General features: G+C 38.7%; 58 protein-coding genes, 1 rRNA gene, 1 other RNA gene and 2 pseudogenes (1 of these 62 running past the window's edge). 23 read left to right on the forward strand and 39 right to left on the reverse strand.

Features of this window, described 5'->3' with window-relative positions; all coding sequences use genetic code 11:
* The 4 genes from FRX52_RS02310 to rpsF form a co-directional block, all read right to left on the reverse strand.
* Positions 1-79, reverse strand: a 16S ribosomal RNA gene (locus FRX52_RS02310); the annotation flags it as partial.
* A gap of 295 nt (positions 80-374) precedes the next feature.
* On the reverse strand, positions 375-614 hold the full coding sequence (rpsR, locus tag FRX52_RS02315; protein WP_000068664.1) for a 30S ribosomal protein S18: 240 nt from the start codon (positions 612-614) through the stop codon (positions 375-377).
* A gap of 29 nt (positions 615-643) precedes the next feature.
* Entirely contained in the window at positions 644-1,138 is a 495-nt protein-coding gene (locus FRX52_RS02320) for a single-stranded DNA-binding protein (protein WP_146461157.1), read from the reverse strand.
* Positions 1,139-1,149: 11 nt separating this feature from the next.
* The gene (gene rpsF / locus FRX52_RS02325) at positions 1,150-1,440 is read right to left on the reverse strand and encodes a 30S ribosomal protein S6 (RefSeq protein ID WP_146461155.1); all 291 of its coding nucleotides are present in this window, start codon (positions 1,438-1,440) and stop codon (positions 1,150-1,152) included.
* Between the two features lie 179 nt (positions 1,441-1,619).
* Here rpsF and mutY point away from each other — a divergent pair, with 179 nt between their 5' ends.
* Positions 1,620-2,777, forward strand: a complete 1,158-nt coding sequence (mutY, locus tag FRX52_RS02330; RefSeq protein ID WP_146538375.1) for an A/G-specific adenine glycosylase — start codon at positions 1,620-1,622, stop codon at positions 2,775-2,777.
* A gap of 33 nt (positions 2,778-2,810) precedes the next feature.
* Here mutY and FRX52_RS02335 read toward each other — a convergent pair whose 3' ends face one another.
* Together FRX52_RS02335 and FRX52_RS02340 are read right to left on the reverse strand one after the other, a co-directional pair.
* Positions 2,811-3,332, reverse strand: coding sequence for a CvpA family protein (locus tag FRX52_RS02335; protein ID WP_146461151.1), 522 nt, complete (start codon positions 3,330-3,332; stop codon positions 2,811-2,813).
* A complete protein-coding gene (locus FRX52_RS02340; protein WP_146461149.1) occupies positions 3,329-3,622 on the reverse strand; it encodes a hypothetical protein in 294 nt (97 codons plus the stop codon). The genes FRX52_RS02335 and FRX52_RS02340 overlap by 4 nt, the downstream gene beginning before the upstream one ends.
* Positions 3,623-3,730: 108 nt before the next feature.
* Between FRX52_RS02340 and rnhC the strand changes: the two genes are divergently transcribed.
* From rnhC to FRX52_RS02355, 3 genes and pseudogenes are all read left to right on the forward strand, one after another.
* On the forward strand, positions 3,731-4,630 hold the full coding sequence (gene rnhC / locus FRX52_RS02345) for a ribonuclease HIII (protein WP_146538376.1): 900 nt from the start codon (positions 3,731-3,733) through the stop codon (positions 4,628-4,630).
* Between the two features lie 9 nt (positions 4,631-4,639).
* Entirely contained in the window at positions 4,640-5,230 is a 591-nt protein-coding gene (gene lepB / locus FRX52_RS02350) for a signal peptidase I (protein ID WP_146538377.1), read from the forward strand.
* Between the two features lie 64 nt (positions 5,231-5,294).
* Positions 5,295-7,494: pseudogene (locus tag FRX52_RS02355) on the forward strand (ATP-dependent RecD-like DNA helicase); the annotation flags it as partial.
* A 248-nt stretch (positions 7,495-7,742) separates the two neighbouring features.
* Here the strand turns inward: FRX52_RS02355 and dinB are convergent.
* Positions 7,743-8,843: a DNA polymerase IV gene (dinB, locus tag FRX52_RS02360; RefSeq protein WP_146538379.1), complete on the reverse strand. Its 1,101-nt coding sequence runs from the start codon at positions 8,841-8,843 to the stop codon at positions 7,743-7,745.
* A gap of 164 nt (positions 8,844-9,007) precedes the next feature.
* Between dinB and pflB the strand changes: the two genes are divergently transcribed.
* Positions 9,008-11,320 (forward strand): formate C-acetyltransferase, encoded by a 2,313-nt coding sequence (pflB, locus tag FRX52_RS02365; RefSeq protein ID WP_146538380.1) that lies wholly within the window; start codon positions 9,008-9,010, stop codon positions 11,318-11,320.
* Between the two features lie 36 nt (positions 11,321-11,356).
* Here the strand turns inward: pflB and FRX52_RS02370 are convergent, their stop codons facing one another.
* Genes FRX52_RS02370 through uvrA form a run of 3 tightly spaced genes read right to left on the reverse strand, consistent with a single transcriptional unit; the run spans position 11,357 to position 15,718 of the window.
* Positions 11,357-11,809, reverse strand: a complete 453-nt coding sequence (locus FRX52_RS02370) for a cytidine/deoxycytidylate deaminase family protein (RefSeq protein WP_146461136.1) — start codon at positions 11,807-11,809, stop codon at positions 11,357-11,359.
* Between the two features lie 10 nt (positions 11,810-11,819).
* On the reverse strand, positions 11,820-12,881 hold the full coding sequence (locus tag FRX52_RS02375; protein WP_146538381.1) for a Xaa-Pro peptidase family protein: 1,062 nt from the start codon (positions 12,879-12,881) through the stop codon (positions 11,820-11,822).
* A 14-nt stretch (positions 12,882-12,895) separates the two neighbouring features.
* Positions 12,896-15,718: an excinuclease ABC subunit UvrA gene (gene uvrA / locus FRX52_RS02380; RefSeq protein WP_146538382.1), complete on the reverse strand. Its 2,823-nt coding sequence runs from the start codon at positions 15,716-15,718 to the stop codon at positions 12,896-12,898.
* A 192-nt stretch (positions 15,719-15,910) separates the two neighbouring features.
* Between uvrA and FRX52_RS02385 the strand changes: the two genes are divergently transcribed.
* Together FRX52_RS02385 and FRX52_RS02390 are read left to right on the forward strand one after the other, a co-directional pair.
* Positions 15,911-16,855 (forward strand): magnesium transporter CorA family protein, encoded by a 945-nt coding sequence (locus FRX52_RS02385; protein WP_146461129.1) that lies wholly within the window; start codon positions 15,911-15,913, stop codon positions 16,853-16,855.
* Between the two features lie 15 nt (positions 16,856-16,870).
* Positions 16,871-17,542 (forward strand): DUF1129 domain-containing protein, encoded by a 672-nt coding sequence (locus tag FRX52_RS02390; RefSeq protein WP_146538383.1) that lies wholly within the window; start codon positions 16,871-16,873, stop codon positions 17,540-17,542.
* A 54-nt stretch (positions 17,543-17,596) separates the two neighbouring features.
* On the opposite strand, the gene der is transcribed toward FRX52_RS02390, so the two are convergent.
* The 7 genes from der to FRX52_RS02425 all read right to left on the reverse strand — a co-directional run bounded on the left by der (position 17,597) and on the right by FRX52_RS02425 (position 23,583).
* Positions 17,597-18,907, reverse strand: a complete 1,311-nt coding sequence (gene der / locus FRX52_RS02395; RefSeq protein WP_146495815.1) for a ribosome biogenesis GTPase Der — start codon at positions 18,905-18,907, stop codon at positions 17,597-17,599.
* 21 nt (positions 18,908-18,928) lie between these two features.
* On the reverse strand, positions 18,929-19,837 hold the full coding sequence (dnaI, locus tag FRX52_RS02400; protein WP_146538384.1) for a primosomal protein DnaI: 909 nt from the start codon (positions 19,835-19,837) through the stop codon (positions 18,929-18,931).
* Positions 19,838-20,998: a DnaD domain protein gene (locus FRX52_RS02405; protein ID WP_146538385.1), complete on the reverse strand. Its 1,161-nt coding sequence runs from the start codon at positions 20,996-20,998 to the stop codon at positions 19,838-19,840.
* Positions 20,985-21,482 (reverse strand): transcriptional regulator NrdR, encoded by a 498-nt coding sequence (gene nrdR, locus FRX52_RS02410; RefSeq protein WP_146461119.1) that lies wholly within the window; start codon positions 21,480-21,482, stop codon positions 20,985-20,987. The genes FRX52_RS02405 and nrdR overlap by 14 nt, the downstream gene beginning before the upstream one ends.
* Positions 21,483-21,572: 90 nt before the next feature.
* The gene (locus tag FRX52_RS02415; RefSeq protein WP_146495809.1) at positions 21,573-22,106 is read right to left on the reverse strand and encodes a DUF177 domain-containing protein; all 534 of its coding nucleotides are present in this window, start codon (positions 22,104-22,106) and stop codon (positions 21,573-21,575) included.
* Between the two features lie 18 nt (positions 22,107-22,124).
* Positions 22,125-23,018: a zinc metalloprotease HtpX gene (gene htpX / locus FRX52_RS02420; protein WP_146538386.1), complete on the reverse strand. Its 894-nt coding sequence runs from the start codon at positions 23,016-23,018 to the stop codon at positions 22,125-22,127.
* A 16-nt stretch (positions 23,019-23,034) separates the two neighbouring features.
* Complete coding sequence (locus FRX52_RS02425; protein ID WP_146495807.1) at positions 23,035-23,583, reverse strand: LemA family protein; 549 nt, start codon at positions 23,581-23,583, stop codon at positions 23,035-23,037.
* Between the two features lie 143 nt (positions 23,584-23,726).
* Here FRX52_RS02425 and rsmG point away from each other — a divergent pair, with 143 nt between their 5' ends.
* Together rsmG and FRX52_RS02435 are read left to right on the forward strand one after the other, a co-directional pair.
* Positions 23,727-24,440, forward strand: coding sequence for a 16S rRNA (guanine(527)-N(7))-methyltransferase RsmG (gene rsmG, locus FRX52_RS02430; protein ID WP_146538387.1), 714 nt, complete (start codon positions 23,727-23,729; stop codon positions 24,438-24,440).
* A 143-nt stretch (positions 24,441-24,583) separates the two neighbouring features.
* Complete coding sequence (locus tag FRX52_RS02435) at positions 24,584-24,895, forward strand: bacteriocin immunity protein (protein ID WP_146538388.1); 312 nt, start codon at positions 24,584-24,586, stop codon at positions 24,893-24,895.
* 66 nt (positions 24,896-24,961) lie between these two features.
* On the opposite strand, the gene FRX52_RS02440 is transcribed toward FRX52_RS02435, so the two are convergent.
* The 4 genes from FRX52_RS02440 to FRX52_RS02455 all read right to left on the reverse strand — a co-directional run bounded on the left by FRX52_RS02440 (position 24,962) and on the right by FRX52_RS02455 (position 29,413).
* On the reverse strand, positions 24,962-26,008 hold the full coding sequence (locus FRX52_RS02440; RefSeq protein WP_146538389.1) for a zinc-binding dehydrogenase: 1,047 nt from the start codon (positions 26,006-26,008) through the stop codon (positions 24,962-24,964).
* A 736-nt stretch (positions 26,009-26,744) separates the two neighbouring features.
* Positions 26,745-27,302, reverse strand: coding sequence for an N-6 DNA methylase (locus tag FRX52_RS02445; protein ID WP_222426099.1), 558 nt, complete (start codon positions 27,300-27,302; stop codon positions 26,745-26,747).
* Positions 27,286-28,536 carry an ATP/GTP-binding protein gene (locus FRX52_RS02450; RefSeq protein ID WP_186603321.1) on the reverse strand — a complete coding sequence of 417 codons (1,251 nt, stop codon included), beginning with the start codon at positions 28,534-28,536 and terminating at the stop codon, positions 27,286-27,288. Before FRX52_RS02450 ends, FRX52_RS02445 begins: the two co-directional genes overlap by 17 nt.
* 433 nt (positions 28,537-28,969) lie before the next feature.
* Positions 28,970-29,413 carry a hypothetical protein gene (locus tag FRX52_RS02455; protein ID WP_146495799.1) on the reverse strand — a complete coding sequence of 148 codons (444 nt, stop codon included), beginning with the start codon at positions 29,411-29,413 and terminating at the stop codon, positions 28,970-28,972.
* Between the two features lie 276 nt (positions 29,414-29,689).
* Here FRX52_RS02455 and FRX52_RS02460 point away from each other — a divergent pair, with 276 nt between their 5' ends.
* From FRX52_RS02460 to xerC, 5 genes and pseudogenes are all read left to right on the forward strand, one after another.
* Positions 29,690-30,064, forward strand: a complete 375-nt coding sequence (locus FRX52_RS02460) for a hypothetical protein (RefSeq protein WP_146495797.1) — start codon at positions 29,690-29,692, stop codon at positions 30,062-30,064.
* Between the two features lie 17 nt (positions 30,065-30,081).
* The gene (locus FRX52_RS02465) at positions 30,082-31,494 is read left to right on the forward strand and encodes a hypothetical protein (RefSeq protein ID WP_146495795.1); all 1,413 of its coding nucleotides are present in this window, start codon (positions 30,082-30,084) and stop codon (positions 31,492-31,494) included.
* 256 nt (positions 31,495-31,750) lie between these two features.
* Positions 31,751-32,607: pseudogene (locus FRX52_RS02470) on the forward strand (replicative protein).
* 44 nt (positions 32,608-32,651) lie between these two features.
* Positions 32,652-32,909, forward strand: coding sequence for a helix-turn-helix domain-containing protein (locus tag FRX52_RS02475; RefSeq protein ID WP_146495793.1), 258 nt, complete (start codon positions 32,652-32,654; stop codon positions 32,907-32,909).
* 68 nt (positions 32,910-32,977) lie between these two features.
* The gene (xerC, locus tag FRX52_RS02480) at positions 32,978-34,195 is read left to right on the forward strand and encodes a tyrosine recombinase XerC (RefSeq protein ID WP_146495791.1); all 1,218 of its coding nucleotides are present in this window, start codon (positions 32,978-32,980) and stop codon (positions 34,193-34,195) included.
* Positions 34,196-34,304: 109 nt separating this feature from the next.
* On the opposite strand, the gene rpsI is transcribed toward xerC, so the two are convergent.
* Together rpsI and rplM are read right to left on the reverse strand one after the other, a co-directional pair.
* Positions 34,305-34,697, reverse strand: coding sequence for a 30S ribosomal protein S9 (rpsI, locus tag FRX52_RS02485; protein WP_012516324.1), 393 nt, complete (start codon positions 34,695-34,697; stop codon positions 34,305-34,307).
* A 21-nt stretch (positions 34,698-34,718) separates the two neighbouring features.
* A complete protein-coding gene (gene rplM / locus FRX52_RS02490; protein ID WP_146461100.1) occupies positions 34,719-35,165 on the reverse strand; it encodes a 50S ribosomal protein L13 in 447 nt (148 codons plus the stop codon).
* A 380-nt stretch (positions 35,166-35,545) separates the two neighbouring features.
* Here rplM and hslO point away from each other — a divergent pair, with 380 nt between their 5' ends.
* Together hslO and dusB are read left to right on the forward strand one after the other, a co-directional pair.
* On the forward strand, positions 35,546-36,418 hold the full coding sequence (gene hslO, locus FRX52_RS02495) for an Hsp33 family molecular chaperone HslO (protein WP_146538392.1): 873 nt from the start codon (positions 35,546-35,548) through the stop codon (positions 36,416-36,418).
* A complete protein-coding gene (gene dusB / locus FRX52_RS02500) occupies positions 36,405-37,385 on the forward strand; it encodes a tRNA dihydrouridine synthase DusB (protein WP_146461096.1) in 981 nt (326 codons plus the stop codon). The genes hslO and dusB overlap by 14 nt, the downstream gene beginning before the upstream one ends.
* 165 nt (positions 37,386-37,550) lie before the next feature.
* Here the strand turns inward: dusB and FRX52_RS02505 are convergent, their stop codons facing one another.
* From FRX52_RS02505 to FRX52_RS02535, 8 genes are all read right to left on the reverse strand, one after another.
* Complete coding sequence (locus FRX52_RS02505; protein ID WP_146538393.1) at positions 37,551-39,998, reverse strand: ATP-dependent Clp protease ATP-binding subunit; 2,448 nt, start codon at positions 39,996-39,998, stop codon at positions 37,551-37,553.
* Positions 39,999-40,004: 6 nt separating this feature from the next.
* Positions 40,005-40,463 carry a CtsR family transcriptional regulator gene (locus FRX52_RS02510; protein ID WP_146461090.1) on the reverse strand — a complete coding sequence of 153 codons (459 nt, stop codon included), beginning with the start codon at positions 40,461-40,463 and terminating at the stop codon, positions 40,005-40,007.
* Positions 40,464-40,570: 107 nt separating this feature from the next.
* On the reverse strand, positions 40,571-41,608 hold the full coding sequence (tsf, locus tag FRX52_RS02515; protein ID WP_146461088.1) for a translation elongation factor Ts: 1,038 nt from the start codon (positions 41,606-41,608) through the stop codon (positions 40,571-40,573).
* A gap of 92 nt (positions 41,609-41,700) precedes the next feature.
* On the reverse strand, positions 41,701-42,468 hold the full coding sequence (rpsB, locus tag FRX52_RS02520) for a 30S ribosomal protein S2 (protein ID WP_146495781.1): 768 nt from the start codon (positions 42,466-42,468) through the stop codon (positions 41,701-41,703).
* Positions 42,469-42,798: 330 nt separating this feature from the next.
* Entirely contained in the window at positions 42,799-42,951 is a 153-nt protein-coding gene (locus FRX52_RS02525) for a Blp family class II bacteriocin (protein WP_146538394.1), read from the reverse strand.
* A 1,126-nt stretch (positions 42,952-44,077) separates the two neighbouring features.
* A complete protein-coding gene (locus tag FRX52_RS02530; protein ID WP_146538395.1) occupies positions 44,078-44,266 on the reverse strand; it encodes a hypothetical protein in 189 nt (62 codons plus the stop codon).
* Between the two features lie 15 nt (positions 44,267-44,281).
* The gene (locus FRX52_RS05475) at positions 44,282-44,431 is read right to left on the reverse strand and encodes a hypothetical protein (RefSeq protein WP_186603323.1); all 150 of its coding nucleotides are present in this window, start codon (positions 44,429-44,431) and stop codon (positions 44,282-44,284) included.
* 223 nt (positions 44,432-44,654) lie between these two features.
* On the reverse strand, positions 44,655-44,966 hold the full coding sequence (locus FRX52_RS02535) for a role in replication (RefSeq protein ID WP_146538396.1): 312 nt from the start codon (positions 44,964-44,966) through the stop codon (positions 44,655-44,657).
* A 346-nt stretch (positions 44,967-45,312) separates the two neighbouring features.
* Here FRX52_RS02535 and FRX52_RS02540 point away from each other — a divergent pair, with 346 nt between their 5' ends.
* Genes FRX52_RS02540 through FRX52_RS02550 form a run of 3 tightly spaced genes read left to right on the forward strand, consistent with a single transcriptional unit; the run spans position 45,313 to position 47,816 of the window.
* Entirely contained in the window at positions 45,313-46,002 is a 690-nt protein-coding gene (locus FRX52_RS02540; protein ID WP_146538397.1) for a polyphosphate polymerase domain-containing protein, read from the forward strand.
* Entirely contained in the window at positions 45,995-46,657 is a 663-nt protein-coding gene (locus tag FRX52_RS02545) for a DUF4956 domain-containing protein (protein ID WP_186603324.1), read from the forward strand. Before FRX52_RS02540 ends, FRX52_RS02545 begins: the two co-directional genes overlap by 8 nt.
* A 28-nt stretch (positions 46,658-46,685) precedes the next feature.
* Positions 46,686-47,816: a carbohydrate-binding domain-containing protein gene (locus FRX52_RS02550; protein ID WP_146538399.1), complete on the forward strand. Its 1,131-nt coding sequence runs from the start codon at positions 46,686-46,688 to the stop codon at positions 47,814-47,816.
* Between the two features lie 70 nt (positions 47,817-47,886).
* On the opposite strand, the gene FRX52_RS02555 is transcribed toward FRX52_RS02550, so the two are convergent.
* On the reverse strand, positions 47,887-48,258 hold the full coding sequence (locus FRX52_RS02555; protein ID WP_146538400.1) for a nuclear transport factor 2 family protein: 372 nt from the start codon (positions 48,256-48,258) through the stop codon (positions 47,887-47,889).
* A 484-nt stretch (positions 48,259-48,742) separates the two neighbouring features.
* Between FRX52_RS02555 and FRX52_RS02560 the strand changes: the two genes are divergently transcribed.
* Positions 48,743-49,042: a YbaB/EbfC family nucleoid-associated protein gene (locus FRX52_RS02560; protein WP_146461068.1), complete on the forward strand. Its 300-nt coding sequence runs from the start codon at positions 48,743-48,745 to the stop codon at positions 49,040-49,042.
* A gap of 37 nt (positions 49,043-49,079) precedes the next feature.
* Here FRX52_RS02560 and FRX52_RS02565 read toward each other — a convergent pair whose 3' ends face one another.
* Both FRX52_RS02565 and FRX52_RS02570 read right to left on the reverse strand, forming a co-directional pair.
* The gene (locus FRX52_RS02565) at positions 49,080-49,670 is read right to left on the reverse strand and encodes a 3'-5' exonuclease (RefSeq protein ID WP_146461066.1); all 591 of its coding nucleotides are present in this window, start codon (positions 49,668-49,670) and stop codon (positions 49,080-49,082) included.
* A gap of 45 nt (positions 49,671-49,715) precedes the next feature.
* Positions 49,716-50,252: a DUF536 domain-containing protein gene (locus FRX52_RS02570; RefSeq protein ID WP_146461064.1), complete on the reverse strand. Its 537-nt coding sequence runs from the start codon at positions 50,250-50,252 to the stop codon at positions 49,716-49,718.
* Positions 50,253-50,361: 109 nt separating this feature from the next.
* On the opposite strand from FRX52_RS02570, the gene FRX52_RS02575 reads away from it, so the two are divergent.
* From FRX52_RS02575 to FRX52_RS02585, 3 genes are all read left to right on the forward strand, one after another.
* Entirely contained in the window at positions 50,362-51,546 is a 1,185-nt protein-coding gene (locus FRX52_RS02575) for an NAD(P)/FAD-dependent oxidoreductase (protein ID WP_146538401.1), read from the forward strand.
* A gap of 259 nt (positions 51,547-51,805) precedes the next feature.
* Positions 51,806-52,561 carry a hypothetical protein gene (locus tag FRX52_RS02580; RefSeq protein ID WP_186603325.1) on the forward strand — a complete coding sequence of 252 codons (756 nt, stop codon included), beginning with the start codon at positions 51,806-51,808 and terminating at the stop codon, positions 52,559-52,561.
* Positions 52,545-55,295: an SEC10/PgrA surface exclusion domain-containing protein gene (locus tag FRX52_RS02585; RefSeq protein WP_146538403.1), complete on the forward strand. Its 2,751-nt coding sequence runs from the start codon at positions 52,545-52,547 to the stop codon at positions 55,293-55,295. The genes FRX52_RS02580 and FRX52_RS02585 overlap by 17 nt, the downstream gene beginning before the upstream one ends.
* A gap of 93 nt (positions 55,296-55,388) precedes the next feature.
* Here the strand turns inward: FRX52_RS02585 and rlmB are convergent, their stop codons facing one another.
* The 5 genes from rlmB to FRX52_RS02610 all read right to left on the reverse strand — a co-directional run.
* Positions 55,389-56,117, reverse strand: a complete 729-nt coding sequence (gene rlmB, locus FRX52_RS02590) for a 23S rRNA (guanosine(2251)-2'-O)-methyltransferase RlmB (RefSeq protein ID WP_146538404.1) — start codon at positions 56,115-56,117, stop codon at positions 55,389-55,391.
* A 43-nt stretch (positions 56,118-56,160) separates the two neighbouring features.
* Positions 56,161-56,778, reverse strand: a complete 618-nt coding sequence (locus tag FRX52_RS02595) for a hypothetical protein (protein ID WP_146495743.1) — start codon at positions 56,776-56,778, stop codon at positions 56,161-56,163.
* Between the two features lie 119 nt (positions 56,779-56,897).
* An RNA gene (gene ffs / locus FRX52_RS02600) (signal recognition particle sRNA small type) lies at positions 56,898-56,995 on the reverse strand.
* Between the two features lie 29 nt (positions 56,996-57,024).
* Positions 57,025-57,504, reverse strand: coding sequence for a tRNA adenosine(34) deaminase TadA (tadA, locus tag FRX52_RS02605; protein WP_146538405.1), 480 nt, complete (start codon positions 57,502-57,504; stop codon positions 57,025-57,027).
* On the reverse strand, positions 57,504-57,671 hold the end of the coding sequence (locus FRX52_RS02610; RefSeq protein WP_146538406.1) for an MBL fold metallo-hydrolase. 600 nt of this gene lie beyond the right edge of the window; the window shows 168 of its 768 coding nt (coding positions 601-768); its start codon lies off the right edge, out of view; its stop codon occupies positions 57,504-57,506. Before FRX52_RS02610 ends, tadA begins: the two co-directional genes overlap by 1 nt.

Raw genomic sequence — 57,671 nt, forward strand, 5'->3', positions numbered from 1 at the left:
CTAAACCTCAGCGTTCTACTTGCATGTATTAGGCACGCCGCCAGCGTTCGTCCTGAGCCAGGATCAAACTCTCATTTAAATTTGATGCTCAGTTTTCACTGACTTATTGTTTTATTAACAGGTTATTTCTCATAACCCGCACTTGGTTCGTCTTATTCAGTTCTCAAAGGTCTTAACGTCACCTCTCAGGCGACAACTATTACATTCTATCAAACTATAAACCAACTGTCAATAACTTTTACAAAAAAAATTAAAAAAAATTGAAATGCTTTATTTTACCGCTCTGTTTAATCACTCTTAGTGACGTTTTTTGAAAGTCTTTTTTGACTTAATCCAAAGTAAATTAAAATCCGTCCTAAGAGGACGGACAATTTTTAATCTTCGTTAACGAACGGCATAAGAGCCATAACACGAGCACGTTTAATTGCTGTTGTTACTTTACGTTGATTTTTCGCTGATGTTCCAGTCACACGACGTGGTAAAATTTTACCACGTTCTGATACGAAACGACTAAGCAATTCTGTATCTTTGTAATCAACATATTCAATTTTGTTAGCTGCGATATAGTCAACTTTTTTACGGCGTTTGAATCCGCCACGACGTTGTTGAGCCATTATATTTCTCCTTTATATAGTCTTTCCCATTAAAATGGTAAATCGTCATCTGAGATATCCATAGGATTACTTGCTCCAAAGGGACTCTCATCTCGACCAAAGTTTGGTGTTTGCGATTGAAACCCACCTGATTCATTCCCAAAATTAGTTGGGGCTGAACCATAAGGCGAATCATAGCTAGTAGCTGAACCAGCATCTCGTGTAGCACGACTTTCTAAAATTTGAAAGTTGTCTGCCACTACTTCAGTTACATAAACACGCTGACCTTGAGCATTATCATAGTTGCGTGTTTGAATGCGACCAGTAATCCCCAAAAGTGTGCCTTTTTTAGCCCAGTTAGCTAAGTTTTCAGCCTGTTGACGCCAGATGACAACATTGATAAAGTCAGCCTCTCGCTCACCTGCCTGATTCTTAAAGTTACGATTAACTGCTAAGCTAAACGTGGCCACTGCTTGGTTATTTGGTGTGTAACGAAGTTCAGCATCACGGGTCATACGCCCGACTAGTACTACATTATTTATCATAAACTACCTTCTTAAGCGTCAAGTTTTACAATCATGTGACGAAGAATGTCATTGTTGATTTTTGATAAACGGTCAAACTCGTTAAGAGCTGCATCGTTAGTCGCTTCAACAGTTACGATATGGTAAAGTCCTTCACGGAAATCTTTGATTTCGTAAGCAAGACGACGTTTTTCCCAAGCTTTTGATTCAAGGATAGTTGCACCGTTGTCAGTCAAAATTGTGTCAAAACGTGTTACCAAGGCGTTTTTCGCTTCTTCTTCAATGTTTGGACGAATGATATAAAGAATTTCGTATTTAGCCATTGATGTATTTCCTCCTTTTGGTCTAATGACTCATGACTTTTGCCACGAGTAAGTGAGGTATTCTCACAAGGTATTATTATATTACTTTTCGATTAAAATAGCAAGAAAAAACTATCATAATTTTATTTTTCTATCCTAGCTTATGCTATAATGAAGAAAATTATAGATTGGGGAAAAGGATGAATCTAGCAGATTATGGCATTGACATGTGGGATACTGATAAAATCGTATCGTTTAGAAAGACCTTACTGGCTTGGTATGACAAAGAAAAACGTGATTTACCTTGGCGACGTAGTAAGAACCCTTATCACATTTGGATTTCTGAGATTATGCTTCAGCAAACTCAAGTTATCACGGTTATTCCCTACTATCAACGCTTTTTAAAATGGTTTCCCACAATTAGTGATTTAGCCCATGCTGAGGAAGAACTCTTGTTAAAGGCTTGGGAAGGTCTGGGCTACTACTCTCGTGTGCGTAATATGCAAGCTGCCGCTCAACAGATTATGACCGAGTTCTCTGGTCAATTTCCTACAACTTATGACGATATTAGAGGATTAAAGGGAATCGGCCCCTATACAGCTGGTGCCATTGCTAGTATTGCTTTTGATTTGCCAGAGCCAGCTGTTGATGGCAATGTGATGCGAGTAATCGCTCGGCTTTTTGAAGTTGATTACGATATTGGAGACCCCAAAAATCGTAAAATCTTTCAACATATCATGAAAATTCTCATCGACCCTAAGCGCCCTGGGGATTTTAATCAGGCTTTAATGGATTTGGGTACCGACATAGAGTCTGCCAAAAATCCACGACCTGAAGAAAGCCCAATCCGTTTTTTCAGTGCGGCTTATCTACACGGGACGATGGATAAGTATCCTATTAAAAAACCTAAGAAAAAGCCTCGCCCACTCCAATTAGATGCTTTTATTATTAGTAATGACGTAGGACAATTACTGCTTGAAAAAAATACTGAACAAACCTTGCTCGCTGGCTTCTGGTCTTTTCCTTTATTGGAAAGTCAATTCAAACATCAATTAGACCTGTTTGACCAAAATAAAGAGGACGTGTTGGAAAATTACGACCCCAAAGCTACTTTCAGCCAAAACTATCAACTACATCCAGACTGGTCATCTGAAACATTTCCTGCTGTTTCTCATACCTTTAGTCATCAAAAATGGCATATTGAACTACATAGCGGACAGGTTGAAACCGAGTCAGTAAATCAATCAGCAACTTTGACTTGGGTGGCTCTTGAGCAGCTTGAACAATATCCTATGGCAACCGCTCAAAAAAAGATGCTAGCAAGCTATCTAAAAATTTGTAATCAAAAAAAGGCCTAGGAACATTCTAGCCTTTTTTAATAACCACAACTATTAACTCCACCAAGTGCTAAAAAGCGGAACAAGATTAACCAGAACTCTTACAAATCCACTACTATATAATCTTTCTTGTAAACTGGTCAAAGGTACAGTTGCTAAAATCGTCAGAACCATACTAATGCCTAATAAAGTCACTAAGACAGATAAACCACCTGCCAAGATATTTCTAAAAGCACTAGTTAAACTATCTACCTTAAATAAATGAACAAACAGCCCTAAAATACGTCCTGTTAAATAGACGGATAAATAAAGTAAAAAGAAAGCAACCCCTGCATAAAAAACATCATCTAGAGAAAAAATATCTCGATTAGTGAAAAATCTGACTTGAGCATCTTGACTAGGATTAGAATAGGGTACCCACAAAGTGAGGGCTTGAGCCACTTGGCGATAAAAAAGATTGGCGACAAACAAGCCTAATAAACTGGTTAAACTATAGTAGGCTTGTAAAAATATGCCACGCGCATAACCAATGTAAAAAGCCCAAACCAAGATTAGAGCAATGATTAAACTGATCACTTTTTGCTATCTCCTTTATCTTCAAGACGGCTTTGTGCCACACTTGTCCATTTTTCCCATTCTTTACGTTCTTTGTCAAACTCTTGTTCTCGACTTAACTGTAAAGCCAAACTATTAACTGCCAATAAAATAGCAATGGTTTCATCATCGGCTTGCGGTAAACGCTCCTTTAAAGCTTCATATTTCTCGCGAGCCAAACGTTCGACTTCTTCCATGAACAAATTGTCATGATCCATCGTTAAGGTCAAGGCTTTTTTGCCAAAAGTAAATTTATAGCGATTCTTACTCATCGTTTTCTCCTCATTTGTTTCCATTATACCTTAAAAGTAGCTATTCGTAAAATAGAAGAAAACTTTTATTTAATGAAAACTCCTCTTGATTATGATAGAATAAAAGACATGAATACAGTTGTTATGACCCTAGGAGATGGCGCAACAAATCAGTTGACGACCCGTTTATACGAATACCAAATTCCAAATAAACAAGCATACGTCCAATTCACTGCAAAATATCAAGGCGTGACTGTTCAACTTTATCATTCAGGAAAGATTGTCTTTCAAGGAAAAGAGGCACTCTCTGTGGCAAAAGCATTTGGTTACCAAGACCATACGCCCAAGCCAGCTAGTCAAACCCGTCAGGTTACTAGTATGATTGGCACTGATGAGGTTGGAAATGGCTCTTACTTTGGTGGCTTGGCTGTTGTGGCTAGTTTTGTCACTGCCCAAGATGAAGAATTTCTAAAAAAATTAGGAGTAGCTGATTCTAAGCAATTAAACGATGCTAAGATTAAAGCACTCGCCCCTATTTTAAAAGAAAAAATTCGTCACAAAGCCTTACTTTTAACACCAAAAAAATACAATGAATTGATTGGTCAAGGAAAATCTTATAATGCTGTTTCTGTTAAGGTTGCCCTACACAATCAAGCTATTTTTCTTCTTTTGCAACAAGGTATCCAACCTGATAAAATTGTTATTGATGCATTCACAACAATGGCAAATTATCAAAAATATCTGAAACAGGAAAAAAATCCCATTCAGCGCGAGTTTCATCTCGAAACCAAGGCAGAGGATAATTATTTGGCAGTTGCAGTCAGTTCAATTATTGCCCGTCAACTTTTTTTGGAAAATTTAGAGCAATTAGGACAAGAAGTCGGACATCAACTCCCAAGTGGCGCTGGAACTCAATCAGATCAGGTTGCTAGCCAGATCCTAGCTCAACAAGGACAAGCAACCCTTGCAAAAGTTGCTAAATTACATTTTGCGAATACGAATAAAGCATTAAATCTACTAAAAAAATAAGGTCTTATCATGAAAACAGTTAAATCTTTTATCAAAGAATGGGGAAGTTTTATCCTCATTCTCACTCTCTTCTTTTTATCTTGGATGTTTATCTGGTTCAATGTCCGCGTTGAAGGGCATTCGATGGATCCCACTCTTAAAGACGGACAACGTTTGTTTGTTCTAAAGGTCACTCCAATCGATCGCTTTGATATTGTGGTCGCTCAAGATGGCGATAAAAAAGTGGTTAAACGCGTTATCGGTATGCCAGGTGATACCATTACTTACAGTAATGATAAGCTATCTGTCAATGGTCAAGAAGTTCAAGAAGATTACCTGAATGAGTATGTCACAGCGTTTCAAAAGGACAAGTTACAAGCAACCTACTCTTACAATAGCATGTTCCAACAACTAGCCAACCAAGCCAGTGCTTTTACGGTTGATGCGAATGGATCAGCTGAGTTTTCAGTAACTGTCCCTCAAGGACAATATTATCTCTTAGGTGATGACCGACTGGTGTCCAAAGATAGTCGTGCTGTGGGTACCTTTAGTGAAGAACAACTCATTGGAGAAGTGGCCTTTCGTTTTTGGCCTGTAAGTAATCTTGGAACGGTTAAATAAATGATACTGCTGAGTGGTTGAAAATGAGATTCTACCACTCTTTTTGATAAATAAGGAAATAGATATGGATTATTATTTTTCAGGTAGGGTTGAGCGAATTATTTTTGAAAATGCCAATAATTTCTTTAAGATTCTTTTATTGACAATTGACGACAGTGATAGTGATTTTCCTGATAGCGACATCATCGTCACAGGTACTATGGCTGATATTATCGAGGAACAAAACTACACTTTTTGGGGGCAGTTAACAACCCATCCCAAGTATGGTGAACAATTACAAGTTAGTCGGTATGAAAAAACCAAGCCGTCTTCATCTGGTCTTATTAACTACTTTTCTAGCCAACAGTTCAAAGGAATCGGTAAAAAAACAGCTACTAAGATTGTTGAGCTGTACGGTGATAATCCCATTGATAAAATTTTAGAGAATCCAGATGCCCTTAAAACGATTTCTGGATTATCAGAAACTAATCGTAAGGCCTTTGTCGCCAAACTTAAATCAAATTATGGTACCGAGCAAATTCTTACGCAACTCGCCAATTATGGTTTAGGTAATCAACTAGCAGTTGCCATTTTTGAACAATATAAAGAAACAACCCTGCAAATCATTTCGGAAAATCCTTATCAGCTAGTCGAAGAGATCAAGGGAATTGGCTTTAAGCTAGCCGACCAACTAGCCAAAGAAATTGGTATTGCTGATGATGCACCAGAACGCTTTCGAGCAGCTCTTATTCACTGTCTTATCCAACTTTGCTTAGATAAAGGTGACACCTATGTTGAAGCAAAAGAACTACTCGAAACAAGCCTGACATTGCTCCAAGAAGCTAGGCAAACCGAGTTAGACCCTAGCTTGGTTGCAGAACAACTCAGTCAACTGATTGCTGAAGACAAGGTGCAACATGTTGACACTAAAATTTTTGACAATAGTCTTTTCTATGCTGAAGTTGGTATCCACAAGCATCTCAATCGCTTGTTAGAAGAGGACTTGCCTGAAAAACTGACAACAGAAAAATTTGAAGAAGAAATCCAAACAACAGAAAAAGAACTGGGGATTTCCTATGATCAGCAACAAAAAGAGGCCATTTATCAAGCCCTTAGTCAGAAAGTATTCATTTTAACTGGTGGGCCTGGGACTGGAAAAACGACAATTATCAATGGCATTATTAACATCTATGCCCGTCTTAATGGTCTCGAGTTGAAAAAACAAGACCTACCAATTATCCTAGCAGCCCCAACTGGACGAGCGGCTAGACGCATGAATGAATTGACTGGCTTACCTAGTGCCACCGTCCATCGTCATTTGGGATTGACGTCTGAAGATAGCGACTACCAAAGCATTGATGATTATTTAGATGGTGATTTGATTATTATTGATGAATTTTCAATGGTGGATACCTGGTTAGCCAATCAACTGCTGTCTGCTATTTCATCTAACACCCAAATAATCATCGTGGGGGATAGCGACCAACTGCCCTCAGTAGGGCCTGGACAAGTCTTAGCCGACCTTCTTCAGATTACACAAATTCCAAAAATTCGTCTGACTCGCATTTTCCGTCAATCTGACCAATCAACCATTGTGACCCTTGCTAGCCAAATCAGAGACGGTTACCTGCCTAGTGATTTTAGTGAGAAAAAGCCAGACCGTTCTTATTTCGAGGCTAACCCTCAGCATATCCCCCAAATGATTGAACGTATTGTGCAAGCAGCTATTAAAACTGGCATTGCCCCCCAAGACATTCAAATCCTAGCTCCCATGTATCGTGGACTTGCTGGTATCAATACCCTAAATAAGCTACTGCAAAATCTTCTCAATCCTTTAGATGATGAACCTGAATTCACCTTCAACGACACCAGTTTTCGTCGTCATGATAAAATTCTCCATCTTGTGAATGACACCGAAATCAATGTCTTTAATGGCGATATTGGTTATATTAGGGATTTAGTTCCTGCCAAATATACTGACAGCAAGCAAGATGAGATTATTTTAGAGTTTGACGGTATTGAAACCTCTTATCCAAGAAAAGATTGGCACAAGATTACCCTAGCCTATGCCATGAGTATCCACAAGTCACAAGGTAGTGAATTTCCTGTTATTATCCTACCACTGACGCAGCAAAGTGGACGCATGCTCCAGCGTAATCTCCTCTATACTGCCATTACCAGAGCTAAAAGCAAACTCGTTATGCTTGGACAAATTTCCGCCTTTGACTATGCCGTTAGCAACGAAGGCACACAACGTTTAACCTATCTCAAAGAACGTTTTGAAAGTCCAGATGTCCCCAAACAAAGAGAAACTTTTCCACAAGATGTGGATAAGGCTGTGAAAATCCCCTCGAATCCTGTGGATAAACAAGAAAACTATCGTCTAACTGAGGACAACTGGCAAAATATCGACCCCATGATTGGCTTAGAACAGGCTGACATTGATCTTTTTTTCAAAAATTCTTAGCAAACAAAAGAGGACCCGAAACCAAGTCCTCTTTTTATTGCATTAAATTTGCTAACTAGAGCTAGTTTAATTCTCCAAATCCAGTAGAATATCTTGACCTTGATCTGATAAGCCAGTGGCTGTTACCCCAAGCAGACGGATACCTGAATTGTTTTCTTCTATTTCTGTAAAAATCTGCCAAGCATGTTGCTGAATACTCTCAACATCTTGCCTTGCTTGCTCCAAACTATGCCGTCTAGTCAAGGTCGAAAAATCTGCATAGCGAATCTTTAACACAATTGTTTTAGCCAATTTTCCATTTTTAATTAACAAATTGGCCACACGCCGTGCATTCTTATTGATTTCTGCCTGAATATCTTCTTCATTGTAAAGCAGCTTGGCATAGGTTCTTTCACTACCGATTGACTTGCGTACCCGATTAGGCTTGACGGGTGAATGGCTAATCCCCCTAGCCTTACGATAAAGATCGTAGCCAAAACGACCAAATTGGTCAATCAAGGTCATCTCAGGCAAGTCTAGTAAGTCTTTTCCTGTAAAAACCCCTAAATCATGCAGGCGTTGAACAGATTTCTTGCCCACCCCGTGAAATTTCTCAATGGGTAAGTCAGCTAAAAATGCCTGTGCCTCTTCTGGTAAAATCAAGGTCAAACCCTTAGGTTTTTCAAAATCACTAGCCAATTTGGCCAAAAATTTATTATAAGAAACACCTGCCGAGCAGGTTAACTGCAATTCTCGCCAAATATCATGCTGAATTAACTTAGCAATCTTAATGGCAGACTTGATACCAAATTTATTTTCTGTCACATCTAGATAAGCTTCATCAATACTCATTGGCTCAACCAAGTCTGTATAACGCTTAAAAATTTCCCTTGCTTGCAGACCAACTTGTCGATATTTTTCATAATGACCAGAAATAAAGATGGCTTGTGGACAACGTTCATAGGCTTCCTTGGAACTCATTGCCGAGTGAATACCAAAGGTTCTAGCCACATAATTACAGGTTGATACGACTCCTCGACCACCTGTCAGACGAGGATCTGCACCAATTACAACGGGTTTTCCCACCAAATGCGGCTGATCTCTTTCTTCAATGGCTGCAAAAAAAGCATCCATATCAATATGAATAATCTTTCTTGATGTGTCTTGTTTCAAAGGGAAAATTAACATCGCTTCTCCTTTTTCATTCCAATCCAACATCATTATAATACAGTTTATAAAAAGTTGACAACTGTTTTATAAAAGAATTTTTCAAAAAAAGCACTCTACTTATTGCAAACGCTTACTTTTGCGATATAATAAGGATAGACCAAAAGATATTAAGGAGGACGTCTATGGTAACTGTTAAAACTAGCACTGATATTTTTGAAAAAGCTTGGGAAGGCTTTAAAGGAACTGACTGGAAAGAAAAAGCTAGTGTTTCACGCTTTGTCAATGCCAACTACACCCCTTATGATGGTGATGAAAGTTTTTTGGCTGGTCCAACTGAACGCTCACTTCGTATCAAGAAAATCGTTGAAGAAACCAAGGCAGGTTACGAAGAAACTCGTTTCCCTATGGATACTGACCGTGTAGCCTCTATTGCGGATATTCCAGCAGGCTATATTGATAAGGAAAATGAACTCATTTTTGGCTTACAAAACTCTGAACTTTTCCGTTTGAGCTTTATGCCAAAAGGTGGTATTCGTATGGCAGAAACGACCTTGGTTGAAAATGGCTATGAGCCTGACCCTGTCCTACATGACATTTATACCAAACACACTACCACAGTAAATGATGGTATTTTCCGTGCTTATACGTCAAATATTCGTCGGGCTCGCCACGCCCATACGGTAACTGGTCTGCCAGACGCTTATTCACGCGGTCGTATCATTGGTGTCTATGCTCGATTGGCATTGTACGGTGCTGATTATCTCATGCAAGAAAAAGTTAATGACTGGAATGCCTTAACGGAGATTGACGAAGAAACTATCCGTCTGCGTGAAGAGATTAACTTGCAATATCAAGCCCTTGCCGAAGTCATCAAGTTTGGTGAACTTTATGGTCTTGATGTTCGTCGCCCAGCCTTTGATACCAAAGAAGCTATCCAGTGGACCAATATCGCCTTTATGGCTGCTGCTCGTGTTATCAATGGCGCTGCCACTTCACTTGGTCGTGTACCAATTGTTTTAGATATTTACGCTGAGCGTGATTTGGCTCGTGGTACTTATACCGAGTCTGAAATCCAAGAATTTGTTGATGATTTTGTCATGAAACTTCGTACGGTTAAATTCGCTCGTACTAAAGCCTATGACCAACTTTACTCTGGTGACCCAACCTTCATCACAACCTCTATGGCTGGTATGGGGAATGACGGTCGTCACCGTGTGACAAAAATGGACTACCGTTTCCTTAACACGCTTGATAATATCGGCAATTCACCAGAGCCTAACTTGACAGTTCTTTGGTCTAGTGAACTCCCATACGCTTTCCGTCGTTATTGTATGCACATGAGCCACAAGCATTCTTCTATCCAATATGAAGGTGTGTCAACCATGGCTCAAGAAGGCTATGGCGAGATGAGCTGTATCTCTTGCTGTGTGTCACCGCTTGACCCAGAAAATGAAGATAAACGCCACAACATCCAGTATTTTGGTGCGCGTGTTAATGTCATGAAGACCCTTCTCACTGGATTAAACGGTGGTTATGATGATGTCCACAAGGATTACAAGGTCTTTAACGTTGTTGAACCAATCACTTCAGAAGTTCTAGATTTTGATGAAGTGAAAGAAAACTTTGAAAAATCATTGGATTGGTTGACTGATACCTATGTTGACGCCCTAAACATCATCCACTACATGACAGACAAGTACAACTACGAAGCTGTTCAAATGGCTTTTTTACCAACTCATCAACGTGCTAATATGGGATTTGGTATCTGTGGTTTCGCTAATACCGTTGATACCCTATCAGCGATTAAGTATGCGACCGTTAAACCAATCCGTGATGAAGATGGCTACATCTACGATTATGAAACAATTGGTGATTTCCCTCGCTATGGTGAAGATGATGACCGAGTAGATGACTTGGCTAAATGGCTCATGGAAGCCTTCTATACTCGTTTGGCTCGTCACAAACTTTATAAAAACGCTGAAGCGACTGTGTCACTTTTGACCATCACATCAAACGTTGCTTATTCTAAACAAACAGGTAACTCTCCAGTTCATCGTGGTGTCTTTCTAAATGAGGATGGCACTGTGAACACTAGCCAAGTTGAATTCTTCCCACCTGGAGCTAACCCAACTAGCAAATCTCGTGGTGGTTGGTTACAAAACCTTAATTCCCTTTCAAAACTTGAATTCTCTCATGCTAATGATGGTATCTCTCTAACAACCCAAGTATCGCCACGCGCCCTTGGAAAAACAAGAGATGAACAGGTTAATAACCTCGTCACTATCCTAGATGGCTACTTTGAAAATGGTGGTCAACATGTCAACCTCAATGTTATGGACCTTAACGATGTCTATGAACAAATCATGAGCGGACAAGATGTTATCGTTCGTATCTCTGGTTACTGTGTCAATACCAAGTATCTCACTAAGGAACAAAAAACTGAGTTGACACAACGTGTCTTCCACGAAGTGCTATCTATGGATTCTGCCTTATAATCAAAAAGTCCTAGAATTTTCTAGGACTTTTTTCATTTAATCAATTCCCAAACTCAGCTTAGGCACCTCATGCTTGATATAGGGGATTTGCTTATCCTCTAACAGTTTAATAGCAAAGGGATGAGGGCGATACTCTGTTTTATAGGTAATCTTGCCAATACCTGCCTGTAAAAGAGCCTTGGTACAGTTGACACAAGGAAAATGTGTGACATAAAGTTCTGTTTCTGCCGTTGAAATCCCTTCTTTGGCACATTGGATAAGAGCATTCATCTCAGCATGCACCGTTCGGATACAGTGGCCACTATCCATCTGATGACCAATATCATCACAATTTGCTGTTTTTGACACACCACCATTGTAACCTGTTGCAATAATACGCTTGTCCTTGACCAAGACTGCTCCAACATAGGCACGATTACAGGTCGAACGCTTAGAAATCAACTCTGCATTTGCCATAAAATAATCCTGCCAAGATAGACGTTCAGCCATCACTCAACTCCTATAAGACAATCAATTCTTTTGGTGCACTGGTTAGCACTTCACAACCTGTTTCGGTAATGAGCAGGTCATCTTCAATACGAACACCATATTTGTTATCCAAGTAAATACCTGGCTCATCTGTTACCACCATACCTGCTTGAAGGGTGTCTTTTGTTTTAGTGAAAAATGGTAATTCGTGAATATCCAAGCCCATACCATGCCCAATCGAGTGTGTAAAGTTATCGCCATAACCAGCCTTATCAATCACACGACGAGCCACACCATCAAAATCAAGATAAGTCATGCCAGCCTTGGCTTTTTCAATCAAAGTCTTATTACTACGAAGAACAATATCATAAATCTCACGCTCTTCATCAGTCACATGACCGATGTGAATGGTTCTTGTCATGTCGCTGACATAGTGCTGATAGTAGCAACCAAAGTCCAGAGTCAAACTTTCACCAGATTTAATCACCTTATTACTGGCAACACCATGCGGCATGGCTGAGCGATAGCCACTCGCCACAATAAATTCAAAGGAAGCACCTGCTGCACCCAGAGCTCGCATACGTTGATCTAGGAAATGATTAACTTCCATCTCGGTTGTGACATTTGGTTTAATAAAGTCCAACACATCTAGAAAGGCTTGGTCTGAAATTTGACAGGCACGGCGAATGGTCGCAATCTCACTGGCATCCTTGATGATTCGTAACTCTTCAACAAAATTGGTTAATGGTTTAAGCTCGTAAGCCTCAAATACCGTTTGTAAGGCTTGATAAAACTGATACGACACCTGACTATCAAAACCAATACTTGTCAAGCCATCATCTTTGATAATCTTAGCAATCTCTGCCAAGGCTTGACGTGTTTCTACAATATCAAAGCCCTTGATTGATTCTTTTGCCATCAAGGTATAACGTGAATCCGTTAGGAAAAGACGGCGATTTTCACTAATAAAAACCATACCTTCTGTCCCCCAAAAACCTGTAAGGTAATAAACATTGTTTTGACCTGTGACTAATACAGCGTCAACATCAGTCTGAGCTAATTTACTTTCAAATCTTGCTAAACGTTCTTGCATAGGTTATCTCCTTTTTATAATTTTGTTTTCAAATAGTGTCCAGTATAGCTTCCGGCAACTTGGGCGACTTCTTCTGGTGTACCAGTGGCAATAATCAAACCACCGCCAACGCCACCTTCTGGACCTAAGTCAATCAGATGATCGGCAGTCTTGATGACATCTAGATTATGCTCGATCACTAGGACGGTATTGCCATCATCAACAAAACGCTCTAAAACTTTCAATAAACGAGCAATATCATCAGTATGTAGGCCTGTGGTTGGTTCGTCAAGAATGTAGAAACTCTTACCTGTGGAACGTTTGTGAAGTTCACTGGCTAATTTCATACGTTGGGCTTCACCACCTGAGAGAGTGGTTGCTGATTGCCCCAGAGTGACATAACCCAAGCCCACATCTTGAATGGTCTGTAATTTGCGAGCAATTTTAGGAATGGCTGCAAAGAAATCAAGGGCATCATTGACCGTCATCTCAAGGATTTGAGCGATATTTTTGTCCTTATAGTGAACTTCTAAGGTTTCGCTATTATAGCGAGTACCATGACAAACTTCACAAGGCACATAAACATCTGGTAAAAAGTGCATTTCAATCTTGATGATCCCATCACCTGAACAAGCTTCACAACGGCCACCCTTAACATTGAAACTAAAGCGTCCTTTTTTGTAACCACGAATCTTAGCTTCATTGGTTTGGGCAAAAAGGTCACGAATATCATCAAAAACCCCCGTATAAGTTGCAGGATTAGAACGCGGCGTCCGTCCAATTGGACTCTGATCAATATCAATCAAACGATCGATATGTTCAATTCCAGTTACCCCTTTATGCTTACCTGGTTTTTCAGAATTACGGTTAAGGGCTTGGGCTAGAGATTTTTTCAAAACACTATTAACCAGGGTTGATTTCCCTGAGCCAGATACACCTGTTACGGCAATAAATTTACCTAGAGGGAATTTGACATTGACATCTTGAAGATTGTTTTCACTAGCTCCCTTAACTTCAATAAAACGACCATTACCCACTCGTCGTTCTGTTGGAACAGGAATCACTTTCTTACCAGAGAGGTATTGACCTGTGATAGACGCCTTATTTTTAGCAACTTGCTTAGGAGTTCCTGACGCAACAATTTGACCACCAAATTGACCTGCCCCAGGACCAACGTCAATCAACCAGTCGGCTTCTCTCATGGTATCTTCATCATGCTCAACTACAATCAAGGTATTGCCTAAATCCCTCATTTTTTTCAAACTAGCAATCAAACGGTCATTATCTCGCTGATGCAGACCAATTGACGGCTCGTCTAGGACATAGAGGACACCACTTAGGTTAGAGCCAATCTGAGTCGCTAAACGAATGCGTTGACTTTCACCACCAGAAAGAGTTCCAGCCATGCGTGACAGGGTTAGGTAGTTTAAACCAACATTATTAAGGAAGGTCAAACGATCGGTGATTTCTTTAAGAATCGGTCTGGCAATAGCTGCTTGATTCTCATTTAGTTCCAACTGATTTGCCCAAAGCAAATGATCTGAAATGGACAGCTCTGCTAATTGTCCGATATGAAGCCCTGTTTCCCCACCTAAATGAACAGATAAGGCTTGATCATTCAGGCGGTAACCTCGACAGGTCAAACAAGGCAACTCGTTCATATAAGCTCGCATGACATTACGCGTATAATCACTATTGGTTTCACGATAGCGACGGTTAATATTGGTCACCACACCTTCAAAAACAATATCAATATCACGTATGCCACCAAATTCATTTTCATAATGAAAATGAAACTCACGCTCACCTGAACCGTAAAAAATTAAGTCTTGATCTTCCTTGGCCAATTTCTCGAAAGGTGTGTCCATGCTAATGCCAAATTGCTCCATGGCTTGTTCCAACATCAAAGGATAATAATTAGACGAAATGGGATTCCACGGAGCTAGAGCTCCCTCACGCAATGTTTTTGTACCATCAGGAACAACCAAGTCTAAATCAACTTCTAGTTTATTACCCAATCCATCACAGGTGGCACAAGAGCCAAAAGGAGCATTAAAAGAAAACAGACGAGGTTCTAATTCTGGCACAGTAAAGTGGCAAACTGGGCAAGAGTAATGCTCAGAAAAGAGTAATTCCTTGCCGTCCATAGTGTCGATAATGACATAACCATCACCCAAGCGTAAGGCTGCTTCAACCGAATCAAATAAGCGGCTACGGATACCCTCTTTATTGATTAAACGATCAATGACCACTTCAATATTATGCAGTTTACTCTTAGACAATTCTGGGACGTCTGCCAAATCATAAATCTCACCATCCACTCGCACACGAACATAACCATCTTTTTGAACACGTTCTAGTATGCCTTTATGCTGTCCTTTTTTACGTCGGACAATCGGGGCTAAAATTTGCATTCTCGTTCGTTCAGGCAACTCCAATACCTGATTAACAATCTGCTCAACTGAAGATGCTGTAATCGCCCCATGACCATTTGGACAATAAGGAATCCCAACACGAGCGTAAAGCAAGCGAAGATAGTCACTGATTTCTGTCACTGTTCCTACGGTTGAACGTGGGTTCTTACTAGTTGTCTTTTGGTCAATCGAAATGGCTGGACTCAAGCCTTCAATAGAGTCAACATCCGGTTTTTCCATATTCCCCAAGAATTGACGAGCGTAAGCTGACAAGCTCTCAACATAACGGCGTTGCCCTTCTGCATAAATGGTATCGAAAGCCAGACTAGATTTACCAGAACCCGATAAACCTGTCACGACCACTAACTGATCACGAGGAATTTCAATATCAATATTTTTCAAATTATGGGCGCGTGCCCCACGAATAACTAATTTATCTTGCATTTTTCTCAACTTCTTTATTTGTGATTAGGCTGCTTTCATTATAACACAAAGCTCATCTTCTGTACCTTGATAAAGTCACAAGCTCTCTTGATTTGCTAAGATTCAACTTTTTTTAACCAGTCGCCCCAAAACCTATCTTTTTATAGTATAATAGAAAGAGTATGTATTGACAACGTAAGGGAGGGCTTGAAGATGAAACAAATGTTTCTTTCAAATGCAAGAGAATTCAAGGAAATTGACACATTCCAACCTGGAGCATGGATCAATCTTGTCAATCCTTCCCAGGAAGAGTCTGTCCAGTTGGCTGAGCAATTTAATATCGACATCACTGACCTAAGAGCACCTCTTGATGCCGAAGAAAGCTCACGTATTGCTTCTGAGGACAACTATACCTTGATTATCGTTGACGTGCCTACCCAAGAAGAACGTAATGGAAAGAGTTACTATGTGACCATGCCTTTGGGAATTATTGTCACAAAAGAAGCAGTTATCACGACTTGCTTAGAACCTCTTTCTCTCTTTGATTACTTTCTCAATCGACGGATTCGTAATTTCTATACGTTTATGAAAACTCGCTTTGTCTTTCAATTGCTCTATCGTAATGCCGAACTCTTTCTAACTGCCTTACGTTCCATTGACCGCCAAAGTGATAAAATCGAAGCCGAACTGGAAGCAGCCACCAAAAATGCTCAGTTGATTGACATGATGGAGTTGGAGAAGTCTATCATTTACTTAAAGGCTTCGCTTAAAATCAATGAACGAATCGTCAAAAAACTATCTAGCAACGCCTCTAGTTTGCAAAAATATATTGATGACGAGGATTTACTAGAAGATACCTTGATTGAAACCCAACAGGCCATTGAAATGGCTAGTATCTATGAAAATGTCTTGAATGTCATGACAGAAACTTCAGCTTCTATCATTTCAAACAATCAAAATACGATTATGAAATCATTGGCTCTAATGACCATGGCTCTCAACATTCCAACCGTTATCTTTTCAGCCTATGGCATGAATTTCCAAGACAATTGGCTGCCACTCAATGATATGCCTAAGGCTTTTTGGATTATTGTCTTAATCGCTGCTCTTGGCAGTTCATCTGTTGTCCTCTACTTTTTCCGTAAAAAATGGTTCTAACCCCAAGGAGTATCTATGTCTATCCAAAATTTAACTAAGAAAAATCAAGATTTTATTAACATTGCCACTCACCAACTCATGAAAGATGGTAAAACAGACAGCGAGATTAAAGCTATTCTTGAAGAAGTTTTACCGAGTATTTTGGAACAACAAGGTAAGGGCGTTCCTGCCCGTAACTTCCTTGGTGCACCAACTGTTTGGGCTGCTAGCTTTAGCCAACCGACCGAAACAGAACAAGAAACTATTGCTGAAGAAAAAAACACCAAGCCATTACTGATGTGGTTGGATAGTTCTTTCTTTTTATTAGCTATTGTCTGCCTGATCAATGGTATGATGGCCATTTTCAATCCTAAATCAGTTAATGCCATTTCTTCTGGATTGACCACGCTACTTACCCTTGCCTTTGTTGGAGGCTTGGCCTTTTACATGATGTACTATTATATTTACCGTCATGGCAATAAACCTCGTAGCGAACGTCCAAGTACTTGGAAATCTCTGGGAATTATCTTTTTGGCAACGCTTGTTTGGATGATTCTTTACACACTCACACCACTATTGCCAAGTGCACTCAATCCTAGCCTACCTGTTTGGGGCTTACTTCTATTATCTGCCTGTGCCTTTCTGGTCTGCTACTATCTTCGCCGTCACTACAAGGTACAGAGTGCGTTTGCTCCGCCACGCAAATAAGTAAAATAGCTGAATATAAAAACCAAGTTGAGATGAACTCGACTTGGTTTTTTCTTATTTTCGTTTACGGGCAATGAGATGGATTGGTGTTCCTTCAAACACAAAGGCTTGACGGATTTGATTCTCTAAAAAGCGTAGGTAAGAAAAATGCATCAATTCTTCTTCATTGACAAAAATCACAAAGGTTGGTGGTTTGACAGCCACTTGGGTGGCATAGAAAATCTTCAAACGTTTACCTTTATCAGTCGGTGTCGGGTTAATAGCAATGGCATCCATGATGACATCATTAAGCACTGCCGATGGAATACGCAGATTTTGATTTTCACTAATGGTCTTAATCATCTCTGGTAATTTGTGTAGGCGCTGCTTGGTTACAGCAGACACAAAGATAATCGGTGCATAAGAGATATATTGGAAATTGTCACGAATATCTGCTTCCCATTGACTAACCGTATGATTATCTTTTTCAAGCGTGTCCCATTTGTTGACAACGATAATAATTCCTTTACCTGCTTCATGGGCAAAACCAGCAATTCGCTTGTCGTACTCTCGAATCCCTTCTTCTGCATTGATAACCATTAAGACCACATCAGAACGATCAATGGCACGCATAGAACGCATGACAGAATATTTTTCTGTATTTTCATAAACCTTACCTGACTTACGCATTCCAGCGGTATCAATCATGACATATTCTTGACCACTGCTATCCGTAAAACTGGTATCAATAGCGTCACGCGTTGTGCCTGCGATTGGACTAGCAATCACTCGTTCTTCACCCAAAATTGCATTGATCAAACTAGACTTACCGACATTAGGACGACCAATCAAACTAAACTTGATGACATCAGGATTATCTTCCTCGTGTTCAGTTGGCAAGTGATTGACAATCGCATCTAGCACATCACCTGTTCCAATACCATGAACAGAAGATACTGGATAAGGATCACCCAAACCGAGTGAATAAAAGTCATAGATTTCATTACGCATTTCTGGATTATCGACCTTATTAACTGCTAGAATAACTGGTTTGTTAGTTCGATAGAGAATCTTTGCTACATACTCATCCGCATCGGTGACGCCTTCCTTGGCTGAAACAACAAAAACAATCACATCCGCTTCGGTCATGGCAATATCTGCCTGATGTTTGATTTGCTCCATAAATGGCGCATCGACATCATCAATTCCCCCAGTATCAATTAGACTGAACTGGCGATTAAGCCATTCGGCACTAGTATAGATACGGTCACGAGTGACCCCTTCCACATCTTCAACGATAGAGATTCGCTCTCCTGCAATCCGATTAAATAAAGTTGATTTGCCAACGTTAGGACGTCCGACAATAGCAACTGTTGGTAAAGCCATTTTAATTTCTTCGCTTTCTTTTTATGATAAACGGCGATTTTCGCCTTCTAAATGTAATTCACTTGCTAAATAACGTATGCGTTCCATGACTCGCTTAGTCTGCCAACGCTCATCTTGAACTTTAACCAAAGCTAACTTATTCTCCAAGTCTGCCATGCTGTAATTAGACGTGAAAAAGGTAGGCAATTCTTCTTGCATACGATATTGTAAAATCACCTGTAAAACCTCATCTCGTAACCAAGAACTAGCCTGCTCTGCCCCAATATCATCTAGAACTAACACTTGAGCTGTTTTTAGCACATCAATTTCTTCCTTAACACTAGCAGTTTTAATGGCATGCTTAATGTCAATGGCAAAACTTGGGTAGTGAACCAAGGTTGTACTCACTTGTTTTTTTTCAGATAGTTCATAGGCTAGAGCTGCCATGAGAAAGGACTTCCCAATTCCCATATCGCCATAAAGGTAAAGTCCTTTGGCCTGTTTTTCTGGATAAGCCTTGACAAAATCAACTAGAGATTTAAGAACAGTCAAACGTTTATGGTCATCCAAATGAACATCATTTTCAAAACTAATATGACGATAGGCCTTTGGGAGATTCAACAATTTTACACGACCTGTGATTTCTCGTTCTTCTTGCTGTGCTTTAAGCTCTGCTGTTTCCAGATAAGACACGTCCGCATAGCCTTCATTCATGACCAAGATCGGCTGATAGCCCTTTGCCACATAAGCAGAGTCCTTACTTAAAAAACGTTGTCGTTCAATCAGATACTGATTAAACTTCGGCAGACTACGCTTAATTTCTTCCTGTGACAAGCCCTCCCGGCTAATAAATTGAGCAATATCACTATCAGCCAATATGGCTTGTAACAGTTGTCTTGTTTCAACCTTTTGAAAACCATCACGGTTCAGGGTTTGACTAATCTTTTTCATCTAGTCCTCCTTTCTCAACTGGGCTAAAAGGTCCTGCTTAATATTTTTTAACCTAGCTTTATCTTCATCACTAGTTTGATTTTGGTAATCTTGATTACTCCACTGGGGAATATTAGGTTTAGTCATTTTTTTAGCCGACACCTTAGACTGACTAGACGGTTTCATGCCGATTTTCAGATACATCAAAGCGGCTTCTGCACTGTTAATCTTTTTATAGGCAAAATCATTGGCTAATTTCAAGACATAATTCCGATTCAAATTAGTTGAATTAGTCTTTTTTAAACTATACATGATGATGACATTGATTAGCTCATCCAATAAATCCTTACCAACTAATTCAGCAATCAAACGCCGTTCACTATCTAAAAGACTAGCTTGATAAGGTTTTTTTAATAAAGCTAGTAACGCTTCCGGTTGCTGACGTTTAACTTCCTGTAAAATAGCCTCTTCTTCTTTAGAAAATTTACCTGATACCGTCTGTTCTTGTTGCAGTTTCTTCGATAAAATCCGTTTTGGGTAGATAACCCCTTGATAAGAGGTTTCCTTAGCTAATTGATACAAGGTTAACCAATCCAACTTAAATCGCTCAGCTAACTCATACAGGGCTAAAATATCATCCTGCTCCTTGGCAAAACGTAGCCGTTCTTTAAGCATTCGTTTTTTGAAAGGCTCCAAATCAAAGACGGCCTGTTTGATCTCAAATTGTGGTTCTAACGAGGTAGAAAAAACAGCTGAGAAAGATTTAGTGAGTTTAGTCAAACCTGTGGGCAACTTAACCTGCAAACTAGCGACTGCTTGTACACCTAAGGCCTTTTCTAGCAAGGCACGAAAAGCAGCATTTGCTAAAAATTCCTCAGTTGGTAAAGGGGCCTTTAAGTGAACTAAATAAGCACTTCTTTCTAAATCTTGGTAAAGGTCTAACAGTTCGATTGCAACTAGTCGATCCAAGGCCTGATTTAACTCTTGCGGTGTGAGTTGCAGTTGATCTAATAAATGACTCACTGACCATTCTCTTGAACCATCATCAAAAAAAGTCACAAAATAATAATAAAGGCTAAGGGCTTTTTGTCCCATAACTGGTAGATAAAGGCGGTGCAAACTCTGATGATTGGGACTCAACCAGTTATGTGCCAAATAAGAAAAGCGATCAGTCGGTTTCATCTGCTACCTGACTAGACTTGCCTTTGCTGCGAACTTTTTTAGTAATTTGTTTCAAGAGTTCTTCAATTTCATCCACATCCTTAAAACTGCGATAGACACTGGCAAAACGAACATAAGTGATTTCATCTAATTCTGCCAATTCATCCATAACCAAATTACCGATAACCACACTAGAGACTTCACTGTCATAATCCATACGAATTTTTCGCTCAATTCGGTTAATAGCCTTATCAATGTCATTACTTGAAACGGGACGCTTTTGAGCACTTTGAATAATCCCATTTAAAATCTTATCTCGAGAAAACTGCTCTCTTGTCCCATCCTTTTTAATCACCAATAAAGGCGAGTCCTCCACACGTTCAAAGGTCGTAAAACGTGCCTGACAATCATCACAAACACGGCGACGACGAATAGCCTGACCGTCTTCAGCTTGACGGCTATCAACAACACTAGATTTATTACCTTGACACTTAGGGCACCGCATTTTTTTTTACTCCAATCATTCTTTGCTTATCTATTTATTCTACCATATTTTAGGTAATTATAAAAGGAAGGGCCAACCCTTCCTTAAATTCTAATCATCAAATAAACCATCTAAAGCTGCAAAAGGATTGTTAGCCTCTTTTTCTTCAGCTTTGAGGTTCTGATATTGACTTTCCGTCAACACGACCCAATCATTACCTGATGGTAACTGATCTGCCTTAGCCTCTTCTTCCGTCAAAACTTTTAGAGGAATGTTTAACAAGATATTATCAATCACACTCTCAGCTAAATCAATCGCATCACCTTCAACAACCAAAACAAGATGGTCTTCAACCAAGTCTTTTTTGTCTGCGACTTGACTGGCTTCAATAAAAATCTCATCAACCAAAAGTTGCTCAGTCAAATCAACTGGCACTAAAGAACGACTAGATGGCAGAGTGATGACATAAGACAAGTCATAACTCAGATGATACAAGCCATCTTCGTAAACCACACGTCCCTTGGCAACAAGAGCTGCTACTTTCAAAATCTCTGGCTGTCTATCTTGAAGAGCTATTGTGACATCTAAACTTTTTTCAAAAGAAAGACCTTCTTGACTTTTCTTGATCTCATTAAGATTAAACACTGCTTTCTCCTTGTCTTACTACATCTGTCTCAAACGTTCAATTCGATCAGCAATTGGTGGATGAGTTTGAAAAAGTGCTTGAAAATCCTTTGACTTACGAGGATCACTAATATAAAGTGCCGCACTCGCATCATCTACCTGCTGACTCATAGGAGCAGATTGATCTAATTTTTGTAGGGCATTGATCATCCCTTGAGGATTACGGGTTAGTTCAACAGAACTTGCATCAGCCAAATACTCACGTTGGCGAGAAATAGCCAGACGAACCAAGGTGGCTGCCATTGGCGCTAGCATAATAGATAATATCGCAAAAACTAGAATTAAGGCAGAGGCACCACTGTTGTCACGATTATTTTGACGACGACGTCCCCCACCATACCACATCATACGACCACTCATACTACCAATTAGAGCTATTGCACTGGTTAAGGCAACCGCAATCGTTGAAATACGAATGTCATAATTTCGGATATGGCTGACCTCATGTCCCATAACACCCTCTAACTCTTCACGATTCATGACGGCTAGAAGTCCTGTAGTTGCAGCTACCGCAGCATTTTCAGGCTTAGACCCTGTCGCAAAGGCATTTAATGCCCTATCTTCAATAATGAAGACACGTGGCATCGGAATCTGAGCGACCATAGCCATGTCTTCGACGATTCGATAAAGTTCTGGAGCTTCATTTTCCGTGACCTCACGAGCATTATTCATAGACATGACCACGTTAGTTGATTGAAAAAGCATGCTCATGGCATAGATGGCACCAATGATGAGAGCAATCACGGCTCCGCCACCTAAACTCCCCCACATGAGATAACCGACACCTGCTCCCAATAGGGCTAGCAACGCAAAAAAGGCAATCAAAAGCAAGACAGTCCGACGCTTATTACTTGCAATTTGTTGATATAGCATATTGACCTTTCTTTAATTAGAAGTTAAATTCCACTTTAGGTACTGCTTTTTCTTCCTCTGGTGTTTGTAAAAATTCACTGGCCTTGAAACCAAAAATTCTTGCAAACAGGTTGGTTGGGAAAGTTTGCAACCTAGTATTGTAATTTGCTGTTGTTGTATTGTAAAGCTGACGCGAATAAGAAATTTTATTTTCAGTGTTGGTCAACTCGTCCTGTAGTTTAACAAAGCTAGCATTGGCTTTCAAGTCAGGATAATTTTCTGCTACTGCAAACAGACCTGACACTTGTTTAGACAAGGCGTCGCTGGCTTGCATGGCTTCGTTTGGTGTTCCAGCACTCAAGACTTGTGTACGAAGTTGCGTAATTTTTTCAAAGGTCTTTTCTTCGTAGTCTGCATAACCCTTAACCGTTTCAATCAGATTGGGAATCAAATCATTACGGCGTTTAAGTTGGACATCAATCTGACTCCAAGCCTCCTGCGTTTGCATTCGACTCTTTACTAAACCATTGTAAGCCGAAATCCCAAATAGAGCCAAAACGACCACAACAATAATCATAATCCACATGTTTCTTACCATCCTTTCTTGTTTTGAACATTATACCAAAAATCCTGTCATTATGCCAGTTGGAGCTAGTTAGCGAGCGACTAGCTCACTTTTTTTCCCCTTATTTTTATGGTACAATAAAGTCAAGGAGAAAAGAAACACTTATGACACCTGATGTATTTTACCAACTCTTGGCTGAGGCTGGCTTTGCCCTATCAGACCAACAAAAAGAGCAATTCGAAACCTATTTTGAGCGATTGGTTGAATGGAATGAAAAAATCAACCTGACTGCCATTACGGAGAAAAACGAGGTCTATCTGAAACACTTTTACGATTCTTTGGCACCGATTCTCCAAGGAAAAATCACCAATCAAGCCTTGAACATCTTAGATATTGGGGCTGGGGCAGGTTTTCCTAGCCTCCCTATGAAAATCCTCTTTCCTCAGTTAAATGTCACCATTATTGATTCGCTCAACAAACGCATTAACTTTCTGAACCTACTCGCCCAAGACCTTGGTCTGACAAACGTGCAGTTTTATCACGGACGTGCCGAAGACTTTGGTCAAGACAAGGCATTTAGGGGACAATTTGACATCGTTACGGCTCGTGCCGTGGCTCGCATGCAAATCTTATCTGAGTTGACCATTCCCTTTCTCAAAATCAAGGGTCAGCTCATCGCACTCAAGGCTAGCTCTGCTGAAGAAGAATTAGATCAAGCTAAAAACGCTCTAAACCTTCTCTTTGCTCAAGTTGATGACACAATCAACTACCAACTACCAAACGGTGATGACCGTAATTTGACTATCGTGGTCAAGAAAAAAGAGACTCCCAACAAATACCCTAGAAAAGCAGGGATACCAAACAAAAAACCACTATAATCCCTTGATAAATGGTTCTCAACAACAGAAATCTCTTCAAAACAAGATCAATCTTTCTTTTGAGGCATTATTGACCAGTCGCAAGTAAAGATAAGACATGTCTATCTACTATACCGTCTGCTTAGATTAGGAGTGATTCGCCTATGATGAATTATGAGAAAATGATAACTGATGTTCTAAACGATCCAGAAGTCAAACAAAATCAGCGACTCCATACCTTGTTTTCTAAATCATTATCACGATACTTAAAAAATCACGATCGAACAGAAATTGCTTATCTTGTTAATGACATCTCCTATTACTTAATCTTAAATAACTACATTGCCCCTAAGATTGTGCTTGACTTTGCCACTAAAACCCAAAAAGAATTACACAGACTAAGAGGACTGGGTTCCGCCCTAGATATGTTAGCCACGTCAATTTTGGGATTTGTGATTAAAGAGAAAGTAAAATAAAAGACAGTAGCTTACTACTGTCTTTTATTTTTGTTCTTTTCTAACTTGACTAAACCAGCAAACACCTTATTCAGCGACAACGAGCATTGACTTAATCGCCTTACGGTCTGCCATGTCTTGATAGGCCTGATTGACCTCTGCTAAATCATAAGTGTGCGTAAAGACTTTTCCAGGATTGATATTGCCATCTAACACTTCTTTGAGCAAGAACTGCTTGTCATAAGTGGTAACTGAGGCAGAACCGCCACCAATCGTGATGTTTTGAGCAAAGGTCGATCCAATTTTCCGATCGCCATAGTGAGGGACACCGACTGCTCCGATACGTCCACCATTGTGGAGAACTCCCAAGGCTTGCTCAAGGGCTGCTTCTGTTCCGACACATTCAAGGGCAACATCTGCACCGCCGTTTAGAATCTCACGAACCTTTTGGATACCTTCTTCACCACGTTCGGCAACCACGGCTGTCGCACCAGACGAGAGTGACATTTGTTGACGATCTTCATGACGACTCATCATGATAATTTGAGAAGCTCCACGCATTTTAGCTGCGATTACAGCACATTGACCAACTGCGCCATCACCAATGACAACAACCTTATCACCTGCTTGAACATTGGCTACCCGTGCGGCATGATAACCTGTTGGCATCACATCTGCCAAGGTCAAGAGAGATTTTAACATCCCTTCAGAATAATCTGACGGTTGACCTGGTACTTTAACAAGTGCCCAATTAGCATAATGGAAACGTAAATATTCTGCTTGGAAACCACCACCCCAATTCGTTGGGACAGGATGATTATCACAAGTCCCATCAAATCCTGAACGACAGGCATCGCACTCACCACAACCGTGAGTAAAGGGAACAATCACAAAATCTCCTGGTTTCACTGTCGTGATGTCAGGTCCAACTTCTTCTACAATACCAAGTGCCTCATGACCACTATTGATTGAGTTGTTCTCACGAGCATCACCATGTGAGTATGACCACAGGTCAGACCCACAAACACAAGCACGCATAATTTTAATAATGGCATCATCCGCTGCTTGAATAGTCGGCTTATCACGCTCCTCGACAATCATCGACCCTGCTTTTTCAAAAATAGCAACTTTCATTAGTCATCTCCTTATCATATTTAGTGCCACTCATTATAACATAGACTTGATAAAAAGGCTATTGTCCTACTTACTGTTGACTATTCATCAAAGACTCCCAGAATTTTTAGATCTTACAATCTAAGTTATGCTTTCTTTTTAGAGCCAATAAAAACACACGCGAGATCAGTCTGCTCCAAAAGAAAATAAGAAAAAATCTGTTGTGAGGAGGTTTTCCCAAAATGGGCTGAACCAAAAAAGTTTGTGAGGAGGACAAATCCATTTGGAAAACAGCTCATCACAACTGTGAGAAAGTCAATCCCTTTTGGGCAAGCAAGCTCAAGACTGTGAGCATAGCTGCCTTTTTTGGGAAAGTTCCTCACAGTTGTCAGTACATCTACCTATTTTGGACAGACCTTATTTATTTAGTTAGACTATCCCATGACTCTTGGAAATAACTAGATACATTCTACAATAGATTATCATGATAGATACAAGTAATCTTTTCAAAAAATCACAAAAAAAGCACCCAAGAGAGAAACTCTTTGGTGCTTGGAAACGTTGATATATCGCTGATAATTAACGTTTTGAGAACTGTGAAGCCTTGCGGGATTTTTTGAGACCTGGTTTTGGGCGATATCATAATTTACATTCAAATCCTTTTGAAACTAATGTTTATATTTTCAAACTATTAAATTTTATTATTTATGACAGTATCAAAATTTGTTTAGTAGCTTATAAAATAAATAAAAGATAATTATTTCTTTAACGTAGGTTTTAGTAGGTCATAAAGAGTTCTAAAATTAGGTGGAATTACTGTTTTTTTCATTTTATGAACTTTTTTAATTGCATTTATAAGATCGTTCTCATTAGAAAAATAATTTTTTACAAAATCAAAACTCTTTACGTCTTTCATCTTTAATACTTGCTGACAATAATCACTAGGCTTATTACATTTTGATTTATCAAAATCGATATACTTATTTTCATTAACAATTATTAATAATTCTATTTCTGGAGGAGTAATTACATTTACAATATTAATTTTTTCTTCAAAAATTTTTTTATACTTTTTACTTCCAAAATTAAATTTTTCGTTTCTTGAGTCAATAATTCTGAATAAATCAATCTTAGAAGCATAATTTTTCCCCATATAAGTATCACAAAAATTTTTTGCACTTCTAGTTCTTATTGGACCCTTATTTATTAAATAGTCATCAATTTCTATAATCAAACACTCCTTTTCCAATAATATTTCAATTATCGCCTGTTCAGCAGATCCTTCACAAATTATTGCACTAAAATTTTTTACCATGTTCAAGACCTACTTTTGTTAAGAACCTTTGTTTAATTATTTCTTTTAAAAAATGTTCCGATGAATAATCTGGAGTAGAATTATCAATCATCCCTTTGATAAATACATCACTTTTACTTATATCATTCCTCTTTATTATATTTGAAAATTTTTCAATTGAAATTCGTCTTTTTTTATTTACAATATAAATTGAATCATTTCTGGGAACTATATCTAATAATTCTGAATAATGGGTAGAATAAATCAGAACAGCTCCATTAGGATTCATTTTTCTATCTAAGAATAAATTTATAAATGTAGATACAATCTCTCTATTAAAATGGTTTTCTAGTTCATCAACAATTATGATACCTCCTGAACGTAATGTGAAAAATGCATCCATAAATAATCCAATGCCTTTAACCGTACCAGATGAAAGTATGTTATTTAACTCTGAAATGGACTCTAGTTCAATCGGACTAACTTGGTTTACAAACTTAAGAATAACTCTAACAGTGTTATTTTCTTCATTTACTATGAATTCTAATTTTTCTATACTAGGATCCAAATAAGTAATTAATTCATGGGGAATTTTTCCAAAACCACTCAAAATATTAAAATTTGTATAGCTCAACTTGTCCTTATAATATAATTTTTCGATTTCATTTAAATTAAAAAAAATATTCATAATACTTACATCAGAACTTAATCCTACATACTTATTATCATTATTCCTAGTTATTATGTTTTCTTCTTTTATAGATGTGAAATCAAAAATTTGTTTTTTTGAGCGTATTGATTTTACATTCTTTCTTGAAAAAATCTCATCTACAAAGACATATTTAAATTCACCTTCATCTTCATCAAATCTTCTAGCAATAATTGATTCTAGCTTATTAACTGTTTGATTTCCATCAGTTTCATCGTAGAAGAATATTGTAAATTTTACTTGTTTATTATTATCTAAATGTAAAATATTATTTGTCCCAAAATTTCGAATAACTCTTCTTGGACTATAGTTTATCGATTTAGCCTGGATAATATTGAGTGCAATTACTAATGTATTTAATAATTGAGTTTTACCAGAGGCATTTAAACCAGTAAAGGTGAGTGTTCTATTGGCATAAAAGTTATTAAACAAATGAATCAACTCATGTTTTTCATCTGTACTCACTCGTGCTTCTGAAAAAAAGTCTATTTCAAGTTTTTCATCAAATAAAACACCATTTTCAAATATTATTTTTAATAATTTCAATTTAATACTCCTTAATACTTCTTTATATATCTATTTTATACTATATATTTCACTGAGACAACAAATAAATACGAAAAAACGTATTTATTTGTTATTTGATGACCTTCTAAAGTCAAAAAAAGCACCTTGCAAGAGACTTGCAAAATGCTTGTAATCGTTGACGTAAAGTAGTTCTTAACGTTTTGAGAACTGGCTAGCTTTACGAGCTTTCTTAAGACCTGGTTTGAACAACTTTTATTTGAATAAATTTCAAAAGGCTTTAATATCAGGCATTTACACGATTTTCTGAAAGCGTTATTTCAATAAATTTCAACTAATTTCATTTGAATGGTGTGAATTTTACCCTAAAAATCACTGAATTGAGCTAAAAAATCCCAAAAAGTTCACACCACTAAAATACTCTTATGCTACACAATAACATAAGAGTATTTTTTTATACCAATTTCCAAATCTTATGAATGGCAGATTTTGGTAAATCAGACGCTAAGTTTGAATTATAATACAGATGACCACTTGCGTTAGAGAATACGCCACCGCTATGTTCCAACTCTCGAATATCTTCTATAGGAACAATCACAGTTTCAAAACGTGCTATATTTCCTTTTGTAAAAGCGTAAGCTATGCAAGGAATAACATGATGAGGATAGGATTTGACAAACTCTTCAAACTTATCCACTGCTTTTTTATCGGCTTTATAACTTGGACTTTCTTGCTCAGAGAATTGCTTTGAAAGAAGATAAATTAACAACGGAGTTTCATTGTCTTTTTGAGCAAGTAAATAACCAGATTCTTCCATTAGTTCAAACCCTACAAATTCTAATGTAGATTTGGTTAGGCTAGTACATAATTCTTTAACCGTTTTTCGTGATAATTTCATTGTAATGACCTCTATAAATTGTTTTATTTAATTATATCATATTTTTTACAAAAAGAATCTTTTTTGTGTTTTTGTTTCTTGACAATCGATTTCCTTTCTGTTAGAATGAGTATAGAATCAAAGTTAGTTGTTTGATTCTATACTATGTCTGTTTTTAGAATCAAAACTATGAGTATGTTTCTAAAAAGTCCAGCTCACGACTTTAAACCGAGCAATAAACTATAACTTGTTAGACTACTTTAAGTCTGACCATGCTTTAATTAAAAGGAGGTCATTATGGCTTTAAAAAATTTAAATTTTTTTCTATCTTTTAACGCTCCACTTTTTCTTGCTCGTAAGGAATTGAGATTTGTCTCAGCTTCTCGTTGGTCAGAAAAAGGAGAAAACGGTTCTGAAACTGAGAAAGGCGTTAAAGTTGCTCTGCTCATATTCTTAGATGATTCAGATTATCCAAACGATAAGACGAATCTAGGAGAGCAACTGATTGTCAAAGTCCCCTACGCTTCTCTAGACGATTTCAAGGACTTCTTACCTATGAAAACGGTTTGCGAGTTAATAAACATCGAAAAGGCAGTTGTTTATGGTGAATATCGCAATCAATTAAGCCTTACTGCTTCAGTAATTAAAGCCGAAGACTCTATAGAATTGTAATTTAAGAGGTTAGAAATATGATTATAATTGTTATTATCCTTTTGATAATGTTTATCACATTTCCTGACTTTAGAAAGAACTGGATATCCTCTTATCAATGGATAGAAAAAGAGTCAGGTAATGATGTATTAGGGAAAGTTGTGGCTAGTTTGGCTGCTACTATTATAGCACCTGTTATGACCATTATTAGTTCTATTAAACATCAGTTAGTGAACAATAAGCAAAAAGTATCTGAACCCACATCACAAGAAAGGTATGACTCGTTCGTCAACTGGTTTAATGCTGTCCTAAGTTCCGATTTAAATTCAGATGAGGATTTAAAGAGTATTCTTGCAGGGTGGAATTGGTTTAATAATGGTCTTGTTCTACATTTCAAGTATAGACCTAAAGAGAACGAACTCTCTGACATCGCAGAGAGGCTCCAATCTTATAACATGAATTTTGGTTGGGCTTATAGAAATCTCGGAGAATTGTATTTACACAATTTTGACACAACCTCTAATTGGTCAGTACCAGTACTATTTATCGACAAAATAGTAGAGAATGAAGCGAGCAGAGTGGCAGAGCTAGCTCGTGTTGAGCGTGAAAAAGAGCTTGATTCTTTGCCTATTGATTTTGGATTTATTGCCACAAAGCTAATCCCCAATGAAAAAGGTGAGTTGCCTTTATGGTTGAATAGACAAGGAGAGGTCCAATTCAGCTCCTTCGATACTCACATGCTTTTAACTGGGGCAACAGGTTCCGGAAAAACTTCTGCATTACTTTATCTGATTGGAACAATCAATATGGCACGCCAGGAGACGAGTGATAAGCTATATATCCTTGATTATAAGCGAGGAAAAGATTGGTCACTATTTGTTGAAAATGATGCTGATTTCTATACTCATGGAGAATCAACAAAAGAGACTTTTGAAGAACTGTATAAAGAGTATCGGAGGTATCTAGCAGGTGATAAGGAAATTGGAGACCGTATTATTTGGGTCATTATCGATGAATTTTCATCGATTGTTGAGTCCTTCCCAACTAAGAAAGAGAGAGATGAATTCCTTCGTAAATTCGGTGAGATGTTGCGATTATCAAGGAATATCGGTAATGGTAAAGGCGGTTATAGGTTCATTGTAGGCTTACAACAGGCAGACGCTTCTGTCTTTAATGGATCTTCAACAAGAGGAAATTTCGGAATTCGAATGGCTCTTGGAGGGCTTACGACCGAGGGAGCAAGAATGGTTTTTGACGTAACAGAACAAAGTGATAACCCTGAAAGTTCTAAGCCAGGTAAAGGATTTATTCAAGTTTATGGCTATCCAGTTAAAGCCATTATGATGCCACATATTCAAGACCATAATATTTGGTTGTCACATACTCTTATATGGGATGGTAGAATCTCCGAGGAGAGGGTTACTGACGAGTGCGATAAAACGCAATATTAAGGGCTATAACCATCAGATGATTAAATTTTTATGCCGTGAAAGTTTGTTGCACAGTAGGCTAAGATAAATTTAGACTGGTTGAGGCGGTGCGGTCGAACTCTGTTCGTCCGTGCCGACACAATCAGCTTAATCATCTTAGGGAACCTGTTTGTCAACAAAATCATGGAATAAATCAGAATTTAATCATCGGAAATTCAGACGCTCTTAACTTGATAAGCGTCACACAAAAGCACATTGCATTAAAAGGAGAACTATCATGAATCAAATAATTGATTCCGAAAAAATCGTTAAGAGCTATATATATGGCAATACTGTTGAAATGACAACTGCTAATGGTCAACAAGAACAGACTATAAAAGTGATTGAGGGCAAACGCTACGTGAATCTTGAAACAGGAGAGATTCATGACATGGACACTTCTAATAGCACCCGTTTAGACAATCTGAAGTCAGCGAAACAAACTATGAAAAAATTACGCCGTCTAGTTGCTCATAATTTTACTGGGGGAAACAATCAACTTTGGATAACTCTAACATATCGTGAACATGTCACTGAAACCAACAGAGTGTATCAGGACTTCAAGGCATTTATTAGGCGTGTTCGGAGTAAGTTCGGTCATGTCGAATATATAGCTGTGATAGAGCCTCAAGCCTCAGAGCGTTGGCATCTCCATATTTTACTAAAGAACGATTCCGAACTCACTATCCCAAACGATGTATTATCACAACTATGGGCGAAAGGCTTCACTAAAACGAAGCGTCTTCGTAGCTCGGATAAGGTCGGCAACTACCTAGTAGCGTATCTCTCTAATCTTCAACTTGATTCCTCTAGTAATTCCGATAAAAAATCCATAGTGAAAGGGGCTAGGCTTTATATGTACCCAAAGGCGTTAGAATTTACCGTACCTCTAGGGGAATTGAAAAACCTTTAGAGATAACCACTTCAAAGGGAGAAATTATGAAAAAGTTTAATATTCACAGCCCGCCTAACTTTTCCAGGACTACCAGACACGAAACACCTTACGGTGAAAAGGAATATGTGACTGAGTTTTACGACAACATAAAAAGCCTGTCAGACACTTTTAGCGGAGCAACTGACAGACCTCCAGAGTAGTGAGATTATCACTATTCCTATTCTAACATAGATAGGGGTATTTTATGCAAGTAATTTTATCTGATGAACAGATTTATCAAATTCAGCTATTGATTGCTGATTTAATCAAACGAGAAATTAAAAATCAACTAGATAGTAGCAATATTGAAAGTCCATTCTTGAACAAACAGCAAGCTTGTGATTATCTAGGAATCGCAAACAACACACTGGATTCTTGGATTAAAAAAGGATTGCCAGTCATTCGAGTTGGAAAAACAGTCCGCTTTGATAAAACTGAACTCAATCGCTGGTTGCAAAAGTAACATTTTTACCGTGGTTTGTTATAATAAAGCCACGGTATTTTTCTAGCTCAATTCACAAGGAGGATACTATGTCAATTACAAAAACAAAAAATGGAACTTATCGATTACGTGTATATATTCCAGAAGAAGTTAAGTCTTCGCTTGGAACAAACAAAAAAGTGATTGAAAAACGATTCAAATTAAGGAGCGAAGCTAAAAAATACGAACTCGAACTACAAAACAAAATTGATAATATCCTAAACGGTAGAAATGAATCATTCGACAATAGTGGTTCAATCCTTTTTTCAGATTTTTATTACAATATTTGGTGGAAATCCTACAAAGCAGGACAAACAACATCTACTACCAAACCACCATCAAAAGCCACTGTTAATGGTACAGAAATTGTTTTTAGAAAACATATCCTACCTCTGTTAGGCAACTATTCTATTGAGTTCCTCAACCAAAACAAACAAGTCGTATTAAACCTGTTAACCCAAAAAGCAGAAGAATATGCAAACTTCAAGGTCATTAGAAGCTATGTTAATTCTATCTTTGACTGGGCAGAGGAACTTGAATATATCGAAACAAATCGCCTTTCTAAGACCATTAGTCGTATTAAGGCAACTAAAAAAATCAAATTGCAAGAAGCTAAAAAAGATGAGGATTTGTATTTATCACAAGATGAACTGCAAGCATGGTTTACAGCATTTGGAGAAGACTTGGAAAACAATAAACTCTTATTCAAAGACTATGTGCTCTTTTATACAACTTTTTTCTTAGGAGATAGAAAGTCAGAAAGCTATGCTTTACAATGGAAACACATAAACATTAAGAAACAAGAAATTCAATTAGTCCAAGCCTTAGATAAATATAAAAATCCAAAATCTACCAAAGGGAACAAAAAAACAACTTTCCAAATCCCTATTGAACTAGCTGACTTACTTCAATCTTGGAAAAAACAACAAAAAGCTGAGTTGGCAAAATTTGGCATTATCCAATCTGATGAGCAGTATGTCTTTACTTATATCGATACGAGAGGGAATGTCAACAGTCCCTTACACGCTGATTATCTTAATAATAAGATGAAATCAGTCAAACGCCGTCATAAAGAACTAGCACACGCCACACCGCATAAATTACGCCATACTGGGGCAACTCTTGCCAAGCAAGCAGGAACATCACTAGAAGCCATTTCAGAGGCTCTGACTCATAGCGACACTCTCACAACCAAGACTTATGTCAACACTTCAAATATTGTGCCAATGACAGTTGGAGAAATTGCCTATCGCAATCTTAAAAAGTAATGGTGTGAATTTGGTGTGAAAAGTGGTGTGAATTTTGCTAAAAAATCATCAAAAAACACCCCATGGCGTGAACCATGAAGTGTTGTAAATGCTGTATTGTAGCTGCTTCTTAACGTTTTGAGAACTGGCTAGCTTTACGAGCTTTCTTAAGACCTGGTTTTTTACGTTCAACCATACGTGCGTCACGAGTCAATAGACCTGCACGTTTCAATGAATCGCGGAAATCTGGGTCAACTTGAAGCAATGCACGGGCGATACCATGACGGATTGCACCTGATTGACCAGCATAACCACCACCAACAACGTTAACGAAAACATCGTATGAACCTTCAGTAGATGTTACCGCAAAAGGTTGGTTGATAACAAGACGAAGATCAGCATGTGGAATATACTCTTCAACGTCTTTTTTGTTTACAGTAATTTTACCAGTACCTGGAACCAAACGTACACGCGCAACTGCGTTTTTACGACGGCCTGTACCTGCATATTGTGCTTGTGCCATAATTTATTTGCTCCTTTCCTCTTAGATAAGTCCTGAGATGTCAAGTACTTCTGGTTGTTGTGCAGCATGAGTATGCTCACCGCCAACAAATACTTTCAATTTCATTCCTTGAGCACGTCCAAGAGTGTTATGTGGAAGCATGCCTTTAACTGATTTTTCAATCAAACGAACAGCGTTTTTAGAACGCAACTCACCTGCAGAGATTTGTTTCAAACCACCTGGATACAATGAGTGAGTGTAGTAGATTTTATCAGTCGCTTTTTTACCAGTTAATTTAACTTTTTCAGCGTTGATAACAATGACAAAATCACCTGTATCAGTGTGTGGTGTGAAAGTTGGTTTGTTTTTACCGCGAAGTACGCTAGCAACTACTGCAGAAAGACGTCCAAGAGGTACATCAGTTGCGTCAACCACGTACCATTTACGTTCAACTTCACCTGGCTTAGCCATGTATGTTGTTTTGTTCATGATTTCTCCTATACGAATCGTTTTTGTTTACTAGTGTGGATGTTCCAGTCCACAAGTTATTTGAAGGGTTCCGGGGCCTTTCAAATGGGGTAAACAATACCGTTTATTATTCTATCAAATCATATAGACTATCGTCAAGTATTTATACTTTATTTTTTCAATAATTTTTAGAAAGATATTTATCCCTCGATAATACTCTAAAGACCGTCCGACCTATCTAACAAGCTCTGCAAAAAATAGCCTCATTTTTTGATTGGCTAGGATAGGCTTGATTGGTATATTCTCTATCACTATCCTGACAGTGACGACGACAAGTAAGTATTTAGAAGCCACAATTCCTTTCCTCGCTTATTTTTTCCCCTTTATGATATAATAAAAGAATGGATAAAATAGTTAAATCAATAGCAAGTTCTGGCTATTTCCGTGCTTTCGTACTTGATTGTACCGAAACAGTCCGTACTGCCCAAGAAAAACATCAAACACAAGCTAGCTCTACTGTGGCTTTGGGACGCACCTTAATTGCCAACCTTATTTTAGCGGCCAATCAAAAAGGTGATAGTAAAGTGACCGTCAAAGTTATTGGTAATAGTTCTTTTGGCCATGTCATTTCCGTCGCTAATACCAAAGGACAGGTCAAAGGTTATATTCAAAACAAGGGCGTTGACATCAAAAAAACTGCCACAGGCGAAGTACTGGTCGGTCCTTTTATGGGACAAGGGCATTTTATTACCATTGTTGACTACGGAACTGGTAATCCTTATACCTCAACCACTCCTTTGATTAGTGGCGAAATCGGCGAAGATTTGGCCTATTATTTGACGGAGAGCGAGCAAACTCCTTCTGCTGTTGGGCTTAATGTTTTGCTTGATGAACAGGATCAAGTAAAAGTTGCAGGTGGTTTTATGTTACAAGTTTTACCTGGTGCACCCGAAGCTGAAATCAAACGTTATGAAGACCGTATTCAATCTATGCCTGCTATCTCAAATCTACTAGCTGCAGAAGATCCTTTGACTGCTCTGCTTGATGCCATTTACGGCGAAGACGAATACAAGCGTCTTACAGAAAGCGAGCTTGCTTTTGTTTGTGATTGCTCTAAAGAGCGTTTTGAGCAGGCCCTCATCACCCTGCCAAAAGCAGATTTACAAGAGATGAAAGACGAAGACCACGGAGCAGAAATCAACTGCCAATTCTGTGGCACAAATTATTACTTTACTGAAACAGATTTGGAGAATTTAATCAATGACAAAGCTTAATTCATCATTTATGATTGGCAATGTAGAAATCCCTCATCGGACAGTTCTTGCCCCAATGGCTGGCGTGACTAACTCTGCCTTTCGTACCATCGCCAAGGAATTTGGTGCTGGTCTAGTCGTTATGGAAATGGTTTCAGACAAAGGAATCCAATACAACAATGAAAAAACCTTGCACATGCTTCATATTGAAGACGGAGAAAATCCAGTTTCTATTCAGCTATTTGGTAGTGACGGTGACAGCCTAGCTCGTGCAGCCGAATTCATCCAAGAAAATACCAAAACAGATATTGTTGACATCAACATGGGCTGCCCTGTGAATAAGATTGTTAAAAATGAAGCTGGTGCTAAATGGCTCAAAGACCCTGAGAAAATTTATTCTGTTATCAACAAGGTTCAATCTGTGCTTGACATTCCTCTAACGGTCAAAATGCGAACAGGTTGGGCTGACGCTTCTTTAGCAGTTGAGAATGCCTTGGCTGCCGAATCTGCTGGTGTATCTGCCCTTGCCATGCACGGACGCACACGCGAACAGATGTACACTGGCACTTGTGACCATGAAACCTTAGCCAAGGTTGCCAAAGCCCTAACTAAGATTCCTTTTATGGCTAATGGAGACATTCGTAGCGTTGAAGAAGCTAAATTTATGATTGAGGAAATCGGTGCTGACGCTGTTATGATTGGCCGAGCAGCCATGAACAACCCTTACATCTTCACTCAGATCAACCACTATTTTGAAACAGGGGAAATCCTACCAGATCTACCTTTTGAAAAGAAATTGGACATCGCCTATGAACACCTACGTCGCCTTGTTAAACTTAAAGGCGAACACATTGCCGTTCGTGAATTTCGTGGGCTTGCACCACACTATCTGCGTGGAACGTCAGGAGCTGCCAAGATTCGTGGGGCTGTTTCTCGTGCAGAAAGTTTAGCAGAAGTTGATGAGATTTTTGCTTCAGCGCGTCGGTAGGTAGGTTAATTTAAGTTAGACTTAAGTTTCATCACTTATACTAAGCTCATCCGAAATATTATTTGTTTTTCATAGATCTCCAAAAGAGTGCCTCTTGGCACTCTTTTTCTAGTTTAGAACAACATACTTATCACAAAAAAACTGGGATAACATCCCAGTTTTTGCCTATGCGATATCAAATTTTAATTTATTCTTGCTCAAGCCAACTTTCAGCGTTTGACCAGCCGTTAACTCTCCGCCTAGAATCAATTCTGCCAGCTTATCTTCCACCTGAGTTTGAATAGTACGTCGTAGAGGGCGAGCTCCCATCTCCACATCATAACCATCTTTAGCCAAATGTTTCAAGGCAGCAGGTTGGACTTTAAGCACAATATCTTGTTCTGCTAGATGAGCCACCAAGGGCTGAATCAACAATTTAGCAATCGCAAAAAGATTATCTTCCGTCAAACTATGGAAAACCAATTTGTCATCAATACGATTCAAAAATTCTGGACGATAAGACGTTTTCAACTCTTCCAAAATACGTTTTTCCATAGCTGTATGGTTTTGACTCAAATCCCTTGCCCCAAAACCAACGGTTTTATCATCACGCAGAGCAGTCGCTCCCAAATTACTGGTCATGATAATCAAGGTATTTGAAAAATCAACTCGACGACCACGGCTATCTGTCAAGACACCATCATCTAGAACTTGTAGCAGCAAGTTAAACACATCTGGATGAGCTTTTTCAATCTCATCAAAAAGTAAAACAGAATAAGGTTTATTTTTCACTTTTTCTGTCAACTCTCCACCTTCATTATAGCCAACATAACCTGGCGGCGCCCCATTCAAACGACTAGCTGCAAATTTTTCCATGTATTCACTCATGTCAAAACGAATAAGAGCTGATTCATCATCGAACAATAAGGCAGCCAAGGCCTTAGCCAATTCTGTTTTACCAACACCTGTCGGTCCAAGAAACATAAACGAACCAATCGGTCGCTTACCTGTTCGGATTCCAGACTGATTACGACGAATAGCACGAGCAATAGCTGAAACGGCTTGTTCTTGACCGATTACTCGCTTATGCAACTCTTTTTCGAGAGTTAAGTAGCGTTTGTTATCTGCTTGGCTTAATTTTTGAACAGGGATACCTGACAAACGACTTAAAGTTTTCATCACATCAGCTGATGTCACTTCAATTGGCTTCATCAACTTATCTTGCTTATCTACTTGCTTAAATAGAGCCTTAGCTTGTTTCATATCTGCCGCTAAAAAGGCCTGATCTAAAGCCGTTAGATGACTACCTAATTCTTTTTTAATCATGGTTTGGACAGTTGCACTGGTTTCATCCAACAAATCCAAGGCCGAATCAGGCAATCTCTTGCTTGTTAGGTAACGGTGGGCTGCCTTAACAGCTGTTAACACCACATCATCAGATAAAACAACCCGATGATAACTTTCATAAGTTTCTTTAACACCTAAAAGAATCTGATAAGCTTCTTCAATACTTGGCTCTTCTAAAGTAATCTTAGCAAAACGACGAGAAAGTGCCGCATCTTTTTCAATATGTTTTTGATATTCATCTTGAGTAGTCGCCCCTACCAAACGAAGATACCCACGAGAAAGAGCTGGCTTAAGAATATTTGCCGCATCTAAAGTACCTTCCATGCCACTACCTGAACCCATAATGGTATGCAGCTCATCAATAAAAAGAATGATCTTGCCGTCTGTCTCAACATCCGCAATAATCTTATTCATGCGTTCTTCAAAATCACCACGAAAACGAGTTCCAGCCAAAACGGTCATCATATCTAATTCTAAAACACGAAAATCTTGTAATTCATAAGGAATTTCACCTGCCACAATACGTTGTGCCAATCCATAAGCTAGAGCTGTCTTACCCACTCCCGCTTCACCAACGAGAACAGGATTATTCTTGCTTTTACGACTAAGCACACGAATCATGCGAGTAATTTCTTCTTGACGACCAATAACTGGATCCAGCCTACCTGCTTGAGCTAAAGCTGTTAAATCACGAGTAAACTCTTCTAATTCACCTGCCGTTGACACTGGCTTCATCATCTCTGAAAAGCCACCTTTTTTAGCTTTTTTTGGTACCTTTAACTCACGAATTGCTTTGATCTGCTCCTTAGTAAAGCCAGCATAGGCTTCAACAGTCTTTCGCAAATCATGGATTTTAACCATTTCACCTTGTTCAACATTACGATTAAAACCAACCAATTGCAGCAATCTAAAAGCAACTGTATCCTCACTTAGTAAAATTGCTTCCAAGACATGCTCTGAACCAATCTCTTTGTTTGAGGTCACTGCACAAATCTCACTAGCATAATCTAACAGACGACTCAAGGCTTGAGATTGAGGCACAAAAGAAAAACCAAGATTCGTTTCCTCAGGTTCTTGTCCTATCATTTCAATCGCGGCATCTTGATAACGCTCAAGAGGAACTTCTTGATCATATTCTAAAAAACTAAGTGCAGCAACAGAGCCTTCTGTTGCGGTCATTGCCAAAAGAATATGCCAACTTTCTAAAAATTTACTCTTAAAACTGACCGCAATAAATTGACCCAAGCCAAAAATTTCCTGCATTTTTAGTGAATACTGATGTGTCATCACTTATTATTGTCCTTTTCTATCTAATCGTTGTAATAGTTTGTCTAACATACGTGCACGAATTGCTGGAGCATCTTGACCTAACACTTCATCACAACTGGTTGCTAATAGCATCTCACCTTCACGTTGACTAATGATTTTTTCATCAAAAAGATACTGTATCAAATCCGCAAAAACGGTTTGACTAACTCTCAGTCCTAGAGATTCTCTCAGATTACTCAACAATTTATGTTTATCTGAAAAAGTGACTTTGGCAATTCGAATATAGCCACCACCACCACGCTTACTTTCCACCATGTAACCACGATTTTCGGTAAAACGAGTTTTAATGACATAGTTAATCTGACTAGGGACAACTTGAAAAAAATCTGCCAAGCTAGAACGACGAATTTCAGCAATTCCTTCTTGGAGTAATATTTTCTTTATGTATTCTTCAATATTATCAGATGTGCTTTTATTTACCATACGTCCCTCTTTCTAAGAACTTGACCTTATTTGACTATTCTATCATAAATTCGTATTTTACGCCAACAAATCAAAAAGTCCTAGCCAAGCTAGAACTTTTAGTTTTCCTAGTTATTTAGGGCTGCTGCCATAGTTGCTGCAACTTCTGCTTCAAAGTCGTTAGATGCTTTCTCGATGCCTTCACCTACTTCAAAACGAGCAAATGAAACAGCCTTAGCATTTACTGACTCAAGGTAAGCTTCAACTGTCTTGCTGTCGTCCATGATATAAACTTGTGCAAGAAGTGTATAAGCTTGGTCAACTTGTGTATTGTCAAGCATGAAGCGATCCATTTTACCTGGCAAGATTTTATCCCAGATTTGCTCTGGTTTACCTTCTGCTGCCAATTCAGCCTTGATGCTTTCTTCTGCTTGAGCAATGACTTCATCAGTCAATTGAGCTTTTGAACCATATTGAAGAAGTGGAAGAGCTGGTTTGTCAACCATCGCACGACTTTCATTATCTTGTTCAATCTTATGGTTCAATTGAGCCAACTCATCTTTAACAAATTGTGGGTCAAGTTCAGTGTAAGACAAAACAGTTGGTTTCATTGCTGCAACGTGCATTGATACTTGTTTAGCAAGTGTTTCGTCACCACCTTCGATAACAGTGATAACACCGATACGACCACCATTATGTTGGTAAGCACCAAAGGCTTGAGCGTCTGTTTTTTCAACCAAGGCAAAACGACGGAATGAAATTTTTTCACCGATTGTTGCAGTTGCGTTCACATAAGCTTCTTCAAGTGTTTCACCTGAAGGCATTACCAATTTAAGAGCTGCTTCATTGTCAGCAGGTTGACCTTCTGCAATAACTTTAGCTGTTGTGTTGACCAACTCAACGAATTGAGCATTTTTAGCAACGAAGTCTGTTTCAGCATTCACTTCAACAACTGCTGCAACATTACCGTTAACATAAACACCTGTCAAACCTTCAGCCGCTACACGGTCAGCTTTTTTAGCTGCCTTAGCCATTCCTTTTTCACGAAGCAATTCAATCGCTTTATCAATGTCACCATCAGTTTCAACAAGAGCTTTCTTAGCGTCCATAACGCCAGCACCTGATTTTTCACGCAATTCTTTAACGAGAGCTGCTGTAATTGCCATTTTTCATCCTCCAAATATTGTTTCAATAAAAAACGGAGACAGAGCGGTTAGCTTTGCCCCGTTTGGTCTAATTTCAAATTTTATCGAGCTGATTAAGCGTTGTCGCCTTCAACAACTTCAACGATTTCTTCGATTGAATCAGCTTCTGCTGCTGTTTCAAATTCAACAACTGCATCCTCACCTTGACGACCTTCGATGATAGCGTCAGCCAATTTAGCTGTAATCAATTTAACAGCACGGATTGCATCATCGTTAGCTGGGATGATTACATCGATATCATCTGGATCAGCGTTTGTATCAACCATAGCTACAACTGGAATACCAAGTTTTTTAGCTTCTTTAACAGCGATTTGTTCTTTATGTGGGTCAACAACGTACATTACATCTGGAATGCGTGGCATATCTTCGATACCACCCAAGAATTTCTCAAGACGAGCACGTTGTTTGTTAAGAAGTGCAACTTCTTTCTTAGGAAGTAGGTCAAAAGTTCCTTCTTCTTCCATACGTTTGATTTCTTTAAGGCGTGCAATACGTTTTTGGATTGTTCCCCAGTTAGTAAGGGTTCCACCCAACCAACGATGGTTGATAAAGTATTGACCTGCACGAGCTGCTTCTTCTGCTACAGCTTCTGCTGCTTGTTTTTTCGTTCCAACAAACAAAACAACTGCATCGTTTGCTGCTGCATCACGCATGAAGTCGTATGCTTGATCAGCCAATTTTACAGTTTGTTGAAGGTCGATAACATGAATACCATTACGTTCTGTAAAGATGTATTTAGCCATCTTAGGATTCCAGCGACGAGTTTGGTGACCAAAGTGAACACCAGCCTCAAGAAGTTGTTTCATTGAAATTACTGCCATGAGTATTTCTCCTTTTAATATGTTTTTGCCTCTCCCAAACTTAAACTTGCAAATCCACCATAACGGCAACAGACCCACAATCCATTTGAGATGAGTATTATCGGAAAACACCGACCTTTACATAATAACACATTACTTCAAGAATTGCAATTTTTTTAATGTAAAATAGCGTGTTTTTATGTTCTTACTTTTCTTATTGATTAAAAATCGAATGACATAATAATCAAAATATATTGATTGACCTGTCACAATCGTCACAGTACCTTCCAGACCATAAAAAGCAACCTGACGTGGAAGTCATGTTGCTAAATTCTTATCAAAATAAATCATTTACCCAAAAATTCTAGCCACTCCATAGCCGACAATACCCACTCCTGTTCCGGCTAGAACAGAATAGACAATAACTGCCAAAACGCCCATTCCACCATCAACAGTTGCAAGTTCTTCCGTCGTCATTTCTTCAAATTTATTCATCAATTCCATGATTTAACTCCTTTATGAGCCTGTTATTTAAATCATTTACTTCAATCCCAAAAACACACCTACAAGTAATCCAATCCATGATGCTACAGCAATAATCACTGCTGAAATATTTGGATCAATCTCTTTTGTCATACTGCACCTCTTAATTAACATTTATTTCGTGATAAACCAACAGCTTTTTTACTAATGAGTTAATTGATAAATCATCGAAATTATTTCATTAACAATAGTAAAACCCACTGGAAAGGCAATGGCAAACTTAGAGATGAATAACTCTGACTCAGCCGAATTTTTTAACCTAAATATTAAATAGACTACCACAACCAGTAGCGTAAAGAGTTTCAAATCAAGTAACATCATTTCCCCCGTATTTCTCTACTAATCATAATCAACAACACCCCATTTAGTATCAGTAACGTTGGATCAAAAACTTGTAGCCATTGAGGCATTGGATAGATCTTTGTATCATTCAAAACGGTTAACACTAGATACGCTAACATGATGATAAAAGCAAGTAATTCTGGTAGGTATTTCATTTTCACCTCTTTTCCCCCTTTATCTAGGCAAAATTTTATCCAAATCAATACTTATTATTCTTTTTAAAATCAAAGTAGAACAGAATAAAAATTAAAAACACAATAATCGAGAAAGAATTAACTTTATCACTCACATTATGTTCAACAATAAAAGCAGAAATAAACGCTTGAAAAAAAGCTGTTTTTTGATAATTCTTTTGAAGAATAATGTCACAAATAATCGTATAAATCCAAAAGACCACAACAATAGCGATTAAAATCCATTTTAAATAATCAATTTGTCCCATAACTAATACACCGTCTAACTGTTTACCATAATAAAATACGTCACAATAACATATTAGGAACAATTGTCATTTGAAAACAAAATGGTTAACATAAAGACCAAATAAGCAAGCCAAACAAATACTAAATTTTTAGAGGCCAGAAATAATAATAGAAATGCGTTAATACTAAATAGAGAATCAAAATTTTCGCTTTGTTTAGATTGTTTTACCGTTTTATAAATGATATAGCATTGAACCAATACAATTGTTATAAAAAATATAATTACCATTATGAGGTTATCCTTTTTCAAGAGCAATGGTTTTTTATGACTTTTCTGTATGTTTAATTGATATTAAAATCACTGTTGTACTAATCACACTCATAATTGCTACTAGTAGATAATTAGGCTCAACGTTGCCTATCTGACGGAGCTGATAGGTAAGAAAAACACAATGGAATAATAAATTTAAAACATAAATTACCTGAAATACTTTTTTACCTGTGATTGTCATAAGTTCCCCTCCTACTTATATATTCGCTTTCTTTATGACTTTTATAAAAATGACAACAATTAAATAACAAATGACTGGAACAGTTCCAAACAATCCAACTATTGCACCTGCACCAACACCTATCAATAGAGATTGAAAATACTTGTTGTTAATCAATTCGTTCATAGCTAATATCTCCTTTTGAAAATACAATTGTATTCCCAGTAGTAATCTTACTAAAATAAACTGATAATCGCTCCACCTAATTCTCGACCAGTATTAAATAAACCCATTGTTGTATTAGGAAAGAATATTAAAACAATAATTATTTGAAGTATTTCTATTATTGTCAGATTTTATACTCTTTAACCTTTCTGTTCATACTGAGTCCTGACTTTCTAAACTACCATTATAAACTATCATACTTTTTCTTAAAAGTTTTAGCAGATATCACTTTCTGATTCGTCAAATCTAAGTAGTCACCTGGATAACCTAAAACATAAATGCCATAACCTGCAAAACCACCCCCAGCTGTTCCTGTTGCCCCAATTTTGAAGTTAGTTTTCAAAGAAGGTTTTAAGCCAGCCATTAAAATTCTCACATGATTATCTACCCAGCAAATGTATTTTTTTGTAAAAGCGTCTTGTACCCATTCAGGTTGCTCAGTATCTCTACCAATTTCCCAAACATCTACAATTTTTTCCTTATAACGTGCTTTCATATTATGTTGTTTCCTTAGTAACCATTACATGAATTAGGTGTTCCACCATATTTGTAACGAAACTGCTATCGATTTATCTTTTGGAGAATCTCGACTCATAATCTTCTCCTCCTTTTTTGTGTAATCGCTTTCTCTATGTTTTTATTATAGCATAGACCTACTCAAAAAGCTATTCTCACGCAATCTAATCTCCTAAAAATACCAACAAAAACCACTTACCCCCCCCCCCCATATTTTCAGTAGTATGTCAAAAATATGAAAATTTTTCCGTTTCTTTCAGAAAGATTAAGATAAGTTAAAGTTTTCGTTGCTATGCTTGAGTTATCTTAATCATAGAAAGTCGTATATGGCAAAAGATTTTTTTAAGCGAAAAGAAAAAAAGTACCTGCTAAATCAAGCAGAATACGAACAGCTTACGCTCTTTTTACAGGAACGCATGCTGCCTGACCCTTACTTCAAGACACAAAATAACACGGTTTATTTTGATAATATCCATGATGAGATGATTATCAATTCGATTCATGGAACAGATTATAAATGCAAGGTCAGAGCTCGCCACTATGCCGGGACTGACCAAGTCTTTTTAGAAATCAAATCAAAAATCTATGGTACGGTTTTCAAACGCCGCATTATTATCAGTCAAGACGACTACCAAACTTTTCTTGATAAAAAGCAACTCCCTGATAGTCAAATCGCTAGAGAACTCCTCTATTTATTTCAAGAAAAACAACTCGCTCCAAAGATTTTCATTATTTACAATCGAACCTCTTATATGGCTAAAGAAGCGTCCTCTGACCTACGCATTACCTTTGATGAACGACTACGCTCATCAACGACCAATTTAGATTTATTTTCCGATACTAGCATGACGCCTCATTTTGATGAACCACGAATTATCATGGAAATCAAAACCAAAGAAGGCATGCCTGACTGGTTGGTTGACTACCTCTCGCAACATTGCATTTACCCACAATCTTTTTCTAAGTATGGAAAGATTTTTACTAAAGCAAGAAAGGAAGAACTCATTCATGTTTGATTCAATCTTAGCTCAAGGAGTGACCTTGTCATCTTTAACCATCACTTCTACCGTTGCTCTTTTGGTAGGCGTTATGGTGGCAGGGGTACATGCTAAAACCACACATTACTCAAAAAACTTTGCCATTACCCTTGTCACCCTACCTATTTTGGTTCAGTTCGTGATTATGATGACATCAGGCAATCTAGGAACTGGTGTGGCTATCATGGGAACATTCAGCTTGATTCGTTTTCGTTCGATGCCAGGGACTTCTCGTGAGCTAATCAGTGTTTTTGCGGCCATGACTATGGGCTTGATTATCGGAACAGGCTATGTCTTTGTAGCACTATTTGCCGCCTGCTTTGTGTCTATCGTGTTATTGCTACTTCATCATCTCGCCCTTTTTGATCCAAGCAATAGCAGCCAATACCTAACCATTTCGATGCCAGAAGATCTTGAACACGAAACTGTCTTACAACCTGTCTTTGAACAATATCAGGTGAAAGCAACCTTAGAAAGCATTCGGCTGAAAAATATGGGGTCAATTTTTGAATTAAATTACCATTTGGAATTGCCTAAACAAATGGATCGTAGAGCCTTTATCAATGACCTACGCATTCGCAATCGCAACTTAGCCATTATTCTTGGCACTAATCCCAACAAGGGTGGCTTATAGAATACCACTAGAACACAAGGAGATTATCATGTTTTTACCATTATCACATCGAACTAAAAAAGCCCTAGCCAGTCTATTATTGACCTCAACCTTGACCCTCGCAGCCTGTCAAGCACAATCAACGGCAACAACGACAGCGACTTCCACTCAACAAACAACTCTACAAACTAGTGTGAGCGAGATTGCTTGGGACTCTCTCCCTTCTAAAACGATTGAACTTGGACAAGACACACTCACCATCACAGAACCTGGAACCTATACGCTGACAGGAACGACAACCAAGGGGGTAGTTGTCAATACCACTGGAAATGTTCGTTTGATATTAGCAGGTGCCAATATTTCCAGTCAAGATAATGCTGCCCTTTATGTCCAATCGGCTAACAATCTTGTCGTGGAATTACAAGATAATACCGAAAACACCATCACTGATAGCAGTAAACACTCAGATAGCAGCATTGAGGGAGCTCTTTATTCTAAGGACGATTTGACGCTTACAGGAAATGGTAGCTTGACCGTCAAGGGAAGCTATCAAGACGGGATTGTTTCTAACGATCGTCTGGCCATCTTATCTGGTCAAATCACTGTTGAGGCGGCTGATGACGGTATCCGTGGTAAAGATGAATTGACAATTACAGGCGGAACACTTCAAGTCACTGCTGGAGGCGACGGTCTAAAAGCCACTAATGACGAAGATTTGAGTAAGGGAATCACCTATATTGCAAATAGCGACATTAGCGTGACGGCAGGTGACGATGCCATTAAGGCTGAATCTCACTTGACCATTGATAGTGGTAACATCCTTGTGCAAAATGCCACGGAAGCTCTAGAAGGAGCAACCGTAACCATAAACGGTGGCACCTTGAAACTTTATGCCACTGATGATGCCATCAATGCCTCAAGTACGCTCACATCTGATGTCTTTATCAAAATCACTGGTGGCGACATCACTGTTGAAGTTGGCTCAGGCGACACAGACGCTATTGATGCCAACGGCAGCATCTACATCTCAGGTGGACAACTTAACATTACTGCCCAATCTGCCTTTGACTACGATGTTCAAGCCGAGATGACTGGTGGGACTGTCATCGTTAACGGAGAAAAACAAACAGAAATTATCGCAACTGGCCCTGGCGGGCGTGGTGGCTTTGGAGCTCCTTAACATATTAAATTAAAATGTTCAAGTAGCCCCTATCATAGTTGATAGGGGCTACTTCTCTTTTCTAAATGACTCAATAGGTACTGGCTTCTTGCTTGACAATTTTCCACTGACCATCAATTTTTTCAAAAGACACCAACATTTGCAAAGGCCATATACTTGGTCCTGCTCCCCAAATACGAGCTCGAACTTTACTTTGTCCAACAAGACTGGCTTTCATCCCATGAATTTCGACGTCTTTAATATTTTCTTCTTGCCAAGTGTAATATTTCATGCGTTCACTTGCAATGTCTTCTAGCCATTCGGAAACAGGTTGAACATAACCTGTCATATGTACCAGATCCGTATGAGGTTGTAAGATACTTTCTAACTTTTCAATATTCTTTGAAACCATTGCCTGATTCATTTCTCGATAAAGAGTTTTTAGGATTTCCTTTTCGTCCATTTATCAAACAAGCTCCTCTTCTCTCTATTATACTTTGACATTATTATAGCATAAAAATATCTTCCTTAAATGATTTTATAAAAATTTAAAACAACTAACCATTCCTTTTTGGAAATAAGCACAAAAACCTTGTGAGCTGCTCTGCCCAAAAGGGGCAGAACTAAAAAATCTTGTGATGAGGACAACTTCCTTTGGAAATAAGGTCCTCACAACTGTGAGGACGTCTGCCCATTTTGGGCAGACAGGCCTTAGCTCGTCAGACTAGTCTGCGACTTTTGGGCAGAGGTAAATAGTCTAGTTAGACAGAATAAACTAAATTGATGAAAAAACAAAAACTAGCCTAGAGTTTGAGTTACACCCTAAACATGATATAATGATAACAGTAAAGTATGCGACTAGATGACTGATGTTGGTCATCCAGTAGTGTACTATCACTAACCAACAAGGCTTAATCCCTTACTAAGAAAGGAATGTTAGAAATCTTATGATGAATATGCAAAACATGATGCGTCAGGCACAAAAACTACAAAAGCAAATGGAAAAGAGCCAAGCTGAGCTTGCTGCAACCAGTTTCACTGGCAAATCTGCTCAGGATTTGGTTGTTGCAACCTTTACTGGCGATAAAAAACTAGTGAGCATTGACTTCAAGGCTGATGTGGTTGACCCAGACGATCTTGAAACCTTGCAAGACATGACCACACAAGCTGTCAATGACGCTCTGCAACAGATTGATGCCGCAACTCAAAAAACACTGGGTGCTTTTGCCGGTAAATTACCATTTTAAGCCCACATAAAAACTCACCTGATAACAGGTGAGTTTTTTAGTCCAACCATGAACTCAAATCTAAACCAGCAAAGGGATGACTGACTGCTGTTTCTTGTCGTTCAAGCAGCGCCTTATTCTCATCAAATTCTAAAAATTTTTCATAGATAAGAGCCGTCATTCTTGCGTCCTCCAAGCTATCATGTCCTTTCCCAGAAATGCCTAATTGTTCAGCGACCGTTTGCAATTTCAAATTGGCAATACCATTCAAGTCACTACTGCGTCTATCAAAGGCTTGGTCAAAGACATCAAGGGCATATTGGTGACTTAAGTCCAAACCATTTTCCAACAAAAGAGGCAGGTCACTCTTATGAGCATTGTAGCCAATCAAAGCCTTCTCCCCGACAAAGTCAGCAAAATCAGCCAAGACCTGCTCCAAGGTCGGTGCTTGTTCAATCTTCTCCTGGGTAATACCTGTCAAGCCATTGATAAAACTCTGCAAAGGCACTTCAGAATAGACATAGGAATCAAACTGAGCAAGTTCCCGACCGTCAAGCATGGCAACCGCAGACAATTGAATGATATGACTGACACCATCTACCGTATTAAATTCTAAATCAAAAGCAACATACTCACTTAGTTTCTGCATGGGTTTCTCCTTTTTAATCAAAAAAGACTAGCTTTACCCAGTCTTTTACTTCTTACGACCAAACAAACGACCGAAAAAGCCTTTTTTCTCCTCAACCTTGGTCTGAATCTCTTCCACTTGCGTTCTAGCCTGATCGACTTCTGCCTTGGCTTCGTCTAATTCCAACTTGAGCGTGTCCTTGTCAGCCATCGCCTTGGCAGTTAGTTGCTGCTGCTGATCCAGTTGCTTGTCTTTCTCAGCAATCTGAACATCCTTGACACGAATCTGCTCATCTTTTTTCTCAATCTGGATGTCCTTAGCCTTGAGTTGTTCATAGAGCCTTGCAATCTCATCATTTTTCTCATCGACAAGAATCTCCATCAGTTCACGCTGCTTGGTTTCCTCACTAACTGGCTCATCTTCAAAAATCGTCTTTTTGTAAATTTCTTCTAGCTTAATCAAGCCACTACGCTTGACCACAGTGACCCCTTTTTCATTTTTTTCAAGGTCTTCATCTGGTAGATTTTTCACACGATTATTGACAGCTTGGCGACTGACACCCAAGATTTCAGCCAGCTCGCTGACGGTTTTTTCTACTCCCATTTTTTTCCTCTTCTTGCACTTTTCTTACTATTCATACTACCATAAGAGCCTGTCTATGTCAATTTTGCAAAAGATGGCGGTTGCTCTTTCTTTATGGTAAAATGAAAGCATGACACATTATGATACGATTGTTATTGGTGGAGGGCCGGCTGGTATGATGGCGACGATTTCTTCTGCCTTTCATGGCAAGAAAACCCTCCTTATCGAAAAAAACAAACGCTTGGGTAAAAAGCTGGCAGGTACCGGTGGTGGACGTTGCAACGTCACCAACAACGGTAGTTTGGACGACCTTCTAGCTGGTATCCCTGGCAATGGCCGCTTCTTGTATAGCGTTTTTTCTCAGTTTGATAATCATGACATTATCAACTTTTTTGAGGACAATGGCTGTGCTCTCAAGGTCGAAGATCATGGGCGTATGTTTCCTGTCACAGATAAGTCACGCAGCATTATCGCTTGCTTGGAAGACAAGATACAAGAACTCGGTGCCACGATTAAGACCCAAACCGAAGTGGTTTCGGTCAAAAAGATGGACGACCTCTTTCATGTCAAGTCGTCTGATGAGAGCCTAACCAGTCATCAGGTGATTGTGACAACCGGTGGCAAGACCTACCCTTCGACTGGCTCAACGGGTTTTGGGCATGACGTGGCTCGCCACTTCAAACTGGCAGTGACGCCTCTTGAGTCGGCTGAAAGCCCTCTTCTGACCGACTTCAACCACAAGGCACTGCAGGGCATTTCCTTGGACGAGGTCACTCTAAGCTATGACAAGCATGTCATCACCCATGACCTACTCTTTACCCACTTTGGCTTGTCTGGGCCTGCTGCCCTTCGCATGTCTAGTTTTGTCAAGGGTGGCGAAGAACTCCGACTGGATCTTCTCCCCCAAGTCACATCAGATGACCTGCTCGGCTATTTAGAAAAAGAAAGGGAAAAGTCACTCAAAAATGCCCTTAAGGCAAAACTGCCTGAGCGTCTGGCTGACTTTTTAGCCCAAGACCTACCAGAAAAGGTCAAACAACTAGACCCCAAGCAGTTACTTGACTTGGTTGATCAGATTAAGGCCATGCCAATCCATGTGACTGGCAAGATGTCCCTTGCCAAGTCCTTTGTCACAAAGGGTGGGGTTGACCTTAAAGAAATCAATCCCAAAACTCTTGAAAGTAAAAAGGTTGCTGGGCTGCACTTTGCTGGCGAGGTGCTGGACATCAACGCTCACACAGGGGGCTTTAACATCACTTCTGCCCTTTGCACTGGCTGGGTGGCTGGTAGCCAGTACCCTAACAACTGGAGCTAAAAGAAAAAACTGACTAGAAGACTACCCTTCTAGTCTTTTTTGTTGCCAATATACTTAACCGGTTGCCTAAACGCTTTCACGCCGGGGCAAGTCTGTTACTCCTGTCCTAACTTCCGTCTGTCTTAACTTCTTGAGAGAGTAAGGGCTGGTTATTTGTTTATAGGTATTATAGGTGTTGGTAAACAGCTATAATACCATCCATACCACTTGACAGGAGAGTGGTATGGCGATTTTTTGAAGAAGAAAGGAGATGAAGAACATGTGTCAACTAAAAATAGACTTGTGCAACCTACAAAAAAATAACCTCGCTAAATGGGATAAGACGATGAGCGATTCTTATAATAAAACATTTCAAGCAGTCCATGAGACTAAACCCATTGATAGACGTTTTAGCATTTTCATCTTGCTTCTTTTAGCAGCTACACCATTTTTTTTAGCAATGCTATTAGAAAATGGTGTCGGAACATGGATTATTTACTTTCTCATATCCTGTTTCTTTTTTTACATTTTTCTATTAATTGTAGATGTATCTGCTAACTACATGGAATCAAAGAGAGAAAAAGTTTGTCTAGATATTATTAGAGGAACTAAAGAACAGTCTGGTCTGTCAAAAGAACTGGCACAAAGCTTTATCCATGAAATTGAACATTGCTCTAAAAGAACAGAGTTTATACCATTCGCCAACACAATAAATGAGTTATTGAAATTAGGTATCTTTGTTGCTTTCTTTGCTAAAGCTCAGAATAGTCTAAATTTGGATAAAACAACTATTTCAAGCTATCTTTTAGGTGCTATCTTAGTGATTATCATTTCAGTCCCTATAATTAAATTCATCAATTTAAGCATAATCAAGATTATTTATTTTTTCACCCCAAATGAACGAACAAAACAACTCATTTATCATCTTCTCGTTATGGAAGAAAATAACCTCCCCTATCCAAAAAGCAAAAAAAAAAAAACGATAGAACAACTATCAAGTAAGAAAGGAATATCACAACATGACCCTAAAAACTAGTCTAATCGCTAGCAGTCTTTTGGCGACTGCTGTCCTATCATCCGAACAAGTCAAAGCAGATACTATTCAGGATACTCCTGATACATCCGTTGAAACCGTGACACAAGCAGAAGTTGTTACTGCAGAACAAATTGAACAAGCAAGATCTGATGCTGATAATGCGGCAGCAGATGTGGTTCTTCAAGAATCTCAAACAGGTTATGCCTATAACAATCTTCAAGACGCTATTGTCACCGAAGAAGTCGCTCAAAACACCTTAACGACGGCACAAACACAAGCAGAAAATGCGACACCAGAAGCAATCACTCAAGTTGATACTGAAATCGCAACAGCCCAAACATCTGTAGAAAATTTAGAAACAGCCATTGACGTCGCCCAAAATCAAGTTAACGAAAATCAAACCGTTTATAATGACGTAACAACAGAAGTAAACACCGCTCAAGTCAATTATGAAACAGCACAACTTGAAGTTGACGCAGCGGCTACTAAGATTGAAGCCTTACAATCGAGTAATGAAGATTTGACTACGATTGAAAGTCAAGTAAAAGAAGCTGAAAAAACGGTTGTTGAAAAAACAACAGCCGTCATGGTTGCAGAAAATAAGGTCGTTGAAGCTAAGGAATCGGATCGTCAACTAGAACACGCAATTACAGAAGCGAAATCGACTGTTGAGACATCAAAAGAGCAAGAAAAACAAGCGGAAAGTGATGTTTCAGTAGCCAATCAAAAGATGTTAGCTACTCAAAAAGTGGTCGAAAATAAGACTGCTGAAGTAGAATCGGTCAAACCTTTAGTGACATATAGCTTTGACGTTAATCTACCTCAAGAAGTTAAGGATGCGGCAAGAGCCTTGTATGAGGATTATAGTCCTGAGACTGTTGAAAATATGAGACAAGTCATGAAAGCATCAGGCTTGAAAGTGAATGATGTGGCTCAAAATAAAGCGGATTGGTTTAAATACACGATTGAAGGTGGCGATGAAGTCATTGATGTTGAAAACATGACGGATAAACAATTTGAAGTAATCAATCAATATTATGTTGACGCCTATAATGCTTTAGCAGATGATTTAGGATTTCCACGAACAAGTTTGAATAGTAAACTAATGGAAATTGCTAAGATTAGAGCAGATAAATATGATGAAAAGAATATCAAATATTTAGAACATGATTATGACATCATAAAAGACTCAACCCGTCAAGTATTAGGTGAAAAAAATAAAAATATTATTGGAGAAAATATTGGGGTATTCACATTATTAAATGACAGACGAACCACATTAAAAGATGTTTTATCACAAATAACATATAAAGTCAACAGCTTAACATTATTTGATCAAGCATCTAATTTTGGACATTTTGATGAATTAACTCATAATTCATCAATTGGGCTTGATATTTATCAACATAATACAAAAAAAAATAATAATTATACCGATTATTATCTTATCCAAACCGGTTATAAAGATCAAGTTGAAATCTTAGATTCTCAAAAAGAACAAAATGATTTAATCCATAAATATGATTATCAACCGGTTAATGATCAAACAGCTTATCAAAACGCTTTGGCTCAATTAAGTCTAGCTAAAAATCAACATCAAACCGCTAAAAGTGAATTGGCGACCTTTGTTACACGTCTCAAAGAAGCTAATCAAGCCGTAAAAGACGCGGAAACAAAATATAATGACTTATTATCTCAAGAAAAAGCAACACCAAAGGCTGAACAAGAATTAGAAAAAGCCAAACAAGAACTTGTTCAAGCCCAAAATGCAAAAACTGAGACCTTAAGTTTATTAGAAGCGGTAAAAGCTGATGATCAGATGAAGGCCATGTTATTAGAAACCGCTCAATTAGATTATCAAACCACACAAGCTAAAGCTAACGAGTTGAAGTCTTTATATGACAATGCAAAACTCAGATTAGTCCAAGCAAAAGCAGATCTAGATAATAGTCAAGAGACCGTATCTAAATTAACGGAACAATTGCGAGACGCTAAAACCCAAGTTGAAAATGGTCAGAAACGTAAAGAAGAACTTCTTAATGCTGAACAGAATTTACAAAAAGCTCAACAAGCTTATGAGTCAGCCGTAACCACACGTTTAGACGCTGAAAAGAGCTATGAGAGTGAAAAAGGTAAATTAGAAGAATTGCGTTCAGTCTATGAGATGTTACAGTCACATTATGAAAGTCTTCGCATGACCTATGATGTTCAAGAAATGGTTGATGATGTGATTGACACCCCAACAAGTGTCACACCAGAAGTCAAACCGGATAAGCCACAAACATCGGAAGTTAAACCTGTTGAAACGCAAACAAGTGAAACATCTGAAGTTAAACAAGTTGAAACACCAACAAGTGTCACACCAGAAGTTAAACCAATTGAAACACCTACAAATGAAACATCTGCTACTTCTTCTCTGCCTACTCAACCTAGCTTTCAAGAGGTAAGACCTTCAACCGCTACTGCAAGCTCTGACAAGCCTCGCCACCTAGCCAAACACGACCCTAAAGACTACGCTAAGTTAGTAGCTAAGGTCAATCAAGCTATGACAGTTGATAGCAGTCAGCCAAGTGCTACGACTACTTCCTTGACGCAAACGACTGTCTCTCGAGCGGCAAAAAGGGAACTTCCAAAAACAGCCAGTCGAGACAGTAAGCTACTTACATTCCTAGGACTTGGTCTCTTGGGATTGATGAAAGCTAGAAAAACAAAAAATCAGTTTAACACCGATTAGACAAAATAAAAACTAGAGTCACTAAGAACTCTAGTTTTTTTGATGGCCTAATTTGTTAAAAATCATCTGATAGAACGATTCTGTTATTCTCAACTAGAAACGATTACGAAAGACTTCGTACATAAGTAGAGCTGCCGCAACACTAGCATTCAAGCTTTGAACATGGCCTTTCATGGGAATGGTAATCATTTCATCCACCTGTTTTTTGAGATTGGCTGACATACCGCGACCTTCATTACCGATAATCAGAGCCAGTTTGCCAGAAGTATTCCATTGATGACTTGGCGTGCCTGACATATCTGTCCCAAAAATCCAAAACCCTTGTGCTTTGAGCTGCTCAATCGTGCGACTGAGATTGGTCACACGGGTAATAGGAACGTGAGCAACTGCTCCTGTGGAGGTTTTAGCCACTACAGGTGTCACACCAACGGCACGATGTTTGGGAATGATGACACCAGTCACATTGGTCGCATCTGCTGTTCGTAAAATTGAGCCAAAATTATGGGGATCGGTCAAGCCATCCAAGATGAGAAGCAATGGATTATCTGTTTCTTCTGACTTGGCTAGAATGGTTTCCAACGACGCATAAGGAAAAGCTGCCACGCGAAGCACAAAGCCTTGGTGAACTGCTCCTTGAGTCATGTCATTCAACTCTTTTTTAGATGTCCAAGAAATCGAAACCTTTTTATCTCGAGCCAAGGATTTAATCTTATCGACATTTTTTCCACGCAAATCTTCTTGCACATAAAGTTTATTGCCTAAATCAGCTTCTAAACTTTCAATAACGGCATGTACGCCATAGATGATATCTTCATTTGTCATGACTTTATTATACCACAAAAAAAGGGGCTTACCCCTTATTTAACTAATATAATGATTTGATAATTTCTACACGAGTAATCTGATCGCCACGCATGCTATCAACTCGTAAGGCCACATCTTTAATGTAGATAGTTGACCCAACTGCAATGCTCTTGTCTTCTTCTTCCAAATGCCGTTCCATAAAATCACGTAACAATTCCCCTTTTTTATTGGGTAATTTTACCCGCGCCAAAATTCCAGCAATCTGTACCTTTTGGCTACCACGCAAGATGATATTATTGGAATCATCAAAACTAGTAAAGAGGTATTTTCTCGTGGCAAAAAGAGCACCAATCGCAATAACCCCTAAAAGCGTATCAAGTGCAGTCCCATGAGATACCACAATCTGTCTAGCAACGGCAAAGAGCAAGACTTCGACAATCGTGCCAGACGTGTGTTTACAAAGCATTTTTATTAACTCCACACCGACTGCTATCGTCATGGCTTGGGTCAGAAAGGTTTGTAAATAATCTTCAATAGTTTGAGTTGCTGTCCAAAGATCCACTGCTCCAACCAACAGACGCATGGTCAAGGACATTAAAACTAAGACCAAGATAATAGAAATAACAATCTCCACATAAAAAGAAATCTCGTATAAACTGGTTTGTAAAAATTTTCTCATTGAAACCCCTCTCTGTTAACGCATTCACTATATCTATTGTACCATATCTCACCATTAGAAATTAGAAAAACTTTGATAGACAAAACATCATAGGTAATCGACTAACTGGCTTGTTTATCCATAGACAATAAAAAAGAGCACACAACCGACATCGCTTAGGGCTGCTGGATTCCTCCCCTGACCCGCTTCACGCACAGTTGTTGCTCTATTTTTTATTATATCAATAAGAGAGCTATTTGGCAAGAACTAGCCTTGCTTTTTTTCAAGTCGTCTTTGACGGAAAAAGGTTTGCATGATCTCTGCACAGGCTTCTGCCATTAGACCTGATTCAACTTCTACACGATGATTGAGTCGGCTATCAGACAAAATATCATAAAGACTACCCGCCGCTCCAAACTTTTGATTGGCTGCACCATAAACCACTTCAGGCAGACGAGCTAAACCAATAGCTCCACTGCACATGATACAAGGTTCAATGGTCACAAAGAGTGTACAATCCAACAAACGCCAATTGCCAAGAGTTTGGTTAGCTTCTTGAATGGCCATGATTTCAGCGTGCATAATCGCCTGTCCTAGTTCTTCACGAGCATTGTGACCACGACCGATAATTTGACCGTCCTTCACAATTACACAACCAATAGGAATTTCATTTTTAGCAAGAGATTTTTCGGCTTCAAACAAGGCTTGGGTCATGAAGTATTCTTTTTCAGCTTGCGAATACGTCATTACAATTCTCCCAATTCCCAAGAATGTCTGGGTTTAGCTAAATCTACTTGAATCGTTCCTGCATAAACTTGAGCCTGCTGACGCAAGACTTCTAAGTGATTGTCTGAATCAATGCCTTCTTCTGCAAACTGAGGAAGATGGGTCAAGACTAAGCGTTTCACTTGAGC

The sequence above is a fragment of the Streptococcus sp. sy018 genome, assembly GCF_007859185.1.
In the GTDB taxonomy this organism is placed as follows: Bacteria; Bacillota; Bacilli; order Lactobacillales; family Streptococcaceae; genus Streptococcus.

Bases quoted from the DNA above. Each gene is read 5' to 3' on its own strand.
- htpX (WP_146538386.1), bottom strand. From the start codon at position 23,018: ATGCTATATCAACAAATTGCAAGTAATAAGCGTCGGACTGTCTTGCTT.
- FRX52_RS02340 (WP_146461149.1), bottom strand. From the start codon at position 3,622: ATGAGTAAGAATCGCTATAAATTTACTTTTGGCAAAAAAGCCTTGACC.
- FRX52_RS02320 (WP_146461157.1), bottom strand. From the start codon at position 1,138: ATGATAAATAATGTAGTACTAGTCGGGCGTATGACCCGTGATGCTGAA.
- FRX52_RS02465 (WP_146495795.1), top strand. From the start codon at position 30,082: ATGATTATAATTGTTATTATCCTTTTGATAATGTTTATCACATTTCCT.
- FRX52_RS02455 (WP_146495799.1), bottom strand. From the start codon at position 29,413: ATGAAATTATCACGAAAAACGGTTAAAGAATTATGTACTAGCCTAACC.
- FRX52_RS02435 (WP_146538388.1), top strand. From the start codon at position 24,584: ATGATGAATTATGAGAAAATGATAACTGATGTTCTAAACGATCCAGAA.
- FRX52_RS02575 (WP_146538401.1), top strand. From the start codon at position 50,362: ATGACACATTATGATACGATTGTTATTGGTGGAGGGCCGGCTGGTATG.
- FRX52_RS02565 (WP_146461066.1), bottom strand. From the start codon at position 49,670: ATGCAGAAACTAAGTGAGTATGTTGCTTTTGATTTAGAATTTAATACG.
- FRX52_RS02580 (WP_186603325.1), top strand. From the start codon at position 51,806: ATGTGTCAACTAAAAATAGACTTGTGCAACCTACAAAAAAATAACCTC.
- nrdR (WP_146461119.1), bottom strand. From the start codon at position 21,482: ATGCGGTGCCCTAAGTGTCAAGGTAATAAATCTAGTGTTGTTGATAGC.
- FRX52_RS02510 (WP_146461090.1), bottom strand. From the start codon at position 40,463: ATGGTAAATAAAAGCACATCTGATAATATTGAAGAATACATAAAGAAA.
- uvrA (WP_146538382.1), bottom strand. From the start codon at position 15,718: ATGCAAGATAAATTAGTTATTCGTGGGGCACGCGCCCATAATTTGAAA.
- rpsF (WP_146461155.1), bottom strand. From the start codon at position 1,440: ATGGCTAAATACGAAATTCTTTATATCATTCGTCCAAACATTGAAGAA.
- FRX52_RS02550 (WP_146538399.1), top strand. From the start codon at position 46,686: ATGTTTTTACCATTATCACATCGAACTAAAAAAGCCCTAGCCAGTCTA.
- FRX52_RS02545 (WP_186603324.1), top strand. From the start codon at position 45,995: ATGTTTGATTCAATCTTAGCTCAAGGAGTGACCTTGTCATCTTTAACC.
- rsmG (WP_146538387.1), top strand. From the start codon at position 23,727: ATGACACCTGATGTATTTTACCAACTCTTGGCTGAGGCTGGCTTTGCC.
- dnaI (WP_146538384.1), bottom strand. From the start codon at position 19,837: ATGAAAAAGATTAGTCAAACCCTGAACCGTGATGGTTTTCAAAAGGTT.
- FRX52_RS02385 (WP_146461129.1), top strand. From the start codon at position 15,911: ATGAAACAAATGTTTCTTTCAAATGCAAGAGAATTCAAGGAAATTGAC.
- rpsB (WP_146495781.1), bottom strand. From the start codon at position 42,468: ATGGCAGTAATTTCAATGAAACAACTTCTTGAGGCTGGTGTTCACTTT.
- tadA (WP_146538405.1), bottom strand. From the start codon at position 57,504: ATGACGTATTCGCAAGCTGAAAAAGAATACTTCATGACCCAAGCCTTG.
- FRX52_RS02570 (WP_146461064.1), bottom strand. From the start codon at position 50,252: ATGGGAGTAGAAAAAACCGTCAGCGAGCTGGCTGAAATCTTGGGTGTC.
- FRX52_RS02595 (WP_146495743.1), bottom strand. From the start codon at position 56,778: ATGAGAAAATTTTTACAAACCAGTTTATACGAGATTTCTTTTTATGTG.
- FRX52_RS05475 (WP_186603323.1), bottom strand. From the start codon at position 44,431: ATGAACGAATTGATTAACAACAAGTATTTTCAATCTCTATTGATAGGT.
- FRX52_RS02530 (WP_146538395.1), bottom strand. From the start codon at position 44,266: ATGACAATCACAGGTAAAAAAGTATTTCAGGTAATTTATGTTTTAAAT.
- hslO (WP_146538392.1), top strand. From the start codon at position 35,546: ATGGATAAAATAGTTAAATCAATAGCAAGTTCTGGCTATTTCCGTGCT.
- rpsI (WP_012516324.1), bottom strand. From the start codon at position 34,697: ATGGCACAAGCACAATATGCAGGTACAGGCCGTCGTAAAAACGCAGTT.
- FRX52_RS02525 (WP_146538394.1), bottom strand. From the start codon at position 42,951: ATGGAATTGATGAATAAATTTGAAGAAATGACGACGGAAGAACTTGCA.
- der (WP_146495815.1), bottom strand. From the start codon at position 18,907: ATGGCTTTACCAACAGTTGCTATTGTCGGACGTCCTAACGTTGGCAAA.
- FRX52_RS02540 (WP_146538397.1), top strand. From the start codon at position 45,313: ATGGCAAAAGATTTTTTTAAGCGAAAAGAAAAAAAGTACCTGCTAAAT.
- tsf (WP_146461088.1), bottom strand. From the start codon at position 41,608: ATGGCAATTACAGCAGCTCTCGTTAAAGAATTGCGTGAAAAATCAGGT.
- FRX52_RS02370 (WP_146461136.1), bottom strand. From the start codon at position 11,809: ATGGCTGAACGTCTATCTTGGCAGGATTATTTTATGGCAAATGCAGAG.
- rpsR (WP_000068664.1), bottom strand. From the start codon at position 614: ATGGCTCAACAACGTCGTGGCGGATTCAAACGCCGTAAAAAAGTTGAC.
- FRX52_RS02535 (WP_146538396.1), bottom strand. From the start codon at position 44,966: ATGAAAGCACGTTATAAGGAAAAAATTGTAGATGTTTGGGAAATTGGT.
- FRX52_RS02425 (WP_146495807.1), bottom strand. From the start codon at position 23,583: ATGTGGATTATGATTATTGTTGTGGTCGTTTTGGCTCTATTTGGGATT.
- pflB (WP_146538380.1), top strand. From the start codon at position 9,008: ATGGTAACTGTTAAAACTAGCACTGATATTTTTGAAAAAGCTTGGGAA.
- FRX52_RS02555 (WP_146538400.1), bottom strand. From the start codon at position 48,258: ATGGACGAAAAGGAAATCCTAAAAACTCTTTATCGAGAAATGAATCAG.
- FRX52_RS02375 (WP_146538381.1), bottom strand. From the start codon at position 12,881: ATGCAAGAACGTTTAGCAAGATTTGAAAGTAAATTAGCTCAGACTGAT.
- xerC (WP_146495791.1), top strand. From the start codon at position 32,978: ATGTCAATTACAAAAACAAAAAATGGAACTTATCGATTACGTGTATAT.
- rplM (WP_146461100.1), bottom strand. From the start codon at position 35,165: ATGAACAAAACAACATACATGGCTAAGCCAGGTGAAGTTGAACGTAAA.
- FRX52_RS02560 (WP_146461068.1), top strand. From the start codon at position 48,743: ATGATGAATATGCAAAACATGATGCGTCAGGCACAAAAACTACAAAAG.
- lepB (WP_146538377.1), top strand. From the start codon at position 4,640: ATGAAAACAGTTAAATCTTTTATCAAAGAATGGGGAAGTTTTATCCTC.
- FRX52_RS02460 (WP_146495797.1), top strand. From the start codon at position 29,690: ATGGCTTTAAAAAATTTAAATTTTTTTCTATCTTTTAACGCTCCACTT.
- dusB (WP_146461096.1), top strand. From the start codon at position 36,405: ATGACAAAGCTTAATTCATCATTTATGATTGGCAATGTAGAAATCCCT.
- rnhC (WP_146538376.1), top strand. From the start codon at position 3,731: ATGAATACAGTTGTTATGACCCTAGGAGATGGCGCAACAAATCAGTTG.
- FRX52_RS02475 (WP_146495793.1), top strand. From the start codon at position 32,652: ATGCAAGTAATTTTATCTGATGAACAGATTTATCAAATTCAGCTATTG.
- rlmB (WP_146538404.1), bottom strand. From the start codon at position 56,117: ATGACAAATGAAGATATCATCTATGGCGTACATGCCGTTATTGAAAGT.
- FRX52_RS02440 (WP_146538389.1), bottom strand. From the start codon at position 26,008: ATGAAAGTTGCTATTTTTGAAAAAGCAGGGTCGATGATTGTCGAGGAG.
- mutY (WP_146538375.1), top strand. From the start codon at position 1,620: ATGAATCTAGCAGATTATGGCATTGACATGTGGGATACTGATAAAATC.
- FRX52_RS02445 (WP_222426099.1), bottom strand. From the start codon at position 27,302: ATGGTAAAAAATTTTAGTGCAATAATTTGTGAAGGATCTGCTGAACAG.
- FRX52_RS02505 (WP_146538393.1), bottom strand. From the start codon at position 39,998: ATGACACATCAGTATTCACTAAAAATGCAGGAAATTTTTGGCTTGGGT.
- FRX52_RS02585 (WP_146538403.1), top strand. From the start codon at position 52,545: ATGACCCTAAAAACTAGTCTAATCGCTAGCAGTCTTTTGGCGACTGCT.
- dinB (WP_146538379.1), bottom strand. From the start codon at position 8,843: ATGTTAATTTTCCCTTTGAAACAAGACACATCAAGAAAGATTATTCAT.
- FRX52_RS02405 (WP_146538385.1), bottom strand. From the start codon at position 20,998: ATGAAACCGACTGATCGCTTTTCTTATTTGGCACATAACTGGTTGAGT.
- FRX52_RS02390 (WP_146538383.1), top strand. From the start codon at position 16,871: ATGTCTATCCAAAATTTAACTAAGAAAAATCAAGATTTTATTAACATT.